This window comes from Arthrobacter sp. NPDC080031 (assembly GCF_040702485.1).
Lineage (GTDB): Bacteria > Actinomycetota > Actinomycetes > Actinomycetales > Micrococcaceae > Arthrobacter.
This window is the reverse complement of record NZ_JBFBLA010000029.1, coordinates 1-56397: the sequence shown is the minus strand read 5'-3', so window position 1 is coordinate 56397 and position 56397 is coordinate 1. Positions and strand designations below refer to the sequence as shown.

Here is a 56397-nt window from a genome sequence, read left to right as displayed (position 1 = left end):
GAACGCAGTATTCCGTTGAGCGGGAACCTGCGCTGGAAGAAGATTGCCAGCGCAAGCCCGATCACGAACTGGCCCACAATGGATCCCAGGGTGAACAGGGCGGTGTTCACCAAAGACGTTGAAAACAACGACGACGACATCACCTTCGCGTAGTTCGCCAGCCCCACCCAGGGGGCCTCGCCCGTGAAGAACGTCGCTGTGGTGTAGTCCTGGAAGCTCATCACGACGTTCTTGACCACGGGGTAGCCGAAGAACAGCGCCATATAGATCACGGCAGGAACCAGGAACAGCCACTGGAAGAGGCGCTCGCGGCGTTTGCGGCTGCGCCTGCGCGGTGACGGGCTCGTTGCGCCGGCCCGGTCGTTGTCCGACCCGGACTTTGTGTGCGCCTTGGCGCGTTGGTTGGCGCGCTGGTTGGAGCGCGAGCTGCCCTGCGGCAAATCAGTTGTAAGGGACATGTCCAGCTGCTTACTGGCCTTGGGCTTGCTTGAGGGCGTCGGCCGGGGAGGCCTTGCCCGTCAGTGCGGTCTGAATGGCGGTGTAGATCTTGGTCGCTTGTGCCGGCCATCCTTCTCCGAGTTCGCCGGTCCGGGCCCGGGCGGTCTTGATGAGATCGGTGAAAGTGGCGAGCTTGGGGTTGTCGGCGGCGAACTTCGTGGCCAGCGAGGTCTTGGACGGGATGGTGTTGCGGACCTTGGCCAGGGCCAGCTGGTTTTCGTCGCTGTTCATGCAGGCCACCACTTCCGCGGCCTTGGCCTGGTGGGCTTTGTTGCCTGTCTGTGGAACGGTCCACACTTCGCCGCCGAGCGGGGCAACGGCTGTCTGGCTGGCGTCACGGACCGGGATCTTCACGACGCCGTACTGCAGCGTGGTCTTCTTGTCGAGCGCCGGGATCTGCCAGGGGCCGTTGACCATCATGGCTGCCTTGCCTGCCATGAACTGGTCCTTGACGTCTGCTTGCGTCCAGTTCAGCGCCGACGAAGACACGGATCCGTCCTTGACGAGGTCGGTCCAGAGCTGGAGGGCCTGGGCGGTCTCGGGGGTGTCGATGTTCTTCTCGTCGCCGCCGTTCGACCACATGACGGGAAGGAACTGCCACGTGCCCTCGTAGGTGGGATTGGCGTTGAAAGCCAAGCCGTACTGCTCGCCCGAGGTGAGCTTGGTCGCCGCCGCCTTCAGCTCGTCCCAGGTCGTGGGAGGGGTGACTCCGGCCTTGGCCAGAAGGTCCTTGTTGTAGAAGAGCGCGATTGTGTTCACCGTGGGGGCGAGCCCGTACACCTTGTCCTTGTAGGTGCCGGCGCTCAGGACGCCAGCCGCGAAATCGGCGGTGCTGATGTTGAAATCGGACAACGGAGCCAGCGCTCCTGTGGCGGCAATCTGTTGGAGGTCCGGATTGTCGAGCATGAGTACATCCGGCAGCGTCTTGGAGGAGGACTGCTGGAGCACCTTGGAGATCAACGACTTGCCCGGCACCGTCTCCCGTTTGATCGTCACGCCGGCCTTGGTGCCGCAGGCGGTCAGGGCGTCGCCTATGAAGGACTTGTCCGGCTCATTGTTGTAGTAGTCCATCACGGAGATTTCCTTCACGGCATCCGCAGAGGAGGCGGAGGCAGTGGTGCCGCAGCCGGAGATGGCGAGCGGGAGGCCGACGAGAGCTGCCACGGCCAAGGCGAGCGGGCGGCGTGTCCTGATAGCTGACTTCATTGTCTGTTCCTTTGCTGGTGGAGGAAGGGAATGGTGCGTTTGTTGATGGGGAAAGCGAATTTATCGATGCGTATCGACGATGCTGAAACGAAAGGTCTGGAGCTGAAGCGAGAGGATCTGGGAGCTGAAACGAAAGGGTTCGCCCGGCGAATCAGGGGTGGCGATTCATTGCGGACGGAGGGTGCTGGAACGGTGTGTGATGACCGTGGGCACCAACTCCAGGGATTCGTGTGGTCCGTGGGAGTCGGCTTCGAGGAGTTGGCACATGATTCTGACCGCGCGCCGGGATACTTCTGCCGGCTGCAGATCGATGGTGGAAAGCGGTATGGGTTGGAGCTCGGCGAGGGTGGGGGAGGCGCTTCCGATAACGGAAACGTCCAGCCCCAGGGTCAGGCCACGGCTGCTCAAGATGCGGCGCAGAATGTCCTGGATGGTGCGGTCGGGGGCGATGAAGGCTGGCTTGCCGGTGGTGCTGGCGAGGGCTTTGTCGACCGATTCGGAGATGGTGACGCGGTCGGCCCCGCCGGGAAGATGGAGCACGGTCACGCCGAGGTCTTTGGCCGCGACATCCGTGCCGTGCAGGAACCGGTCGATGTAGTTCACATGCCGGTCCATCACTGCGGGCTGCCAATCAATGACGGAAATCACGGAGTGGCCGGCGTCGGCAAGATCCCGGACGCATTGCTCACCGGCCATTTCAAAGTCGGCGTCGATGCAGACCAGCCCGGACGGATCGCGGGGGATGCCGATCAGCACCACCGGGACGTTCAGGCTGCGGGCCACGGGAAGGCGCTCGTCCTCGTCCTCAACCTGCATGAGGATCAGGCCATCGCAGATCTGCTGCCCGACCACGCGGCGCAGTCCGGCGGCGCCTTCGTCGTCGGTGACCAGGAGGATGTCGTGGTCGAATTGCCGGGCCGTGCTGGCAATGACCGAGACGAATTCCATGATTGATCCCATTTCCAGCTCCGGGATGAACGGAATGACCAGGCCGATGACCCGGGTTTTTCGGCTTGCCAAGGCTCTGGCGCCGGCATTGGGCTGGTATGTCAGCTGGTCAATGGCGGCCTCAACCTTTTTCCGGGTCTTCTCGGAAATGGGCCGCTTGCCGCTGAGCACATATGAAACCGTGCTTTGGGCTACGCCGGCCACCTGGGCGACATCCTTGCTGGTGGGCACTTCCAGGCCTCCTTGCCGGGTCCGGTGCTCTTGGTGTGGTGCATCCTGTGTCGTCGATACGCATCGTCGATGCGTATCGAAAAAAAGTATGACATAAGTCACGTAAAGCGCGCAAGACCCCGCCCCCCGTCTCTTCCTCGGATGCTCGCTCACCTATGCCGCCTTTTCCCCCGACGCTCGCTCACCTATGTCGCCTTTTCCCCCGATGCTCGCTCACCTATGTCGCCCTTTCGCCCGACCCTCGCTCACCTATGTCCGCATGTGGTTAGCTGTCCGGTATGGATGGGATCTCAACCGCCGCCACGCAGCGGGGCGTCCATTGGGACGGGGCGGTGAACGCCTGGCATATCGCCGGAGGCGTGTATCGGATGGGTCGGCGGGAATGGCTCACGGAGGCTGGTTGGCAGCAAATGTACGACGCCGGCATCCGCACCGTGATCGATTTGCGGACTCCGCGTGAGCAGCAGCCTAGGGAGGTCGATCCCGAGGTTTCAGCGGACGCGACTGCGCGCTTCGACATCCTCCATTGCCCCACCGAGGACCCGGAGAATAAAGAGTTCACCGAGCTCTTCGGCCCGTACCTGAAAGATCCCGCGCACTATGCCGACTACCTGCGGCTCTTCCCGGACAAGCTCACCGCGGTCTTCAAGGCCATAGCCGCAGCGCGTGGCGGGGTGGTAGTGCACTGCGCGGCCGGGCGCGACCGCGCTGGGATCATCGCCGTGATGCTGCAGAACCTGGCCGGAGCCGGCGACGAGGAAATCGTACGGGGTTACCAGCAGGGAATGCGAGGGATCAACGAGCGCCACCGCCACCATCGCGCCCCGCACGCCCATGATGCCTTTCTCGAGGACGACGCACTTGAAGCCATGCTGGCAACACGCAGTGTGAGCCTTTTGGAATTCGCGCATTCCTTGGATACGGCTGCCTTCCTGAGAATGAACGGGGTCGCGGAGACGGAAATCGCCGACATTCGTGCCAAGCTCAACGCTCCAGCGCGGTAGAAGCGGCAGAAGCGGTAGACGCGGCAGAAGCGGCAGTCAGCCACGCGCCGTCGTGACCTTCTTTGATTTCGGAAAAGCGCTTGCGACGCGGCGAGTCGCAACTCCCGGGCGGCAAAACGCGTCAAAGAAGGTCAGGAAGGGCGCAGTCCCAAGAAGCATCTAGTGTGCAGATCGGGGCTCTCATGTATTCTGGGGATATTACCGAACGGCCGGTCAGTAATTTGCGGCCGTTCAGTCCATTTCGTGCCCGTGCCTTGGAAGGACCCGTCGACGATGACCAGTACCGCAGTCGCTCCGGAAGCCACAACCGTTGAAACCGTGCCCAGTTTCGTCCAGGGCGAATGGTGGACCCCCCGCGCCGACGCCTCCGCGGGCGTGCCCGTCCGCGACGCCAGCACAGGCGAGATCCTCGCAACGGTCAACACCGACGGACTGGACCTTGCCGGCGTCGTGAACTACGGCCGGACAGTGGGCCAGCGCGAGCTCGGCAAGCTCACCTTCCACCAGCGCGCCCTCAAGCTCAAGGAACTGGCCCAGTACCTGAACGGTCGCCGCGAGGAGTTCTACACTTCGTCCTTCAAGACCGGCGCCACCAAGATCGACTCGATGGTGGACATCGACGGCGGCATGGGCGTGCTCTTCACCTTCGGTTCCAAGGGCCGCCGCGAATTGCCGAACTCGCAGGTTGTGGTGGACGGTCCCATGGAAGTCCTGTCCAAGGACGGCTCCTTCGCCGGTGAGCACATCTACACCCGCATCCCGGGCGTCGCGGCGCAGATCAACGCCTTCAACTTCCCCGTGTGGGGCATGCTCGAGAAGTTCGCGCCTGCATTCATCGCCGGCGTCCCCACCATCGTCAAGCCAGCCACCCCCACCGGTTACGTTGCCGCCGTCGTGGTCAAGGCCATAGTCGAGTCGGGAATCCTGCCGGAAGGCTCGCTGCAGCTCATCTCGGGATCCGCCCGCACCCTGCTGGACCACCTCGACTACCGCGACCTTCTCGCGTTCACCGGCTCTGCCTCCACCGCTAACTCGCTGAAATCCCACGTCAATGTGGTCCAGGGCGGCGTCCGGTTCACCTCCGAAACGGACTCGCTCAACGCCGCCGTCCTCGGACCCGACGCCGTTCCCGGCACGCCCGAGTTCGACGCTTTCATCAAGTCCGTCGTCACCGAAATGACGGTCAAAGCCGGCCAGAAGTGCACCTCAATCCGCCGCACCATTGTGCCCCGGGCCCTGGTGTCCGACGTCGTCTCCGCCATCGGCGCGCGCGTCGACGAGCGCGTTGTGGTCGGCGACCCCCGCGCAGAGGGCGTCACGATGGGCGCCCTCGCGTCGCTCGAGCAGCTTGCCGACGTTCGCGCCGCAGTGCAGTCAATGCTCGACGCCGGTGGCGAGCTTGCGTACGGAACGCTCGATTCGCCGTCGGTCACCTCGCTCGACGGAACTGTGGGCGTCGTGGAGGGCGGCGCGTTCATGTCGCCGGTCGTCCTGAGCTGGGATGACGTGGATTCGGAAGCTGTCCACTCGCTCGAGGCCTTCGGTCCGGTATCGTCCGTGATCGGGTACGCGGACCTCGACGACGCCGTCCGCCTCGCCGCCCGTGGTGGCGGCTCCCTCGTGGCCTCCGTATGCACCAACGATCCTGCTGTCGCCCGGGAATTGGTGAGCGGAATCGCGGCGCACCACGGCCGTGTCCTGATGCTCAACCGCGAGGACGCCCGGTCGTCAACCGGGCATGGTTCGCCCGTGCCGCACCTTGTCCACGGCGGGCCGGGCCGCGCCGGCGGCGGCGAGGAGCTCGGCGGCATCCGCTCCGTCATGCACCACATGCAGCGCACGGCCATCCAAGGCTCGCCGAACATGCTTACCGCGGTGACCGGCGTCTGGCACACTGGCTCGGACCGCAACTTCACGGTGGAGACGGAGGGAACGCACCCGTTCCGGAAGTCGCTTGCGACCCTGCGGATCGGCGACGCCGTGCGGTCGGAACTGCGGCAGGTCACCCTGGAAGACATCACCGCCTTCGCCAACTCCACGGGCGACACCTTCTACGCACACACCAACCAGGAAGCGGCCGAGGCCAACCCGTTCTTCCCGGGAATCGTGGCGCACGGGTACCTGCTGCTCAGCTGGGCCGCGGGGCTGTTCGTGGAACCTGCCCCGGGCCCCGTTCTGGCCAACTATGGCCTGGAGAACCTGCGCTTTATTACTCCCGTGGCCGCAGGGGATTCGATCCGCGTCACGCTCACGGCCAAGAAGATCACGCCGCGCGAGACCGACGAATACGGCGAAGTAGCCTGGGACGCCGTGCTGACCAACCAGAACGACGAAATCGTAGCCACCTACGACGTCCTGACCCTCGTGGAGAAGTAACCGACGCTCGCTCGCTTATGTGGGTGTTTGGTGGGGCTATGTGGGTGTTTGGTGGGACGCTCGCTCGCTTATGTGGGGTGTTTGGCGGGACGCTCGCTCGCTTATGTGGGTGTTTGGCGGGACGCTCCCCATCGATGGGGAGCGTTCCGTGTCTGGGCTGGAGTCAATCCTTCCGGCCCGCTGCTACTGCCCCGGGGCGCGGTATGCCGGGGTCTTCTTGGCAGCTTCGTCGAGGTCCTCAATCGTCATGAGCGGCTTCAAATGCAGGCGCACTGCGCCCGTCGCATTGATCATGAGTGAGAGGGCTGCGGCGCTAGCCGCGTCCGGGATTTCGAAGACCCCGACGACGTCGGTCTCGCCGAAAGCGTAGTAGAAACATTCGAGCGATCCGTCGACGGATTTGAGTGCATCGACCACAGCATCACGGCGCTTGGTGCCGCCCTCGCGCAACAGCCCCTTGATTCCGTCGCCTACGTAGTTTGCTTCGAATAGATATTTGGTCATTGTTTTCCCGTCCGGTGATGTCCAGGACTCGGGCCTCCTAAGGTGCTCCCATCACCCGTTGAGGGAAGGTCCCGGAGTTGTTCCCCCGCGAGGGGGCTGTGCACATCGTAGGCCGAGGCCGTCGCCCTGACAACGGTCTACGCTGACGCTCGCACAGAAGGTCTTTCCGATCCCGCCCGGCGTAAGATTTCTTGCGTAGGAGGTGGCGAAATGAACCTAGCACTCAGGGCAGCCACAACTGTCTTGCCCGTCGACGATGTTGACCGAGCCCGCAGCTTTTACGCAGAGAAACTCGGTCTCCCTCATCGCGGCAGGACCTGGGATGGAAATGATTTGTTCGGCATCGACGGCGGTCCCATGCTGCAGTTGATGCCCATTAAGGACGGCATGCACTCATCGCACACTGCCCTTTCCTTTGAAGTCAGTGACATCGAGCGGACAGTCGACGAAATGGAGGCGAGCGGCGTCGAATTCCGGGATTACGACCTCCCGGATCTCAAGACAGAACACCACATTTGTACCACCGATGCCGACCGTTGCGCATGGTTCATGGACACGGAAAACAACATCCTATGCGTCCATGAAAGCCTGGGGGCCCAGGCCGAATACCAGCTCTGATCGGCTGAAAAGCACTCGCGAACACCACACAGAACGCTCTCTCACTTATAAGTGAGAGAGCGTTCTGTCAATTGGCCGTATATGTGAGCGGGCGTTCGGGAAAAGGCCCGTATAGGTGAGCGGGCGTTCGGGAAAAGGCCCGTATAGGTGAGCGGGCGTTCGGGAAAAGTCGCTTATATGTGAGCGAGCGTCGCGGGGAGGAGGGGGGAGCCCGGGGGCTACGCCGGGGCGTGGAGGCCGTCGAACGCCATGGTGATGACGTCGTCGGCCAGGCGCTGCGGGGAGAGTGAGCCGCCGGGCTTGTACCACTCCACGATCGAGTTGATGGTGCCGAACAGGAGCCGGGTCACTGTGCGGGGGTCGATGTCCTGGCGCAGGGTGCCTTCTTCGCGGGCGGCCGAGATCAGCGCGGCCACCTTGTGGTCGAAGGTACGCCGCCGTTCCAGGGCGTCGCGCTCGATGTCGGTATTGCCGCGGAGCCGCAGGAGCAGTGTGACGAACGGAAGCCGGTCCACCAGCACGGCGATGGTCTGGCGCAGGACAAACTCAAGCCGGGAATCAGCAGGACCAGACAGCGCCTCGGGCTGTTCCAGGATGGCCTCGAGCCCACCCAATGCGTGCTCCAAGGCGAGCTTCAGGAGATCGCCCTTGGACGGCACATGGTGGTAGATGGCCGACTTTGAGATCCCGAGGTTTTCGGCCAGGATGCCCATGGACGTGGCGTCGTAACCGTGGCGGTTGAAGACGTCGACGGCGATGAGCAGCACTGATTGCTGGTCGTATCCGGGGCGTCCCCGCTTGGTTGCTGTTTCACTAGGCATGCTGGCCATTTTCTCATGAACGGTCGGTTGATTCGTGCACGCGCCGGGTTGATTCGTGCACGCGCCGGGTTGATTCGTGCACGCGCCGGGCCACGTTACCTCTTGGGTCGCATGTCGTAGACACGGCGCAGCTTGCCGTTGGAGCGCTCGAGCGAACCCGGCTCCACAACGTCCACGACGCACGAAGAACCCACGTGGATCTTGATCTGCTCGCGCAAGGCGTGTGCCGCCGTCGTGCCCGCCTCCACGGAAACGTTCTCGCGCCGCTCAATCTTGACCGTCAGCGAATCCATGCGCTTGCCCTCGGGTCGGGTTAGTTCGAGCTGGAAGTGCGGGCTGAGCTCGGGGATGCGGAGGGCGATTTCCTCGATCTGCGAGGGGAAGAGGTTCACGCCGCGCAGGATGATCATGTCGTCGCTGCGTCCGGTGATGCGGCCCATGCGGCGGTGCGCGGGGCGGGCGGTTCCGGGCAGCAGGCGGGTGAGGTCCTTGGTGCGGTACCGGATGATCGGCAGGGCTTCCTTGGTGAGCGAAGTGAAGACGAGTTCGCCCGGCTCGCCGTCGGCCAGCACGGCACTTTCCCCGCGGGCCGGATCGAACGGATCGATGATCTCTGGGCGGAAGTGGTCTTCCCAGATGTGGCAGCCGTCCTGGGTCTCCACGGCCTCGCCCGCGACGCCCGGGCCCATGACCTCGGAGAGCCCGTAGATGTCGCAGGCCTTGATGTTCATGGTGGTCTCGAGCTCGTGCCGCATTTCCTCGGTCCACGGTTCTGCGCCGAGCACGGCGTACTTGAGCGAGGTCGACGCCGGATCGACACCCATGTGGGCCATCGCGTCGGCGATTGTGAGCAGGTAAGTGGGGGTTGCCAGGATCGCATCAGGCTTGAAGTCCTGGATGAGCTGGATCTGGCGCTCGGTCTGGCCGCCGGACATCGGAATGACAGTGCACCCCAGCGCTTCGGCCCCCGCGTGGGCGCCCAGGCCGCCGGTGAACAGGCCGTAGCCGTAGGCGTTGTGGACCTTCATGCCGGGGCGGACTCCGGACGCGCGGAGCGAGCGGGCCACCAGGGTGGCCCAGTTGGCGAGGTCGTTTTTGGTGTACCCGACGACGGTCGGCCGGCCTGTGGTACCGGAGCTCGCGTGGATGCGGGCCACTTCGTCCTGCGGCACGGCGAACATGCCGAAGGGGTATTCCTGGCGGAGGTCTTCCTTGGTGGTGTACGGGAACTTTCCGAGATCGGACAGTTCGCGGAGATCGGAAGGGTGGACGCCGGCGTCGTCGAACTTGCGCTTGTACAGCGGCACGCGATCGTAGGCGTAGGCCACGGTGTGTTGGAGGCGGCTGAGCTGCAGGGCCTCGAGCTCGTCGCGGGAAATGGTTTCTTCGCGATCCAGCTGTGCGGTGTTAAGCGGTGCGTCGGGAGCGGCGACGGTGTTCTGTGTCATGGTCTTCCTACTTCTTGGAGATGGTGCGGCTGCGGCCACGGAACTCGGCGATGAGCTCGCCGTAGCTGCCCGGATCTTCGGTCGAGCCGACGGCGGCAGGTTCGCTTGGGTCGGCCGCGAAGATCTGGATGTCATACAGGCCGCTGCGGCCGTTGTTGGCGCGGCGGTTCGCGACGGCGGTGATCACCTGGCCTTGATAGGCCGGCTTGAGGAAGTTGATGTCTACGCCGGCGGCGACAGTTATGGTGTCAGCTTCCGACGGCGAGGGGTTGGCCGGGTTGCACGCGAGGGCGAACGCTGAGTCCGCGAAGGCGAAGATCATTCCGCCGTGGGCCATTCCGAAGCCGTTGAGCATTTCCTGCCGTAGCTTCATGCGGACGGTGGCGTGGCCGTCGTCGACCTTGAGGACCTCCAGGCCCATCCACTCGGAGGCGTAGTCGTTCTTGAGGATCTGGTGCTGCGCTGCGCCAGAAAGGGTGGTCTCAACCATGCGTCATTGCCTCCAGCTTTATTTACCGAATGTTCATTAGGTAATCCCAGTTTGCTTGAACTGTCAAGAGGCGACCGCCCGGCGGGACGGAGCAATCCCTGTAACAGGAGCGCGTAGTAGCCTCAAGGAATGCCGCTTATCGAACTTCCCATCCGGACTCCGAGGCTTGTCCTGCGCAGATTCGAGGCCACCGACCTGGAGCGATTCCACGCCTACCAGTCATTGCCCGAGACTGCGCGATTCCTGCTCCGGCAGGAATTGACCCTCACCCAGTCCATGGAAGCGCTGGGCCGCTACGCCAACTTCACTTTCGAGCAAGAAGGCGACTGGGTGTGCCTCGCGATCGAGCGCGCGGACTCGCCGGGGTTGCTCGGCGAAGTGGTCCTCAAGTGGCTGCCGGGGACGGGGCAGGCCGAAATCGGCTGGATCCTGGCGCCGGAAAGCCGGGGTCAGGGCTACGCCGCCGAGGCCGCCGAGGCAGTGCTCCGCCTGGGTTTTGACACCCTCATGTTCCACCGGATCGACGCCAAGCTCGATGCCCTGAACACCTCGTCGTCGGGATTGTGCGAGCGGCTTGGGATGCGCCGCGAAGCCGAGCTCGTGGACAACTGGCACTACAAGGGCCAATGGTCCACCGAAGTCATCTACGCCATGCTCGACTCCGAGTGGCGCGCCCGGAAATAGCCCCCAGGGCAGGGACCCCGCGCAATGACCGCTTGCCGCGACCCTCGTGGACCCGCCAGCACGAGTAAAGCGGGACTTACGCTGACATGCGCGAGAATAGCGGGTACCGCTGGTGTTAAGGTGGGCTGAGCAAAAGAGATGGGGATCCTGACGTGGGCGCATCGGGCGTGGCTGTAGTAATCGAGGATGACGATGACATCCGTGAGGTGGTCCATGCCGTCCTTGAGGCGTCGGGCCTGGAGGTTTACGCGGCAGGGAACGGCGTCGATGGCGTGGATGCGGTCCGCCTTCACAACCCGGACGTGATCACCTTGGACCTTGGCCTGCCCGACATGGACGGGATCGAGGTCACCCGCCGCGTCCGCGAGTTCAGTGACGCCTACATCATCATGCTCACAGCCCGCGCGCGTGAAGTGGACACACTGCAGGGGCTGGCCGTCGGCGCTGACGACTTTGTCACCAAGCCCTTCCGCCCCCGCGAGCTCCTCGCCCGGGTTGAGACGCTCCTTCGCCGGCCGCGCGGCAGCAAGCTTTTGAGCGGTTCCGGGGGGAGCACGACGGCGGAGCTGCCGCCGGCCCCGGCACCGAACGCACCAACCGCACCCGCGCCCGTGCAGCCGGCGGCTGAGCCATCAGGGCTGGAACACAACGGCCTTTACCTCGACGTCGCCACGCGGACAACCCGGGTGGGCACGGAAGAGGTCCAATTGACCCGCACCGAGTTCGACCTTCTTCAAGCCCTCATGGAGGCCGGGCGCGTAGTCCGAAGCACCACGGGGCTTGCCCGCTGGCTCCATGCCAAGGAGTACGAAACCGGAGGCTATGTCAGCGAATCCGAAGAGCGCGCGATCCAGGTACACATCGCCAATCTGCGGAGGAAGCTCGGCGATTCGGCCCAGTCGCCGCGGTGGGTGGAAACTGTGCGCGGCGTCGGTTACCGCCTGGCTGCAAAGACATCGGAAAACTGAGGCGTTCTTAAGGGAACCTTTAACAAGGCTCTTTACGCTGGGAAAGTCAACTTCGGATTTTCACGGCTCAAAGGAGCACTGCATGAAAAAATTCGCCGCAACACTTCTCATGACGGGGCTGCTCGCTATTGGCGGATTTGTCACTCCTGCCAACGCCGCCCCGAAGCACGACACCACGAGCACCACAGTAACGACGGTCACGACCGTCCCTGTTGTGAGCGACCCGGTCCACTACGCGCAGATCGGTTGGTGGCCCAACTAGCTCGCACTAGATGTCGTTTAGACGCCTCAAAACGGACATCAACTGCTGGGGCCCACACCGCCAGGGTTCCCTGGCCGAGCTTGCGAGGCTAGGGTGGCGGTGGGGACTACTTGGGCAGATTCCAAACACCGCCCCCGGGCTACCGCCAAGGGGCGGTGTTTTTTGGGCCGCGGCACTCCATGGCTCTTGGTACCGTCCTCCCCATGTTTGCCGCTGCCGGGGCCCGGAATGGCGCGACCTCGCCGCCCGACGCAAGGGCCGCCGTCGGGAACCTGGGCAGTTGGGCTGTCCGCCGCGACCTGACCTTCCTGACCATGTTTGCCGCTGCCGGGGCCCGGGATGGCGCGACTCGCCGTGTCGTAAGCGCTTTCCCAATTCAAAGAAGGTCACGACGGCGCCAGCACGGTTGAGTGCCGCGGCACTCCTTGGCTCTTGGTACCGTCCTCCCCATGTTTGCCGCTGCCGGGGCCCGGAATGGCGCGACTCGCCGTGTCGTAAGCGCTTTCCCAATTCAAAGACGGTGAGGACGCTACAAGCCCCGGTCAGCGCCGGTCCCGCTCAGCTCTCCGGCGCCAGCGGGAGCCTGACTGAAACCGTGGTTCCCACGCCCAGGGCGGACTCGACGTCGAGCCGGCCGGAATGGCGTTCAACAATGTCGTGGGCTATCGCCAGGCCGAGCCCGCTTCCGGGAATGGCCGCGGTGGAGGCGTTGGAGGCGCGGAAGAACCGTGTGAATACCTGGTCGATTTCCGTTTCGGGGATCCCGACGCCGGTGTCCTCCACGCGGACCACCACGCTGGGAACCGTCCCGGGGTCCGAGGTGATCCCGCTGCTGACGGCGACGTGTCCGCCGGTGGGCGTGAACTTGATCGCGTTGCTGATGATGTTGGCGAAGACTTGTTCCAGCTTGGCTTCGTCGGCCTGGACAGTCATGGTTCCCGGCGCATGCATCACGGTCAGAGACAGTGAACGGGAGTCGGCGAGCGGCTGCAACGTCGAGACAACAAGCCTGAGCAAGGTCCCCACATTCACCCGGCTCAATTGGAGGTCGCCGGAGGTGTCCTGGTGCGAGACGGTGAGCATGTCTTCGATCATCCGTCGGAGCCGCTCGGCATTTCGCGAAATGACGTCCACCATCCGCTCGACACCCGCGGGAAGAGGTCCTCCGGCGCCGGAGCGGATCATATCCAGATAGGCCGTGATGGAGGTCAAGGGGGTTCGAAGTTCGTGGTTCACCGTAGTGAGGAAGTCGGTCTTCGCCTGGTCGAGTTCCCGGAGCTTGTGCATGACCTGCTGTTGCGCGCCGATCAGGTGGCTCTGCATCAGGCCATACGCCAAGTTCCCCGAGACGTGCTGAATCAGGCCTATTTCTGCCCGGGTCCATTCCTGCGCCGTGTCCGGGCGGGCAATCCAGATGACCCCGAGAACGAGATCGCCCTCGCCCACCGGCACCACAACAGACGCCGACGGCGCCCCCGCACCACCCAGCGCCCCCGCACCACCCGGCGCCCCCGCACCACCGGCGCGCCCCGAGACGGCCGCACCACCCGCGGGAGCCCGTTTCGGCAGCGGCTGCACCTCGGCTTCCGCCCACAATCGCTCCGCAAGTTCGAACGTGGCGATGCCGTCGGTGAGCTCGTCAGGCAGGACTCCCGGTACCAGGCCGGGAGCGTTCCATTCGGCGCTCACCTGCGGCACCCGGGTGTCCGGGAACGTGGTGAACCAGACGTGTTCTGCGCCCAGGGCCTCGCCGATTCCGTCCACCAGATGCCGGGCAATCAGCCCTGGATCAATGGTGGACCGGATCGCCGCGGACACTTTTCGCAGGCTCTCCCTCAGCGATTCGGCCTCCGAACGGCGGCGCGTCCGTTCGGCGGCACGGGCCATCAATACCAGGGCCCGGTGCACCCGAAATGCGGGAGGCTGGCCCCGGTAGGTGAAATCAGCAATCGTCCACCCTTCCAGGGCTGCGACATCCAGCTCGTTCTCGGGATCCAGCAGGAGCAAAACCGGAATGCTGTTCCGGGGAAGGAACTCGCGGAGATCGTTGTCTACCACCAGCACGTCGCTCGGTTCGCTTTCCAGCGCAGCCGCAAGCGAACCGGCGTCGTGCGCTGAACGAACGAGGAAACCTGCCGCGGCGAGCGCCGCGACCGTCTCTGCGTGACGCACCGGGTCGGGGTCGGCCACCAAGGCACGGTTTGGCGACGACGCGTTGGTCACGGGACTCTCCTTCGGTTCGGCCCCCATGGCAGAGCTTACTATCGAGGACGCTACTTGAGCCCTGCCCCCGGCAGTAGTTCGACGGCGCCGAGCGAGTCCGCGACGAAGGCATAGTCCCAAGCGCGCTCGCGCCACTGTACGTATCGTCCTGAGGCCCCGCCGTGTCCGCCGTCCATCTCGATCTTCATCACGATGGGCGCCGTACCGGTGGTCTCGGAGCGTAGCACCTGGACCCACTTCGCTGGTTCCACGTAGAACACGCGGGTGTCGTTGAACGAGGTCACTGCGGCGATCCGCGGGTACGAAGCGGCGCGGATGTTCTCGTACGGGGTGTACGACTTCATGTATTTGTACACCTCGGGATCAGTGATGGGGTTGCCCCATTCCTCCCATTCGAGCGCGGAGAGCGGCAGTTCCGGGTCCAGGATGGTGTTGAGCGCATCCACGAATGGCACGGCGGCCACGATCGCCGCGTACTTTTCCGGGGCAAGGTTGGCCACGGCGCCCATCAGCAGGCCGCCTGCGGAGCCACCCATGGCGGCGATCCGCCCCGGCGCCACCCAACCGGAGGACGCGAGCCAGTCCGTCGCTGCGATGAAGTCCGTGAAAGTGTTTTTCTTGTTGAGCTTCTTGCCGTCGTCGTACCAGCGCCGGCCGAGCTCGCCGCCGCCGCGGATGTGGGCGATCACCATGACGATTCCGCGGTCGAGGAGGGACAGCCGGGCCACCCCGAAGCCGGGATCCATGCTGACCTCGTACGAGCCATAGCCGTAGACCAGGCCGGCAGCGCTGGAGTCCCGCGAAACGGAGGCGTGCCGGAGCACGGAAAGCGGTACGCGCGTGCCGTCCGCCGCCGTCGCCCATTCCCGGGTAGCCACGTAGTCGGACGCGGTGTAGCCGCCCAGCACCGGGCTTTCCTTCCGCAGCAGCAGTTCGCCTTGCGGCAGAGCGGGGGTGGGCAGTACGAAGTCGTACACCCTCGACGGCGTGAAGAAAGACGTGTATCCAATGCGGATCACCGGGGCTTCATAGTCCGAACCCGCCACCCCTGCCGTGTACAGCTCCTCGTCGAAGGCAGGCTCAACGGCGGCGCCCTGTGCCGGGGTTCCCAGGCCGGCGAGGGGCAGCACCTGCACGCGTTCGATCGTGTCCTGCCGTACCGCAACTACCAGATGCGTCGAGGTGACGCCGGCCCCGTTGACGCGAACGGCGTCGGAATGCTCGACGACGGTGCGCCAGTGCTGCTCGGACAGCGGCTTGGCGAACTCGGCCAGGTCCGCGATGGACACCATGGAGTTGATGGCGTCCTTGTTGTGTGTCAGGAGGATGGTCTCAACACCATCGAGGAGGAACGGCTCGGCCTCGTAGAGGATGTGTTCGTCGCGGGAAATCACGGTGGACAGGCCGGCGTCGAAGTCGTCAAAGCGCAGCAGGCGCGTCTCGCTGAATTCCGAGCAGCCGATGCTCAGCACGAGGTACCGCCGGTCGGAGGAGAGCTCGAAGCCGAGCCACATGGCGACGTCGTCCTCCTGGTATATGACCTCGTCCTCGCTGACGGGCGTGCCCAGGACGTGCGACTTCACCTGGTACGGGCGCCAGGAATCGTCAACCACGGTGTAGAAGATCCGGGTTCCGTCGGGGGAGAAGGCCACGCCGTAGAAGATGTTCTCGATGACGTCGGGCAGCAGTTCGCCCGTGCGCAGGTCCTTGATGCGGAGCGTGAAGCGTTCCTCGCCGGAGTTGTCCACGGCGTAGGCATAGAGGTTTCCATCCAACGTCACGGCCGTGCCGCCAACGGAGAAGAACGGCTTGCCTTCCGCCTCTACGTTGCCGTCCAGCAGGACTTCTTCGCCCTCGAGTTCGACGCCGGGTTCCACCGCCGGTGGCGTCCAGTCGGCTACCGCATCGCCGGTGTTCGCGGCCCGGAGACGGCAATGAATGCCGTACTCCTTTCCCTCGACGGAGCGGGTGTAGTACCACCAGTCGTCCTTGCGGCTGGGAACCGAGAGGTCGGTCTCCTGGGTGCGTCCCTTGATTTCCTGGAAGATGGCCTCGCGCAGCGGTTCCTGGTGCGCGGTGACGGCTTCCTGGTAGGCATTTTCGGCCTTCAAGTGCTCAATGACCTCGGAGGATTCCTTGTCCCGCAGCCATTCGTAGTTGTCCACGAAAACATCGCCGTGGTGCTCGCGGGTGGTGGGCACCTTCTTGGCGACGGGGGGAACTGGAGGCGTGACAGGCTGGCTCATGGGGCAACTCTATAGAGGGCCACCGACGCGCCACCACTGATTTCGCTGAGAGCGGCCGCTCGGTCAGCACACCACGGTTCCCTGGAAGGGCTGACCCGTCCACACATTGGTGGGCGATGCCTGGTACAGCCCGTGGATCTGGTAGGTCCACGTTCCCTTTGCTGCAACGGCTTTGGTGTATGTTCCATTGGACGTTTGCACGTTGCCGCCGCCGGGGTTCGTCACCGTGAAATCGTAGGAGGTGGCGCGGGGCACCGTTCCGTAGCTAGTCACAACGATGCTGAGGCTGCGTGACACGCAGGTTGCCGTCACACTTGCTCCGGTCGGGGCGGGGAGCGACATCGTCCCTACGCTGGTTGAAGCGGAGTCCATTCCAGTAAACGCTGCCTGGGCGATACCGGGAGCGAAGATCAATACCGCAGCCGCCGCCAGGACCGCGGCGACCCGACCCAACGCAGGCGTCTTCGCGACGTCGGCGGTGCTCGGGCTTCTACGCAAGGTCGGCGGCTTTCTGTCAGGCCCGGTGGTCCATTCCATTCTTACCGCTTTCATGCGGTAGGGGCAGGGCACCCGGTTCGGTTCTGTGGAGATAGTTTCATACGGGCTGGCGGGCCGTGTGGCCGCCCAGGGCTTTTTCCAGCTGGGGTTGGTGCTGGCGTACGAGTTCCCCCGCTTGGATCGCCGCGGTGTGGTCGGTCATGACCAGGGCGTGTTCGAGGCGGACGCAGTGCTGTTCCATCCGGAGCGCGCCCACCATCGAGGAACTGGTTTTGAGGCTGAGCACCGCGTCCATGGCCAGGTCATTGTTCCCGGTGCTGAGGGCGTGGCTGATCTTGTCGACCCGCTGCGGCAGCAACTTGGCGTAGGCGGCCGCGAACTTCTCGGCGGCCTCTTTGCTCTTCATCTCCCTGGCGAGGCGCTTGAGCGGGCGGCGGTCAAAGGCCGGCAGGGCCCGCCCCGCGCCGGCATCCCCAGCGGTGCCGGCATCCCCGGCGTCGTCGTGTCCTGGCTTTTTCCGCCAGATCGAGACGAGCACCATGACAACCATGGCGGCCGGAGCGCCATACATCAGGACCTTCAGGACAACGGGATCACGGAGAGCGCGGATCACATTGCCCAGGTACGGAACGGTGAACACCTGGCGGTCAACCTGGCCACCAGCCAACGTTGCTGTCCAGGGGTCGGCGCCGTTGTTCGCGTCGCCCTTGGTGCGGACGGTGGCAGTGCCTTGGCTATTCACTGCCAGGTCGATGATCCGGTGGGTCTCCACCCGCTGGTCCTCCACCGGAATGTGGTACGTGATGATGTCCCCGACCTTCAGGTTCTGGACTGCGACGGGAACCGTGACAACCACGTCCCCCGGGTTGATCAGCGGCGACATCGAGCCGGTGAGCATGGTGCTGGTCTGGTAGCCCAGGACGCGGGGCCCGACGGCGAGGAACAGGAACGCAGCGACCGCCACCACCATCAACGTGGTCGTGATGACGCTGATCATGGCCCGGGCGATCCTCGATGAAACCCGCCGCTGGCGGACCGGTGATGCGGTCATGGCTGGGTCTCCGTTCTAAGGGGAGGCCCTCCGCCGTCGTTTTCAGGGGGGGCTCGACGGCGGAGGGCTGGCTTCGGGTGGGGCGTGGTTACTGGTTGGTTGCGGTGCGCTGGCTGCCCGTGAAGTTGAACGCGATGGTGCTGCTCTGGTTCTGGAGGGTGTTGTCGGCCGTGGAAGGCAGAGTCAGGGTGACCCGCAGGTTATCGGTGTGTCCGGCCGTGACCGCGGTCAGGTTGGCCAGGGCCACGTTGGAGCCGATCACCGGACGGGAAGCCAGCACGGAAGTAGTGGTGCCGCCGCAGGTGTAGGTGTACGCGGGGGCGGTGCCGCCCTCGGTCCATGCCACGGAGCACTCATCCACGGCTACCTGCAGGCCCATGGCGGTGCTGGTGTCCAGCAAGGAGGTCGGGGAGGCCGCGGTGGTCAGGGTGATTGCCGACAGGGCCTGGTTCCCCGTGGCGTTGCTCAGGGTGGCTACGCGCTGCACGGTGTCGCCGGGGACCAGGCCGGAAGCGGCAACGCTGAGCCGGTTCGTGGTGCCGGATGCGCCCAGGGCGATGTTCACGATGCCGGAGGCAACGGTGTTGCTCGCGGAGGTGCTGGAGGTGAAGGCACCGTAGGTTCCGAGTCCTGCCACGCCGGCAGCCGTGCCGACCAGGGCCAGGGAAGCAATGACTTTGCCAGTGGTGGTTTTCAGGTTGAGACCCATGATGATTTCCGTTTCCTTGAGGCCCGTTGGGCCGGGATTTCTCTGACTTGCCCCCGATGACCTCTACTTTCCGGCAGGAATTTTAGGAAGCGGCAAGGATCCCGCAAGCTTTTCTCGAAGATTAGTTAAATATTCAATCAAGATCTCTGCGGGTGTTGAGTGGCCGGCTCAGTAGCCGTGGGCTGCGACATACTGCGGGAGTGTGTCGTCCCGCAGTGCCGCGGCCACTTCTCCGATTCCCGCGTAGTCCGGCAGCACGATCGATTGTCCGTCCGGGGAAGTACCCGTGCCCGCAGTGGGCAGGGTGAAGAAGACGGAGGCCTGGGGATCCACGGTGCGGAGTCCGTAAGCCAGGATGGCGACGGAGGCCGGGTCGTATCCCTGGTCCACCGTGAGGTAGTTCGTGGCGAAGTTTACCAGGCCCAGGACGGCAGCGGGAGTCTGGATTCCGCCCCTTAGCTTGCTTAGAAGGGCCCGAAGGAACGTTTGCTGGTTGCGGACGCGCTGGTAGTCCCCGTCCACGAACGAGTAGCGCTCGCGGACGAACTCCAACGCCGCCTCCCCGTCCAAGTGATTGACGCCGGCAATAAAGACGTGATGGGTGTCAAAGCTGGCGGTGAACGGCAGAGTGACATTGACGTCGATCCCGCCCAAGCCATCCGTGAGGACCTTGAAGCCCTGGAAATCCAGCATGACGGTGTGGTCTATATGCGTACCCAATAGCGTCTCGACGGTCCGGACCACCAGGGGAATACCTCCCACTTCAAGGCTGGCGTTGATTTTGGATGCGCCATAACCCGGGATGTTCACCCAGTTGTCGCGCATGATCGAAATGCCGTAGACCTTTTGCCGGTCCGCCGGAACGTGGATCAGCATCAGGCAATCCGAGCGTTGGTCCGATGATTGGCCCGTTGTGACGGTCTGGTTGTTCTGGTCCCTGGCATTCGCGCGGCTGTCGCTGCCGATCACCAGGACGTTCATGGGCGCCGCCGGAAGCTCCGGGATTGTCGGCGGGGCCGGCGCCGCCGCCGAGGGCGCATGGGTTTGAGTCGCCGACGGCGTGCCGCTGGCCGTTGGGCGCAAGGAGGAGCTTGAGGGCGAGGGTCCGGACGAGGTCCTGTTGGATCCGCCGATCACCGCGGCAATGATCACCACAAGGGCCAGCAGGATCGCCAGCCCCGCCGCAAGCCACAGTCGCCGTCGTCCGTTCATGTCCGGAACGTATCACCCAGGTGGGTTAAAAACGCATCAGGCAAAGCCTCATTTCGGCCACAAAAATTGCCCGTGTGCAATCACGGTGTCTCGACAAAATAACGTTCAAGGAGCACGATGAGAGATAAATCTCTCGCCTTCATACGGGCCGGCTTTGCCGTGTCCTTTCGGTTCCGTAATGGGGGGTTCTTAGCCCACGGAGCTGGACGCTATCCTTGCGAGCAAGGGAGGTTCCTGCATGGCCCCAACGTCGTGGCGCCGCACCGTATGCGGGGGATGGGCAGCAGCTGCGAGCTGAAGTTCATAGGGAAGTTCAAGGAAACCGAGTCACCGTCAAACGACGCCATGGTCTCCGGCGCCTCAAAATTTCCAGGCTGTAACAGCCGGTCAGCAAAGATTTTCCTAAGGAATGAGTCTTATGACTGCTCATCCAAAACCCCTCCTATTGCCGCGCCTTCGAGCGCTCATGATTTTGCTCCTTGCCCTGGTGCTGCCGGTGGCGCTCAGCGGCACAGCGTCAGCGGACAGCGGCAAACCCGCAAGGACGTGGACTGTCCAGGTCGGCTCCGAATCATCGGACCAGGCCATCCAGGGAATGTCCTTCCTGCCGAAGAACATTTTCATAAATGCAGGTGACAAGGTCACCTGGGAGGCCAATGCGGCCGAAATCCATACGGTCACGTTCCTGGCCGCAGGGCAGACCATCGAGTCCACCCAACCTTTTGATCCTTTCAGCCCCCTCTATATATCCGCACAGGGCGGCACGTCCTACGACGGACACTCCTATTACAACTCCGGTGTGATGTCGAACGTCTCGAACAGTGGGTTCGCCGAAGTAGGTTCCTACACCTTGACGTTCCCGGATACCGGCGATTTCACGTACTACTGCCTGGTTCATGGCGCGGGCCAGAAGGGTACGGTCCATGTGCGGGCCAAGGGTACGGACTATCCGTTCAGCCAGGAGCAGTACAACAACCGGGTAGAGCGGGCTGAACGGGCCATCGTCCGTGACGGTTACAAGCTATGGAGCGACGCCCGCGATCAGGCGGACAGCCACACGGTGATTGCCGGAGCCGACGACGGCGTCGCCATGGTCATGCGGTTCATCGAACCCAAAGTGGTCATCCACGTTGGTGAGAAAGTCAGCTTCGTGAACAACGGCATGGGTGAGCCGCACACGGTGACCTTCGGTGCCGAGCCAGCCAACCCATTCCCGCCGCTGGGCGATCCGACGAATTACACCGGCGGACAGCTCAATTCGGGCATTTTGCCGCCGGGCGTGACATTCACAGTGACCTTCAACAAGGCAGGCGTGTACGACTACATCTGCGCACTGCACGACTACTTTGGAATGGTCGGCAAGGTGGTGGTGAAGGACTAAACCCGCTAACTTGAACGCATACCGGGGCTTGTTTCCCGTACCGGCGCTTAAAACGTCCGGCTGGGAAACAAGCCCCGCGGGCGCGAGTGGGCCGGAGCCCGGGCGCGAGTGGGCCGGAGCGCCGACGGTTCGGGCCGCCGTCGCGCGCGCTGTATTCTGGACCTGAATTGATAAGCACGCTTAGGAAATGAGTCTTTGCGCGATGTTGGACAGCCCCCATACGTACTCGAGTGCACTGGGCGCCCCGGGCTTTTTGGCCGGAACCTTCCTCTTTGACCCTCTCACGGGGAAAGCTGAATGGTCCGACGGGCTCTTCAATCTCCACGGTTACAAGCGAGGGGAAGTAGTGCCCACGCTTGAGCTGTTGATGTCGCACAAGCACCCCGAGGACAGGCCGCGGACCATGGAGATCCTGGCTCAAGTATTCCGCGACGGCGGACATTTCTGCATCTACCACCGGATCATTGACGCGCAGGGACATGTCCGTCGCGTGCTGACGGCCGGGAACGCGCAGCTGGGTCCATCGGGGACGGTCGTGCTCGAGGGGTCCACGATCGACCTGACGTCCACGCTGCGGCGGGAAACCGAGCAAGCGGCGCGCGACGCCGTCGCGGGCGCCAATGCTACGCGGGGCGTCATCAACCAAGCACGCGGCATCCTGATGGGGCGGTTGCTCCTCAGCTCCGACGCCGCCTTCAAACTGCTCGTGAGTTGCAGCAGCATGACGAACGTCAAGGTCGCAATCCTGGCCTCGCACCTTGTTCGCGCGGCAGACACCGATGAGGGCCCGGAAGCAATGGACGAGTTCATTCGCGTTCTCCAGGCTTGCGACCAGGCGGCGGTAAAACGCGCGTTGGACCAGCAGTAGGAAGCCGGCCGGCCCAGCCATCGCCTCTCGCTCGACGGCGTGGCAGTATGTTGTGAGCCAGGCTCGATGAGGGCGTCTCCGCGACAAGGAGCGACGGTCATGACGTACATCTACAACTTCGCCGAGGTGCAAGCAGGCGACGTCGCCATGGCTGGTGGCAAAGGCGTCGGGCTGGGCAAGCTGGTTCGCGCCGGGCTGCCGGTCCCTCCGGGGTTCGTGCTGACCACCGCCGCGTATGAGGCCTTCGTGGATGCCAATGGGATTCAGGCGCGCATCCAGGAACTGGCGGCCCTGCCGTCGGAGGCGACGCCGCAGGATTACGAGGACGCCTCGGTCGCAATCCGGGACCTTTTCACCGGCGGCAGCATGCCTGCGGCCATCGCATACGAGCTCGCCGCCGCCTATGAAGGCCTCCGCGGCGCCGATGGCGCAACCGCGCCCGACGACGGCTCCGGGCCGCCCGACGGCGACGACGACGGCGACGACGACGGCGGCGACGACGGCGGCGTGGCCGTTGCGGTGCGCTCGTCCGCCACGGCCGAAGACCTCGCCTCGGCCAGTTTCGCCGGGCAACAGGAAACCTACCTCAACGTCCGCGGGGCGGAAGCGTTGGATGCGGCAGTCATTGATTGCTGGTCTTCCTTGTGGACGGCGCGAGCCATGGCCTACCGGGAGCGTGAAGGCATCGCGCTGGGAGATGTTCGCCTCGCGGTCGTCGTCCAGCGGATGGTCGAGGCCGAGGCGGCCGGGGTCATGTTCACCGCCAACCCCGCCAACGGTCGCCGCGACCAGATCGTGATCAGTGCCGCGTGGGGCCTTGGGGAGTCCGTGGTCAGTGGAACAGTCACCACGGATGACATTGTTGTCGAAGCCGGAACCGGCCGCGTGCTCTCGCGCCGGACGGCCGACAAGGAAGTCATGACCGTCTACGCGGACGGCGCCGCGGAAGGCGCCGCCGACGGCGCCGCCGACCGCGCCGCCGTCCAGGGAGGGACGACGGAGCGCCCGGTCCCCACGGCGCTTCGGACGCAGGCCGTGCTCGACGACGGAGCTGCCGCCGCGCTGGCCCGCCATGGAACACGGATTTCGGACTACTTCGGAACTCCGCAGGACATCGAATGGGCACGGGCCGACGGCAATTTCTTCATGCTGCAATCCCGGCCCATCACGGCACTGCCTGAACCCGTAGCTGACACCCCTGACACCTGGCCGTTGCCCTATCCGAAGGGGCTCTATTTCCGGGCGAGCATCGTGGAACAACTGCCGGACCCGCTCTCGCCGCTGTTCGCCGACCTCATTGACGGTTCGGTCACCCGTTCGCTCAAGGCCCTGATGAACGAAGCCGTCGGGAGTGAGGTCGTCAGGGATGGCGACGTCGGACTGCCCACTGTCAACGGTTACGCGTACTACTACTACCGCACCTCGGCGATGTGGCGAGTGATGGGCAAGTCGCCGGCGGCCATGGTGGCCCTGGCTCGCGGCAAGGCGCACATGGGCATGGATGGTTGGCGGAATTTCTCGCATCCCCGCTACAAGCAGGTGCTCAAGGACTGGTCGTCCAAGTCCGTGGGGGAGCTTTCGGGAGAGGAACTGCTTGCGGGTGTCCGGACGTTGTTGGATGCCGGAACCGTGTATTACACGGCTGTGGAGTCAGTCATTCCGATCGCTGCCATGAGCGAAATCTCCTTCCGTGCGTATTACGACAAACTCATCCGGCGCGCGGGGGATCCCCCTGCCGAGACTTTTCTCCTCGGCTACGACAGTGAGCCCATCCGCGCGGAAAAATCGTTGTACGACCTAGCGGCCTGGGCCCGTGACGTTGAGGGACTGGCCCCGGCGATCCTCAATCAACCGACGGCGGCCCTGGCCGAGTCGCAGCGCAGCTGGCTCCCGCCCGCCGGCATGGACCCGGCCCTTTGGCAGCAATGGCATCCGCGTTTCCAGGCCCATCTCGACCGGTTCGGCCATGCGGTCTACAACCTGGACTTCCTCAGCCCGGTGCCGGCGGACGATCCCTCGGCGCTGCTCGACACGGTGAAGTTTTACCTGCGGGGACAAGGCAACGACCCGCACGAGCGCCAGCGGCTCTCGGCCGCCCGGCGGGAGGATCAAACCGAGCGGATGCTTGCGAGGCTTGGGCGGACCCGGCTCGGGCGGAGTCGTAGGGCACCCTTCATTCGTATGCTCCGGTGGGCACAGAAGTCCGCACCGATCCGCGAAGATGCCCTGGCCGACGTCGGGCTCGCCTGGCCGCTGATCCGGCGGATGCTTCTCGAACTCGGGCAACGGCTGGTCTACTCCGGCGTCATCGCCGCTCCCGCCGACGTGTTCTGGCTGCGCCAGCAGGAGCTGCAAAGCGCCGTCGAATTCGGCCTCGCCGCGCCGAAACCGCCGGGCACGACCGAACCCCTCGCACCGGTGGCGGCGGCAATTACGGGAGCGGCGCGCCCGGTCCGCGCCGACGTCGTCGAGGAGCGCAAGATGCTTTGGCGGGGCCAGGCCAAGGCGTCGGCCCCGCAACTGCTGCCGGAGACCCGTTGGATGAAGCGCGCTTTCGAATCGATGATGCCGGCACGCTCCCAGGAGCAACAGGGCGACGTCATCAAAGGCGTCGGCGCGAGTGCAGGCCGGGTCAGTGCCTCTGCGCGCGTCCTGGGCGGCCCGCAGGATTTCGGCCAGATGTCGCCCGGTGAGGTCCTGGTTGCCCGCATCACGACTCCCGCGTGGACCTCGCTGTTCGCCATGGCCTCTGCCGTGGTCACGGACGTCGGCGGCCCGTTGAGTCACAGCTCCATAGTGGCCCGGGAGTACGGCATCCCCGCTGTGCTCGGCACCGGGGTCGCCACCCAGCGGCTCACGAGCGGCCAACAAATCACCGTCGACGGCGACGCCGGCACCGTGACGGTCGAGCACCCACCCGCCTAACCCCCTCGGACGCCCGCTCACTTATGTGGTGTTTCCGGCGGACGCTCGCTCACATCTTGTGAGCGAGCGTTCGGGTTTTTGGCCACATATGTGAGCGAGCAACGTGGGTCTGCCGGCGACTTGTTTGTCGTCGCCCGACGGCGGCAGTCCGGTTGCGCTGTCGTCCCGCCTTTGCAGCCGTTCCCGACCGGACGCTCGCTCACCTTTGGGGCGTTTTCGGCGGATGCTCGCTCAGATCTTGTGAGCGAGCATTCCGGTTTTTGGCCACATATGTGAGCGAGCGTCGCGGGGGGATGCCGCGGACAGTCAGTTCGGGCCCGACGGCGGGAGTCCCGTTGCGCTGTTTTCGCACCTTTGGTCGCGCTCGGCGGGGAAGCCCAAGATCGCAGGGTTTCCCTAGGTTTAACCCAAGAAATGCGCAGGATCGCGAGTCTTGCCACAGGAAGTCCCAAGGACTGCTCCATGGGGTGTCGGGCGTTGCTAAGTTGCTTGTGAGCTGGTGCTGGACCAGCCCACATCCCCCAACTCGCTCAGGAGTTTCACATGTTTGCTTTCTTCTCCAATGCCGCATCCCGTATCCGTCGCGACGAAAAGGGCGCCACCGCCGTCGAATACGGCATCATGGTCGCCCTCATCGCAGTTGTCATCATCGCCGCTGTCACCCTGCTGGGTGGGACGGTCAAGAACACGTTCTCCCAAGTCCAGTGCTCAGTGGCCGGTAAAACCTGGAACACGACCACGAACGTGTGCTCCTAGAAGGTCCCCCTCGTTCGCACCAGACAGCAAGGAGCTTCAATGCTTTCCGCTTTCCTAAAGTCCGTTTCTCACGCGGGGCGTGACGAAGCCGGCGCTACCGCCGTCGAATACGGCATCATGGTCGCCCTTATCGCAGTGGTGATCATCGCGGCCGTGACGCTGCTGGGCAGCACGGTCAGGGAGACGTTTTCCCAGGTCCAGTGTTCCGTCAGCGGCAAGGCCTGGACGCCTGCCACCACTTCAGGCGGTACCGGCAGCTGCGCCTAGGAGCCGCACCATAAAGTGCCCCGATGGCAAGTCGGGGCACACCAAGCAATTCCCGAGTGGCGGCGGCATTCAGGCGGCCGCCACTCTGCTTGATTCGAACTATCCGTTCTCCGGGAGGGCAACATCATGCCGAGGGCATCAGAGCGCGGCGCAGTGGCGGTCGAGTTCGCCATCCTGGCACCGGTCCTCATCATGTTGCTCCTGGGCATCATGGAATTCGGCAGGGTCTACAACGTGCAGGTGTCGCTCTCGAACGCAGCACGCGAAGGAGTTCGCGTCATGGCAATCTCTAACGACCAAACGGCTGCCAAGACAGCGGCGAAGAACGCTGCCGTGTCGTTGAACCCGGGGTTGGCAGACACGAACTTCACCTTCAGCCCGGCCAGCTGCACGTCCGGTGCCCAGATGTCCGTGACCATCAAGTACACCCTCAGCACCCTCACGGGAATCGCGGGGCCTTTCCCCATGCAAGGAGTAGGAGTCATGGTATGCAGCGGCTGAGGAGCGGGGACGACGGCGAGCGCGGTGCGGTCGCGGTCCTTGTCGCTCTCTCGCTGGTGGTGCTGCTCGGGTTTGCCGCCCTCGCCGTAGATGCGGGAATGCTGTACTCGAAGAGGGCTCAAGTACAGAACGGATCCGACGCCGCCGCCCTCGCGGTCGCGCAGAAATGCGCCGCGAATACGAGTGATCTGAATTGCTCGATCACGTCGCCGGTAGCTATTGACCTGGCAAACAAAAACGCCAACAACGGCCTGGCCAATATCAAATCGATCAGCCTGGACCTGCTCAACCGTAAAGTAAGTGTGACCGCCGGAGCCCAGCAGGCGGGCGGCGCGCCGAACGCCGTCTCGCTCTTCTTCGCCCGCGTCCTTGGCTTTGCCACCAGCGACGTTGTGACCACCTCGAGCGTCCAGTGGGGTAGCGCCCTCGCTGGACGGACCCCTTTTCCCATCGCCTATTCCGTCTGCCAGGTGAAGGGGTTCCTTGGCGGAGCCCTCCAGCTCCTTCAGGATCACGGTTCCAACGTAAACCCCGGCTGCTTGTACGGCCCTTCGGGCGCGTTTGTAGCAGGAGGCTACGGATGGATCACCCAGGATGCGGGAGCGTGCGGAGGTACGGTCAACCTTGCGGTCAGCGAAAGCGGCAGCGCGCCAGGGAACAGCATCCCGACTAACTGTTCAGCCACTCTTCAAAAGTGGGCCGACACCATCACCGCTGGGCGCGACGTCGTCGTCCTGCTTCCGGTCTTCGACGCCGTCACAGGTACGGGAAGCGGGGCCGTTTACCATCTGGTGTCCTTCGCCGCATTCAAAGTGACGGGGTGGAAGTTCAGCGGCAACAACAGTCTTCCGGACAGCTTCCATAACACGAATTCCGATGTCTCCAACGCTCTTGCCTGCACCGGAAATTGCCGCGGAATCATCGGAAGCTTCATCAAATATGTCTCGCTGGCCGACGGCTACACGCTGGGCCCGGTAGACGCCTACGGGGCCACCATTGTGCGCCTCACCCCCTAGTTTTCATCCATTCTTCGAGCACAGGAGTAGTAAGTGAAGTCACGCTTGTTGGCCGGATCGGCAGCGGCACTGCTGGCCGTCGTCGGGGTGATTCTCGTCTTCTCTTACGCTCAAGGCGCGGATCAACGGGCAGTCCAGAACCTGGCGCCTGTCGACGTGTTGGTGGTCAAGACGGCTGTCCCGGCTGGCACGTCTGTTGACGCCATGAAGGATTCCCTGGTCACCCAGCAACTCCCTCAATCGGCCGTCCCCCAGTCGGCACTGCACACTCTGGCCGACTCCACCGGCAAGGTGGCCGCCGTCGACCTCGTCCCTGGCGAGACGCTGGTTTCGGAAAGACTGGTGGCGCCGGACGCACTCAAGACTCCCGGAGACGTCAAGGTGCCGGCAGGGCTTCAGGAGGTCTCGTTCCAATTGGAACCCCAGCGGGTGGTCGGCGGACGACTCGTTCCTGGCGACCATGTTGGCATCTTCATCTCCATATCCAGCGGCGGAAGTGACTCGAAGACGGACAAAGGGACCACTCAATTGACCATCCCCAAGGTTCTTCTGACCGCGGTCCAGCGCGCTCCCCAAGCGACCGCAAGCCCGCAGCCGACGCCGGCTCCCGGGTCTGGTGCCGCGGCCAACTCCGGCGATACAAGCCTTCCCACCGGTGCCCTCTTGCTCACGGTTGCGGTAAGTGATGTGGACGCAGCCAAGATTGTCTTCGCCGCCGAGTACGCCAAGATCTGGCTGAGCAAAGAGCCGTCGGATGCCAAAGACAGCGGCCCCACCGTTATCCAGCAGAGCGGGGTATACAGGTGAGCCGTTTTGTCCTGATAACGCCCAACACCGATTTTGATCAACGGCTGCGCCAAGCTGTTGCGGGCGGCCTGCCCGGAAGCGTGCAGACCTTCTTCACGAGCATTTTGCCGGCTGATCCGGCAGAACTGTTCGGGGCGCTCAGTCAGGAGCAACTTGAGGTGCTGATTCTGGGACCCGGTGTGCCCGTGGAGGATGCTCTTCGCCTGGCCACGGTTTTTGATGTGCAATTGCCGGAGCTGAGCGTGATCCTTGTCAGTGAACTAGATCCCACATTCGTCCTCCAAGCCATGCGGTCCGGCATTCGCGACATCATGAGCCCGGCAGCGGACGTGGCCCAGATCCGGGTCATGCTTGAGCGCGCGTGCCAGTCTTTCGCCAGCCGTCAGCGCACCATGGAACCCAAGCAAGCGGGCTCCCCGAAAGGCCTGGTGATCGGCGTCTTTTCGCCCAAGGGCGGGGTGGGCAAAACGACTATCGCCACGAACATCGCCGTGGGGCTGGGAAAGATCGCGCCAATGAGCGTGGTGATCGTGGACCTGGACTTGCAATTCGGCGACGTCGCCTCGGGGCTCTACCTCAATCCGGAACACACTGTCACCGACGCCGTTACTCCTTCGGCCAGCCAGGATTCCCTGGTACTCAAGGCCTTTCTAACCGTCCACCCGGCAAGCATTTATGCCTTGTGCGCGCCGAAGGACCCCGTCGAAGCAGACGAAATCACGCCGCAACAGGTGGGCCGGCTCCTCGAACAGTTGGCCCAGGAGTTCCAGTACGTGGTGGTGGACACTGCGCCCGGGCTACCCGAGATCGGGCTCGCTGCCCTCGAACAATGCTCGGACGCCGTCTGGGTGACTGGAATGGACGTTCCAAGCGTCCGGGGCCTCCGTTCCGGCCTGGACATTCTCCGTAGGCTGAACCTCTTGCCGGAAACCCGGCACGTTGTGCTCAACATGGCTGATTCCAAGTCCGGTCTCTCGGTGCAGGACGTCGAATCGACCGTCGGTGCTCCGGTTGACGTGAGCATCCCCCGATCGAAGGCCGTGGCGTTTTCCACCAACCGCGGCATTCCCGTGCTCCAGGACGCGGTGAAGGATCCGGCCGTCAAAGGACTCAAGCAACTCGTAGAGCGCTTCAATCCCACGTGGCGTGCCACGGCGCAGCGCAAATTGCACAGAAGGGTAGTGGTCTGATGAAGCTGTCCGAACGCCTGCATGCTGCCGAGGACAAGGTCGAAGCGTCCGCCGGACCAGGGGGAAACCCCGGGGTTGGCGCGCTGTCTACGCCTAAACCGACATTCGCTGAGTCCACTCAGCAAGTGAGGCCAAAGCCGGCCGGGAAGCCTGGCAGCATCCCAAAGTCCCACACTTCAGTGAAGCTGTCCGACCTGCCGGACTCGCCGAAGCCCCGAGCCCAGCAACCGGTGGACGCCTTCGCTGCCCTCAAGCGGCGCGCCGCCACCGCATTGTTTGAGCGGCTCGGGGCGAGGTTCAACGACTCGAGCGTCAGCGAACAGGAGTTGCGGTCGACTGCCCGGGAAGAGCTCATCAGGATCATCGACGCCGAGCAGGTCCCGTTGTCCGTGGACGAGCGCAGCAGGCTCGTGGCGGACGTGGCGGACGACGTCCTTGGCTATGGGCCGCTCCAACGATTGCTGGACGACCCAGAGGTCACCGAAATCATGGTCAACAGGATGGACCAGATCTACGTCGAACGAAAAGGAAAACTGATCCTCACGGACTCCGGATTCAGCTCCGAGGACCATCTCAGGAGGGTCATTGAACGCATCGTTTCGAAGGTGGGGCGCCGGATCGACGAGTCATCTCCGCTCGTCGACGCGCGACTTGAGGACGGGTCCCGTGTCAACGCCGTGATCCCTCCGCTTGCGGTGGGCGGTTCGTCGCTGACCATCCGAAAATTCAGCAAAATACCGTTGACCGTCAGGAATTTGATCGATTTCGGCACGCTCACACCGGAGATGGCCGAGCTCCTCAACGCTTGCGTCAAGGCGAAACTGAACATCATTGTTTCCGGAGGTACTGGAACAGGCAAAACCACGTTGTTGAATGTACTTTCTTCCTTCATTCCGGAAGACAACCGCATCGTCACGATAGAGGACGCCGTAGAACTGCAGATCCAACAGCAACATGTGGTCAGGCTTGAGAGCAGGCCGCCGAACACCGAGGGCAAGGGTGAAGTGACCATCAGGGAGTTGCTCCGGAACTCTCTTCGTATGCGCCCGGACAGGATCGTCGTCGGCGAGGTCCGCGGTGGAGAGTCCCTCGACATGCTGCAGGCGATGAATACCGGTCACGACGGTTCCCTCTCTACAGTGCACTCAAATTCCCCTCGCGACGCAGTGGCGCGCCTCGAAACCCTGGTGCTCATGGCAGGCATGGACCTGCCATTGCGAGCAATCCGAGAGCAAATAGCGTCCGCCGTGAATCTCATCATCCAAATCTCCCGGTTGCGGGACGGAACGCGTCGAATTACGCATGTGACGGAGGTTCAAGGCATGGAAGGCGACATCGTCACCCTCCAGGACGCTTTTGTTTTCGACTACTCGGCAGGTGTCGACGCCCACGGGATGTTTCTTGGAAGGCCCGTCCCGACGGGTATCCGACCGCGGTTCATCGACCGCTTCGATGACCTGGGCATACGCGTTTCTCCCGGGGTGTTTGCCGCTCCCTTGGCAACAGCAGCAAGGACGTGAAGGAAACATGATCCTCTTGACCGGAACGGCCATGATGCTTTCAGCCATCCTGCTCTTCGGGGTGGCCGTGATCCTGCCGAAAACCCCGGAAGTTCCGGTGGATCGGAGACGGCCCTACCAAGTAGGCTCAGGTTCCCAACTGACACGCTTTGCTGGTTCTACCGCCGAGGTAGTTCATGGGGTCCTGACTAGGCGCAACGTCCGGCTTTTCAACCGTGAAGAACTGGAGAATGCCGGACTGAGAATGAGCCAAGCGGAATTCTTCATTCTCGTGATTGCCGGCGCATTCGTGGGTGCCTTGATCGGGCTCATTGTCGGCGGTCCGTTGGTGGCCTTTCTGTTCTTTATCCCGGCACCCTTCGTGGCGCGACTCTTCCTCGGTTCCCTGGCCGGCAAAAGGCGCGGGAAATTCGATGCTCAGCTCGGTGACACCCTCCAACTACTGTCCGGCGGCTTGCGGGCCGGGCACAGCATACTCCGTGCCATCGACGCCGCGGCCACTGAATCTGCCAGCCCCACGGCAGAGGAAATGCGCCGGATCATTACAGAGACGAGTCTTGGCCGCGATCTCGAGGAATCGCTTAACGATACGGCGGATCGAATGCGGAGCGAGGACTTTGTGTGGATAGCGCAAGCCATTCAAATCAACCGCGAGGTGGGAGGAAACCTTGCGGAGGTCCTGGACCAGGTCAACGAGACCATACGTGAACGCAGCGAGATCAAGGGGCATATCAAGTCCTTGGCCGCAGAGGGCAAGTTCTCGGGATACATCCTGATGGCGCTTCCCTTCGGCATCGTGACCATGCTCTTGGTTGTCAACCCCGGCTACATGAACGTGATGTTCACCCACCCGCTCGGTTGGGGAATGATTGTGCTGTCAGTCATTCTCATGACCATCGGCGGTCTCTGGATGCGCAAGATCATCGACTTGAAGTTTTGAGGTGACGCGTGAATCCCTCACTCCTTCTCTCACTGATGCTGGTTCCCCTGCCTATCGCCTACCTCGCTTGGTCATTCCTTTCGGTTGACCGCAAAGCCCAACGTGCCGTCCGGGTGCTATTGACAAGGGGTGAAACCATTGCCGACGCCGGTCCACAAAGTCGTGGCGGCGCACTCGAGTTCATCGGCTACCGCCTGACCCCTGGAAGCTACGTCCAGAAGCTGGATCGGCTGCTCTCAGTGGCCGGCCGTCCGCTGTCGCTCCCTTTGGGACGTGTCCTAGCGGCCAAGCCTTTCCTTGGATTGTGCGGCGCACTTTTTGGCTTTTTTATCAGTGCCAACAGCTCGAGCGGAATACTTAAGCTCGTGGGGATATTTGTCGTGTTGCTTGGTTACTTTATTCCGGACCTAATGCTGTACAGCAAAGGAAAGGAGCGTCAAAAGGCCATGCAATTGGAACTCGCAAATACAATGGATCAAATGCTGATCTCGGTCGAGGCAGGCCTTGGTTTTGAAGGTGCCATGGCCCGCGCGGGAGAAAATGGAAAGGGGCCGCTTGCGGAGGAGTTGGTGCGGACGCTGCAGGACATGCAGGTTGGACGGAGTCGCCGCGAGTCCTATTTGGCACTGGCAGAACGCACTAACGTGCCTGAGCTCCGAAGCTTCGTGCAGGCCGTAATTCAAGCGGATACCTACGGCATTGCCATCAGCCGGGTCTTGAGGGTCCAGGCGAAGGTGATGCGGGTGAAACGCCGACAGCGGGCCGAGGAGAAGGCGATGAAGCTTCCGGTGATGGTTCTCTTCCCGCTTCTGCTCTTTATCTTCCCCGTGCTGTTCATCGCCATCCTGGGGCCGGCTGTCATCAATGCCATAGCAACCTTCAGCGGAGGCTGAACCCAATATCGCATTGTCCGAATTGGGCGTACGCGATGAAAAGGGTTAAATCAAGAAAGGCCTAAGATTTCCTTAAGATAAGCATAAGTTCGGTTTTTCCGGAATTCAGAAAGTAGCATTGGGCTATGTTCAGTTTAGGTTCCAGCGAGGTCAACGAGGATTCGGATCCGAGCCATCCCGGCTCATCCGATGACTCGAGCGCGCCGCCCGCTGTCCCGCTTGCCGAACATCCCATACTGGACCTCGCGGAATTCCAACTCCTGGAAGATCAGGTGGACAATCCACTGATCGCGCGGACGTTTGCGGGCGACTTCGCGAAACTCTGGGCGAGGCGATACGAAATCCTGGCGACCGCCGTCGAGGGCGGTGACGTGGCGGCGGCCCTTAACGCGGTGCTAAGCCTCCGGACCTCGTCCACCATGGTTGGCGGTGTTCGCCTCGCGGTGCTCGCAGCGCAGTTGGAGGAACGCATTCGAAAAAGTGAATTGCGTGAGGCCCGGCCGCTGCTGAAGGAAGTTGCAGAATGCGGGTACCTGACGGTTCAGGAACTAAAGGACAGCTACGTACTCCGGAACGATTGACGTTCGTCGGCCGGGCTCGAAACGCTTAATCCGATCTTTTCGGCGTGAGTCGATACCCGACTCCTCGGACAGTCTGTAGAAAGCGCGGCGATTGTGGATCTTCGCGGAGTTTTCGGCGGAGGTTCCCGATGTGGGTCTCAACAGCCCGTTCGTCGGCGTCGCTGATGTACGCATCGTCGTCGTAGTAGTCACCGCGCGCCGCCCTAACAAGGTCTGCGCGCGTCCGCACTTCCCCATTGGCCCGGAGCAGGTCGAAGAGGAGATCGAATTCGCTTCGCGTCAAAGTCAGGGATGAACCTTGAAGCGTCACTGTGCGTGATTTGTAGTTCAGGGCCAGGCCATTGTGCTTGATCACCGATTGCTCGGCCGTGTCTGAACCGGCCCGGTAACCGCCCCCGGCCGCCACGGCGCGCGCCCCGCCCCCGGCCGGACCGCCGTCGTAACCGCCCCCGCGATCTTCCTCCGGCAACGCAAGCCTGCCTTCGGAGCGCGGCCGCCGCATCATGGCGGTGACGCGGGCCCTCAATTCGCGGGGCAGGAACGGCTTCTTGACGTAATCGTCTGCGCCGGTGAGAAAAGCCGTCAATGTGTCCGGCTCGTCGCGCCTGGCCGTCAGCATCACGACATATGCGTCGCTGAATTGCCGAATTCGCCGCAGGACCTCGTGGCCGTCCATGTCCGGAAGCCCGACGTCGAGCGTCACCACGGAGGCGTGGTGGTCCCTTACAACTTCGACGCCTTCGCGTCCGGTGGCGGCAGAATGCACCACAAATCCAGCTTCTTTGAGGATGGCGTCAACCAGATTTCGTACATCGTCGTCATCCTCAATGACTACAGCTACCCCAGGCTCGCTCATTGGACATCCTTGAGGGTGCACATCGCCGCACAGCCCAGCGCAATGCGGTAAATGCCACCCAAATACTCACGATACAAGCATTAAAGCCATCTGGCATCTAATATGTGGATTAAGCGCTGCCCCGAACTTCCAGATTGACCGTTCGAGGCGTCGTATTGTGGTTCCTTGGGGGAATAGTGGACTCCGGGCGCTTCCTTCGGGAATCGCGCGGAGCAATAATTGGTTCGCGAATCTCCAACGAAGGGTCTCGACTTTGAGTGAGCAGCCATTTTTCCGCGCGGCCGCCCGCTTCTTCAGAAAGCTCACGCCTCGCGCCCGGCTTGCAGTCTGTGAATTGCCACTAACCCTCATCATCGCGGGCTTGGCCATCGCGGCGCCCACTCTTTGGCCGGGGTTAGTCCAAAATTGGCTGTTCGTTACGGGAGTCCTGCTCCACGGCGTCCTGTTCCTGGGCTGCCTGCTGGTCCCGTGGGAGCGATTGGCGCCGAGCGCAGGCCTGGCAATCCCTATTTTGGATTTTGTTGCGCTCTGGTTCACACGGAACGGTGCCTTCAATGCGATTCCAGGACTCATCACATTGGGCATCTTTCCCGTGATCTGGCTGTCTGCCTCAGGCATGCTTTCCAGGACAAGCCTGGTCCTCAGCTTTGTGGGTCCTTTCCTCATCGCGGTTCCGCCAGTCGTTTCGCACTTGCCCCGTCCCAGCTCATCGGACATTTCTTCAGTGCTGCTTTTGCCCCTCATGATGTTCGCAATGGCAGTCTCCATTCGTTTGGCTGGCTCAAATGCCCGTCTCCAGCAACGACGGGTAAGCCAGAGGGATCAGGCCCTGCGGCAATTGTTGGCCGCCAGCAGGGAGCGGGAAACGCTGCTCAAGACAATCCTGGACACGATCGACGTCGGAATTGTCGCCGTCGATTCGAAGGGCGAAACCCTCCTGATCAACAACCAACAAAAGGCATTCCTACGGGTGGCAATGCCGGCGGAAGACTTGCGGGGGCCCGCGGAACAAGTCCCGCTGGTTTTCGGCCAGGACCGCCGGACGCCGGTACCGCCCGAAAAGGGCCCTGTTCGGAGGGCCATTCAGGGGGAGACATTTTCCGACTATCTCCTTTGGTTCGGCGCCGGTACCGAACAACGTGCCATATCTACGGCCGCGCGGGGTATGAAAAACGACACTGACGATGGCTTTGGTGGCGCGGTCATCGTTTTCAAGGACGTGACGGATGTTGTCGATGCCCTTGCGGCCAAGGACGAATTAGTTGCCAACGTTTCGCACGAATTCGGTTCGCCGCTGACATCGATCCTGGGCAACATCGATCTTGTGCTTCGTGGCTCCCACGAACTCCCACCAGCAACAAGGAGCGGATTGGAAGTTGCGGAGCGGAATGCCGAGCGGCTCCGGGCATTGGTGGACGACCTCCTCTTGTCAGCTGCGGCCGTGGATAGCGTGCATCTGCGGCGCACGGATTTGGCGGGGCTGGTTGAAAATAGCCTGGTTTCTGCTCGGGCGCAGGCCGACGCCGCCCACGTGGGCCTTGTCGCCGACGTCCCGGCGCCCCTGTGGGCGAACGCCGACCCCTTGAGGCTGGGACAGGCCCTGGACAATCTGGTATCGAACGCGATCAAGTATTCCCCTGGTGGCGGACTGGTGACGGTAAGGGCCGAGCGGAACGACGGATGGGTCCAGCTTGAAGTGAAGGACACGGGAATGGGCATGACCACGGACGAGTCGGCCAGGATTTTCACCCGGTTCTTCCGGACCAACGCTGCCCGTCAGGCCGCGATTCCAGGTGTCGGTCTTGGGCTGTCCATTACCAAGTCCATCGTGGAACGCCATGGCGGCAGCATCTCCTGCAGCAGCAAGCCTGGCAGTGGAAGCACCTTCACTGTGGCGCTGCCGGCTGGACCGCCCCAGGATCCTTCACGGACGGACGCGTCGGCACTGTATTAGGGCCGGTCCCATACTAAGGCGGCATCTCGACTGGGACGCTCGCTCACATATATAGCCAAATCCCAAGACGCTCGCTCACATATGTGTGAGCGAGCGTCGAGCGTCCGGCTGGCCGCTTATGCCGACGCCGACACTGGGGCGAGGGCCGGTCGCGGCGCCAGTTGCTTCCGCGCCCAGCGGGCCAGCTTCTTGCCTTTGCCCTTCCACCAGTTGTCCTCGTCCTTGTCGTGGTGCCAGCGGAAGATGATCATCACCATTACGAAAACGCCCATGGCCACGTCCGCCCAAGACAGCTGGATTGCCTTAGCCAGCACGCTGATGCCCATTACGAGAATCGACGGCACCGCCAGGGTCCTGAAAATGGTGCTGGCCACATAGCGCCGATGCGATCGTGGCACGGACATGGCACGGACCATGTCGAAACACATGCATACCACCACCATTGCCTGGCCCAAATCCATCAGGATCAGCCCGGGCAACGAACCTGCGAACGTGGCAGCGGATTCCATCCCGGCGCTCAACGGACTGCCTCCGTCGCTGCGGAACGCGAAAAGGACACAACAAGACTGCAGGAAACACACATACGGATTACCCCCAGAGACCAGGAACTGCATTTGAGACCAACTGAGTTCCATTGAAGCCGCTGGCTCTAGGGCCGGTCACGAGTAGCGGGTACTCTACTTTACGCGGCGGGCTACCTGCGCGGCGGGAGCGTTACCCGGTCCGGGAACCGGCCTCGGGGGTCCGTTAGCGCCCGACGGCGGCAGTGCCGTCTCGCCGTCGTTCCGCCTTTGCGTCGTTCCCCCCTCGGACGCTCGCTCACCTTTGGGGTGTTTTCCGCCGACGCTCGCTCACATGATCTGAGCGAGCGTCGGGGTAGTTGGCCTTATATGTGAGCGAGCGTCGCGGCTCGACCCCCTGAACGGTTCGTTAGTGCCCGACGGCGGCAGTGCCGTCGGGCTGTCGTTCCGCCTTTGCGTCGTGCCCACCCCGGACGCTCGCTCACCTTTGAGGCGTTTTCCGCCGACGCTCGCTCACCTTTGAGGCGTTTTCCGCCGACGCTCGCTCACATGATCTAAGCGAGCGTCGGGGCTTTTGGCCGTATATGTGAGCGAGCGTCCCGGCTCGACCCCCCTGAACGGTTCGTTAGTGCCCGACGGCGGCAGTGCCGTCGGGCTGTCGTTCCGCCTTTGCGTCGTTCCCACCCCGGACGCTCGCTCACATGATGTGAGCGAGCGTCGGGACGGTCGGCCTTATATGTGAGCGAGCGTCCCGGCAGTTGGCCTTATATGTGAGCGAGCGTTCCACGATATGGCGCAATACGTGAGCGAGCGTCGCTGTCCACCCCGCGCCGCACCGACCAACCCGGACGCTTGACGCATCTTGCGCCTTCCGCATATTCTGAACGAACGGTCGGTAAATATTTAGGAGCAACCATGGCATCGCAGAATCTGCAGTCTGTGCCCGCTGAGCTGTCCCCAGAAGAGCTTGAGCGGGAACAGGCCGGTCAGGCGTACTTTGACCGCATCATTTCCGAGGACTCGCGCATCGAACCCCGCGACTGGATGCCGGAGGCCTACCGCAAGACCCTGCTCCGCCAGATCTCGCAGCACGCGCACTCGGAGATCATCGGCATGCAGCCGGAAGCCAACTGGATCACCCGGGCTCCGAGCCTGAAGCGCAAGGCCATCCTCATGGCGAAGGTGCAGGACGAGGCAGGCCACGGCCTGTACCTCTACTCGGCCGCGGAAACCCTCGGCCAAAGCAGGGACAAGATGACCAGCGACTTGATCGCCGGCAAGGCCCGCTACTCGTCCATCTTCAATTACCCCGCGGTTTCCTGGGCGGACATGGGGGCGATCGGCTGGCTGGTGGACGGTGCCGCGATCTGCAACCAGGTTCCCCTATGCCGTGCTTCCTATGGCCCTTATGGACGCGCAATGGTGCGCATCTGCAAGGAAGAGTCGTTCCACCAGCGCCAGGGTTTCGAGATCCTCCTTGAACTCTCGAACGGCACGCCCGCCCAGAAGCAGATGGCCCAGGACGCAGTCAACCGCTGGTACGCGCCAGCACTGATGATGTTCGGGCCGCCGGACGACGACTCACCCAACTCCAAGCAGTCCATGGCCTGGAACATCAAGCGGTTCAGCAACGATGAGCTCCGCAGCCGCTTCGTCGGCATGATGGTGGAGCAGGTCAAGGTCCTCGGCCTCACGCTCCCGGACAAGGACATCCGTTTCAACGAAGAAACCAAGAAATGGGAGCACGGCCCCCTCGACTGGAACGAGTTCAAAAACGTTCTCGCCGGAAAGGGTCCCTGCAACGCGCAGCGGCTTGAGCGCCGCCGCGAAGCGCACGACGACGGCGCCTGGGTCCGCGAAGCGGCCGCCGAATACGCGCGCAAGCAAGCAGAAAAGGAACACGCAGCATGACAACTTCCCCGGCAACCCCCGCCACGCCAGAACCCAACGCAGCCAACGAAACCCACGAAACTCCTTGGAGCCTCTGGGAAGTCTTCGTCCGCTCCAGCCGCGGCCTGTCCCACGTCCACGCCGGATCCTTGCACGCACCTGACGCGGCAATGGCGCTGCGCAACGCCCGCGACCTGTACACGCGCCGCAACGAAGGCGTGTCCATCTGGGTGGTTCCGGCCGATGCCATTTCCTCGAGCGACCCGGATTCCAAGGGTTCCTTCTTCGAGTCTCCGCAGGGCAAGGACTACCGCCACGCGACGTACTACACCAAGAGCGAAGGCGTGAAGCACCTGTGACCGCCCCCGAAAACGAAACCAAAGACTTCGCCATCGAGGGCCACGGCGACATCTCCGTCGGCGTCAAGGGTGCAGGTGCTTCCGGAGACGGTTCGGCCAGCGCCACGCGCATCACCCCCGGAAACGCCTTGCGCCCCGAGGACATCGCCCTCGAAATCCGCAAGGGCCAAGTCAAGCCGAGCGAGGACGTCGCGGAATACGCTTTGCGCATCGGCGACGACGGCCTGATCCTCGCCCAGCGCCTCGGCCACTGGATCTCCCGCGCCCCCGAGCTCGAAGAAGACGTCGCCTTGGGCAACATCGCGCTCGACCAGCTGGGCCACGCCCGTTCCTTCCTCACCTATGCCGGTGCGGCGTGGGACAAGTCCGAGGACGATCTGGCGTACTTCCGCCGCGAGCACGAGTTCCGTTCGGCCCACCTGTTCGAGCAGCCGAATGGTGATTTCGCCGTCACCATCGCCCGGCAGTTCATCGTGAGCTACTACCAGTTCGAGCTCTACAAGCGGCTGACCGGATCCACGGATGCCACCATCGCGGCCATCGCGGCGAAGGCCGTCAAAGAGGTCGACTACCACCGCGACCACAGCGCCCAATGGGTCCTCAGGCTTGCCGGCGGCACGGAAGAGTCCCGCCGTCGTATTGTCCGGGCTTTCAAGCTCGTCTGGCCGTATGTGGAGGAACTCTTCGAAGACGACGAGCTCACGGCCCGCCTCGCGGAAAGCGGAGCAGGCGTTCAGCCCTCCAGCCTCCGCGCGGACTTCGACCAGCTCACGGGCGAGATCCTGAGCGAAGCCGGCCTCGACGAGGAACTGAATCTCGAGCGCATCCCGCAAGCCTCGGGTGGCGGCCGCCAGGGCAAGCATTCCGAGCACTTGGGTTACATGCTCGCCGAGATGCAGGTGCTTGCCCGCGAACATCCCGGTGCAAGCTGGTGACGGTGGTGGACATGTTCGTTCAGGACATAAGCGCCAGGACCAAGCAAAGCGCCGAGCAAAAGGCCTGGGGGATTGCGGCCACGGTCTGCGACCCGGAGATTCCCGTCCTCACCATTGAGGATCTGGGGATCCTCCGCAACGTCCAACTGTTCGACGACGGCGGGCTGGTCCCCGCCGTCCAGGTCACCATTACGCCGACCTACTCGGGCTGCCCCGCGATGGACGCCATCCGCGAGGACCTCAGGACCGCGTTCCACAAAGAGGGCTACCCGAGCGTATATGTCGAGCTCGTCCTGGCCCCGGCCTGGACCACGGACTGGATGACCGAGCACGGCAAGGCCAAGCTGCAGGAATACGGCATCGCGCCTCCAAGCGGCAGGGCAGCAGCCGGGGGACATGCCGGCAAAGTCCGGCTCAACCTCGCAGTGAAATGCCCCCAGTGTTCTTCGCTGAACACCAAGGAACTCACCCGCTTTGGTTCCACATCCTGCAAGGCGCTCTTCGTCTGCCAGGACTGCAAGGAACCGTTCGACTACTTCAAAGTCCTGTAAGGAATCCGACATGCCCGTTGTCCGCCAGACCGCAGCCGAACAAGCGCAGGCCACCGGCCGCCGTCGTGCGTCTTTTCATTCCCTCCGCGTTTCGGAAGTCCGCCGCCTGACTGAAGACGCCATCGAGGTCACCTTCGATGTTCCGGCGGAGCTCGCCGGCCAGTACGACTACCTTCCCGGCCAGTACGTGGCGCTGCGGACCACGCTTCCTGACGAGAACGGGGAGCCGCACGAGGTCCGCCGCAGCTACTCCATCTGCGCAGAGCCGCGCAGCTTCGCGGACGGCAGCAGCGAGATCCGCGTGGCCATCAAGAAGGACCTGGGCGGCATCTTCTCCACGTGGGCGAACGCGGAACTCAAGGCCGGCGACACGCTGGACGTCATGAGCCCCATGGGCGCGTTCATTTCCAAGCATGGCAAGGACGGCAAGACTGTCCAGCAGAATGTCATGAACTCCATGAACAATCCGCAGAACATGGCGGGTGAGTTCGGCGACGCCGGATCGTTCGTGGCCATCGCGGCCGGTTCGGGCATCACCCCGGTGATCGCGATCGCCCGCACGCTGCTGGCCGCGAACCCGGAGACCCGCTTCGACCTGATCTACGCCAACAAGGCCGCGATGGACGTCATGTTCCTCGAGGAACTGGCGGACCTGAAGGACAAGTACCCCTCGCGCTTGGCGCTGCACCATGTGTTGTCGCGTGAGCAGCGTATTGCGCCGCTCATGACGGGACGTATCGACGCCGAGAAGCTCCAACAACTGCTGAGCACCGCCATCCACGCGGAGGACGTGGACGAATGGTTCCTGTGCGGGCCGTTCGAGCTGGTCCAGCTGTGCCGGGACACCCTTGCTGCGCGTGGCGTTGCGCCCGAGCATGTGCGCTTTGAACTCTTCACCACCGGACGCCCGGACCGCCCCGAGGGAAATGCGGGACGGCCCGTAGTGGAGGACGAGTCGAAGGACACGTTCAAGATCACCTTCAAGCTGGATGGTTTGACCGGCGACGTCGCGAGCCCCACCCACGCACGGGAATCCATCCTCAACGCGGCTTTGCGCGTCCGCCCGGACGTTCCGTTCGCCTGTGCCGGCGGCGTGTGCGGCACGTGCCGCGCCAAACTGGTCTCTGGGACGGTCAGCATGGACGAGAACTACGCCTTGGAGCAGGATGAGTTGGACAAGGGCTACGTCCTGACGTGCCAGTCCCACCCCACCAGTGAATCTGTCACGGTCGATTTCGACGTCTAAGGAATATACGAATGATCGAGCTCTCCATCGCTAACGGCATCGCCGAAATTGTCCTCAATGCCCCGGAAAAGCTGAACTCCCTTGACGAGGCAGCGCTAGTGGAACTGGATTCAGCGTACGACGACGCCGCTGCCGCCGCCTCCCGCGGGATGGTGCGGGCGCTGCTCCTGCGCGGAGAGGGCCGCGCCTTCTGCGCGGGACGCGACATTGCCGGCGTGACGCCGGAGAACGACGACGCGAAGGCGTACTTGAACGGGCTCGTGGAGCCATTGCTCAAGAAGATGGCAGCCTTCCCCGCCCCGACGTTCGCCGCAGCGCATGGCGCGTGCCTCGGCGTCGGGCTCGGCCTGTTGCTCGCCACGGACGTGGTGTACGTGGCGGAGACCGCCAAGTTCGGTTCGCCGTTCGCCAAGCTGGGCGCCACCTTGGATTCGGGCGGGCACTGGTACTTCACGGAGCGGCTGGGCATGCACCGGACCTTGGACCTCATTTACACCGCGGACCTGATCAGCGGTGCCGAGGCCGTGGCCGAGGGAATGTTCAGCCGGGTCATGCCGGACGACGCCTTGCTGGAGGCCACCCGGATCATCGTCGCGCGGGTGGCGGCAGGTGCCACTGGTGCCTTCACGACCAGCAAGGAGCTCGTGGCCCATATCCGCGACAAGCGGCTTGGCTTGTGGGCCTCCATGGCTGAGGAGAACAAGGAACAAGCGCGACTCTGTAAGACCGAGGACTACGCCGAAGGTTTCCGGGCATTCCAAGAGAAGCGCGCACCGGTCTTCAAGGGGTAGCTTGTGTGGGGGGGTACTCGCCCAAATTCCAGCCGCGGATAACCCTGTCGTTTGATCTTGTCAGGGCACCTTCCCATACCTAGACTCTCTAGGTATGGGACGAAGTTCAGTGAACGGACAGCTTGACCTTTTGCTGCTTGGTTCGCTCGGTGCGGGCGAGGCGCACGGCTACGCGCTCATCGCGCGCGTTCACGAGCGGAGCGGTGCGCGGCTCGAGCTTCAGGAGGGCTCGGTCTACCCCGCGTTGCACAAGCTCGAGGCAGCCGGGTGCGTCTCGAGCCGTTGGGCGGACGACGCCGGCGGCCGCCGAAGAGTCTATGCGATCACCGGGGCCGGGCGCGCAGAGCTTGCCCGCATGGTGGAGGAATGGAAAGGCTTCTCGGCGGCGGTGCGGGGCGTTCTTGGGGCGGCGTCGTGAACGCGGGGAGCGGCGCCGGGGCCGAAGAGGGGCCCATCGATGCATACCTCGACGAACTCTTCGTGGCCGCGCGTGACGGCGACCCCGCTGCGGCGCGCAGACTCCTCGCTGAGACCGAGGCGCATCTGCGTGAAAGCGCCGCCCGGCTGCATGGGCAGGGCCTGGACCCGGAGGGCGCCGAGCGCGAGGCTGTCCGCCGCTTCGGACCGGTCGGCACCGTGACGCCGGTCCTGCGCCCGGCCCTTCGAGACGTCGCCCGGCTGCCGTTGCGCGCGTTTTTGCGCCCCTTGGTCGGCCTCACTGCTGTTGGCGCGATCGCCGTCGGCGTAAGCGGCGCCGTATCGGAGCTGTTCGGCCGGATCTGGGGCGCGGGCTTCGTGGCCGGCGATCTCCCCGGCGTCGCCTACACGGCCGCCAGGTGCGCGGTCCTTCAGGCACCCTATGCTGGCCTCGACTGTGCCCAGGCCGCCGCCGAGCACCACTGGGGCGAGGTCGTCGAATACCGGGTGGTCTTTGGTGTGCTGGGCCTTATCCTTCTGCTCGTATGGCGGCTCCTGCCCCGTGAAGCTCAGCTTCCGGCGGGGCTCGTCCCGTCGCTCGCAGCCGCGGCTTTCCTGCTCGCCGCCGCGGCGACCGGCGTACAGGCACTCAACGCCGCCGTCCAAGGCTGGCAGGGCACGGGGGCATGGCTGAGCGCCGTAGTAGTAGCCTTGCCGCTCGCCGTCGTGTTCGCGGTAGCCGCCCTGCGCAGGATACGGATGAAGCCCGCGGGTTCATAAGTCCGCACGGCGGCGGTGGACACCACCGAGCGGAGGGTGCGGACTTTTGTGCGGATTCCCCGAGACACTCTTCCGGGCCGACGAGTGAAGGAAAACAGTAGTTTAACCGCCGCCCTTGAGGACGCAGCCGAGAGATTCAAGCGGCCTGGACTTCCGTGAGATGGGCGTATTTGAGGGCCTTGGCGTGGTGTCGTAGTCGCCGTCGGTGGCGTTTGGAATGTGGTGCCGCGGTGTCGGGCGGGTCCGCGCCTTGTATCCCGGTTCCCGGCAGGGGTGGGGCTGTTGATTGGTAGGTGTGTCCGGTGGGGGTGCGGATGTCGAGGACGTGCCGTGTCCCGGGGCTTGTTTGTTCCGTACCGGTTCGTGCTGTCCGGGTTTGTGCTGTCCAGCCGGGGAGTTCTTTGGTGTGGTTGCAGGCTTCGCACAGGCCTGCCCCGTTGGCCAGGCTGGTGGTGCCGCCGTCCCGCCAGGGGATGATGTGGTCGAAGTGCCGGATGGGTGCGTCGCAGTAGGGTGTCCGGCAGGTCTCGTCCCGGGCCTGGATGAAGCGGCGCATGCCTGCCGGGAAGAGCCGCGCCTTCGAATCCGCGGCGACAAGCTCCCCGGTTCCGGGGGCGGTGTAGAGCCGCCGGAGCGAGACCTTGAGGTCCTGGTCCTGGGCGTGTTGGCCCGGTTCATTGCTGCTGCCGGGTCCTTCCGTGAGCAGTGTCCGGGCCCAGGCGGCGGGAACGATGCCGTAGCCGGGCAGGCGTGCCGGCTCGGCATCGCCCTGGAACAGGGTGCGGTCGGTCATGACCAGCTGCACCTCCACCGCGCTGATCCCGCCGGGGGTGCCGGTGGTGCGTTCGACGAGGGCATCGGCCATCATCTGGCCCCGGGACCGGGTTTCCCCGGTGGAGCGGAGGGTGTCGGCGTGCCGGGACAGGGCCGCGTGCACGGCCACGCCCTGGGCGACGGGGAGCAGCGCGGTCAGGTAGGTCATGGTGTCCGGTGCCGGGCGCAGGCTCACGTGCCGTTCCTCGGCGGCACGGGCTGCGCGCCGGGTGACGGAGCGGGGGTCGCGGCGGTAGGCCGCGGTCCGGGCCGCGGCGATGATGGTCTTGTCTCCGGCGCCGTCGAAGGCTCCGGTGTCGGCGGCGAGTTCTTCGTCCACGGCGCAGCGGTCTTCGGCGGACAGGCAGGCCGTTTCCTTCACCAGCAGGGTGGCGCGCCATTCGTTGAGCTGTCCGGTCTGGAGGGCGGCGAGGGTGTGCGGCATTTCGGTCACGAGGGCTTTGGCGAGTCCGTGGAGCCGGGAGCCGCGGGCGGGGGATTCCCGCCGGGCCAGGGCCACCTGCGCGGCGACCCCGCGTCCCCGCTCCTCGGCCGGGACACCCGCCGCCGCGTCGGCGCTGCGCTGGGCCGCATCGAACGCGACCGCGATCCGGGCTTGCGCGGCCGAGGCGGCGGACTTCAAATCCTCCAGGCCGCGCAAGAGGTTGATCAATTCGGCGCGGTCGGCCGGTTCGGTGCGGCCGGTAAGTTCGGTGCCGCCGTCCGGTGCCGCGGCGTTCGCGGGGCCTGGCCGAAGCGAGTGCACGGCATCGATCAGGTCCCGCACCTGGACGCCCCGCACCTGGACGCCGGTGACAGCGACGCCCGGGACAGCAACATCCGGACCCGCGCTGCCTGACGGCGCGCCCGATCCGATCAGCTGTGTTCCCCGGTTCCCATCCATAACCAAAGCATTCCAGAGGGGTACGACAGTAATAGGTCGAAGAACGACCTTCCGCCGAAAACAAGGAAAATTAGTGGAATTGGCACTCCGAGCGTGCCAGCAGACCGTCATGGTTACCCTGAAGGGGTGACTCGTACCCGTCGGCTGACCGTCGTCCTGATTTTGAACCTTGCGCTGGTGGCCGGGTTGCTTGTTGTGGGGATCTCGGCGAACTCGCTGGGAGTGCTCGCAGAAGGCGCGGACTACCTGGCCGATGCCGCAGCCATCGGGGTGTCCTTGTTCGCGGTCCGGGTGTCCAAGCTGGCGCCGACCCCTCAGCGTCCGCAGGGATATCCGATGGCCACCACGTGGGCCGCAGGGGTCAACGCCGGCTGGTTGCTCGTCTTGAGCCTCGCGATTCTGGTGGGCGCGGTTGGACGCCTCCTCACCGGTACCAGTGAGGTACACGGGCTGCCGGTGCTCATCGTCAGCGGGATTGCCGCCGTCGTGATGTTCGCGGGCGCCCTTATCCTCAGCGGTGACGGCAGCAACAAAGCCGGCGGCGATCTGAATATGCGCGCCGTCCTGCTAGATACCGCCGGCGATGCCGCCGCTGCGGCCGGAGTTGCAGTGGCAGGTGCCGTCATCTACGTGACGAAAGGCCTTTACTGGCTCGATCCTGTAGTCGCGGCGATCATTGCCGCGGTGGTGGGATATCACGCGGTCCGCTTGCTCATCGAGATCTTCCAGGCCCTGCGGGCCCATGTACCGGTGAGGGGTTAGCAGGCTTGGCGCTCGGAAAAAGACCGTGGCCGGTACTAAGTAAGCCGCTACTAAGTAATGTACGGGCCGAACTCAGCCTCAGGGTCGCGCCTTCTCGCCGGGAATAGCGCCCGTCTTGCTTCGTCAACGGCGATTGCGGGGATCAGTACGAGGCCCACGGCGATGGACAGCATGGTCCACCCTGCATCCTGCAGAACATCTTTCGGTGGCCGCTTGGGGGGTTCGGGCCGCCTTGGGCCTCCATGCATCAGAGTGATCATGGTTTGAGGGTAGGGACCAGGATCGCGCAGCGCTTGAGTGGCAACTACCTGAAAAGATGCGCCCGAAACCACCGGCTTACCTGTTTTTGCTCTAACGTAATGCCAAACCGATGCGGCGCCCGCGTGCGGACGAGCCTCAGCCTGTGGACTGAGGTGTCGGAGAGGCCTGTTGATTCCGCGTCTTGTGGATTCGGTATTCGCGGGCGGTGATCCAGACGATGAAGATGTCGAAGGCTGTCAGGAGGACAAGGCCCCAGGAGAAGGCGACGGCGATCCGGTAGCCCTGGTAAAGGATGAAGACCAGCAGGAACGCGATCATCCAGGGGTAGGCCCAGAGCTTGTCCTTCAGGACTGCCCAGACCAGGACGATTTTCACCAGGCCGTGAAGCAAGAGGTAGATGGCCCCGAACAGCGTCGCCGAACCTGAGAGGTTGGAGCTCAGGTGCACCAGGCTGTTGGCCAGGAAGTCGTGAGGATCCTGGGCGAGTTCGTGCTGGGTGAGGAACCGGACCAGATCGCCGATTTGCCGCGGCGTAACTACCAAAAGAAGGATGCCGCCGATCAGTTCCAGGACCCCGTCCAGGCCCTTCAGGATGAGGCTCACGCGAAATGTCCGGTCGAGCAAGGAAGTTCCAGCCGGTTTCGTTTTCATGACACTTCCCTTCGGTAGCTCAAGATACATTCTTTCTTATGTGGACACTGCGGGACCTCGCTGCGCCGGAACGTCCATTCCCGAAAGGAACTGTTTCCATGAACCGCACGGATGTAGACCATGCCTGATCCCGCAGGAGTTTTCGCAATTGAAACACATGGCCTGAGCAAGACCTTTGGCAGGCATACCGCCGTCGACGGCCTGAGCATGCGCGTGCCCGCGGGAGCCATCGCAGGTTTTATCGGTCCCAATGGAGCGGGCAAGACGACCACCATTCGCCTGCTCCTGGGGCTGGTGCGACCGGATGCGGGCAGCGCCACGGTTCTGGGCCACTCTCTTACCGAATTCGAGCGTTACCTGCCGCGCGTCGGGGCACTCGTGGAGGCGCCTGCGTTCTATCCGGGCCTCTCCGGGCGGACCAACCTGGAGGTGCTCGCCCGCCTTGGAGGCCATCCCGGTTCCCGCGTGAGCGAACTGCTGGAGGTGGTGGGACTCTCCGATCGGGCGCGTGATCGGGTCGGAACGTATTCGCTGGGCATGAAGCAACGCCTTGGGGTGGCGATGGCCCTGCTGCCCGATCCGGAGCTGCTCATTCTCGACGAGCCAGCGAACGGCCTCGATCCCCTCGGCATCATCGAGATGCGTGAGATGCTGCGCCGTTTGGCCGGCGAGGGGAAGACCATCCTGCTCAGCAGTCACTTGCTCGGCGAGTTGGAACAGCTCACCGACTGGCTGATCATGCTCAATCAGGGGAAGGCCCTGTTCTGCGGGCCGGCCCGGGAGCTGTTCGCTCAGCGCGTCGAACTAGTGGTCGAAGCCCAGGACGCGGTCCAGCTGGATCTGGCAGCCCGGATCGCGCGCGAGGCGGGCTATGCGGTCACGAGGGAGGATCAGGTCCTGCGCATCGCCTGTTCTGCCGGTTTTGCCGAGACCTTGAACCAGCAGGCCAAGGAAGCCGGCGCGCCGGACCTGACCATCCGAGTAAGGGAAGCCAGCCTCGAGCAGTTGTTCCTGGCTTTGCTGAGAGGAGACCGCTCATGATTTCCGTGATCCGCGCGTTTCGCAGCGAATTGCTCAAGTTCCGCCGCTGGAGTGTTTTGGCGGTCGCCGGGGTGTTGCTGGTGGTGAGCACCTTTATCGCATATCTGACGTTCCACCAGATCGCATCTGGAGCCACCGGCCGTGAGATGACCGGCCTGATTGCTGCGTTCCCCACACCTCAGGGATTGGTTTCGATCATTGGCCAGGCCCGTTCCCTGATCATTGCCATCGCGCTGGTCATGGTGACAGCCAATCTCGCCGCGGAATGGTCCCAAGGGACCGTGCGCAACCTGTTGGTCTGTGAGCCGCGCCGCCTGCGGTGGTTGGCGGGCAAAATGCTGGCGCTGGTGCTTTTTGTGCTGCTCTCGGTGCTGCTCACCCTGCTCATCAGCGGCACCTTCATCCTTGTGGTTGCTCAAGGCCAGGGGATTCAGACGGCGGCCTGGACGTCTCCGGAGGGGCTGCAGGTCTTCCTGGCGTTCCTAGGCAATGAGGTGCTGTGCCTCATCGGGGTGAGCACCTTGGGCATGCTCGTCGCAGTGCTCACTCGTTCGGTCGCGGCCGGTGTCGGGATCGCCCTGGCCTACATCCTGGTGGTCGAAGGCATCATCGCGGTGGTTTTGCCGCAGGTCACCCAGTGGTTCCCGGGCCGGGTGTTCAACACCATCGTGGGGACCGCCGTGCCACTGGTTGGCCCGGTACCTGCCCAAGGCTATCCGGCGGCCTTGGGCGCAGCGCTCCTGTGGATTGTCGGCTTCGTGGTGGTGACCGCCGTCGTGTTCCCCCGCCAGGACGTCAAGGCGTGACAGAGCGGAACACGCCCCGCGCGGGAGGTGAGCCTTCCGGCGTCGTCGGCAACGAGCGCCTGACCGCCCTGATCGGGGCTGTGGTGCTGGTGCTGTCGGTGGCCGAGATCGCCACTGTTCCGACTCTGGGCAGCCTGATCGTGGCGCACTTCTTCGTTGGCGTGCTCCTGGCCGGCCCGGTTGTGGCCAAGACCGCCAGCACCGGCTGGCGATTCATTCGCTACTACTCGCGGGATCCCGCCTATCGCCGCAAGGGTCCGCCGCGGCCGCTTCTGCGCGTGATCGCTCCGCTGCTCGCCGCCTCGACGCTCACACTGATCGGCAGCGGGATCGCGCTGGCCATCACCGGGCCTGCCCCCGAGATCCTGGTCCGGGTGCACGTTGTCAGCTTCTTGGTCTGGCTCGCCACCCTCGCCGTGCACGTCTTCGCGTACGTGAGGCGGGTACCCAGGCTCATAGCGGAGGACTGGCGCCCCCTCCGGCGGAAGCGCGAGGACGGGGCCGCACCGGAGCCGTCGGGACGCCGGATGCGGCTGGCGGTCAACATTGCGGTGCTCGTGCTGGCCGCGATCGCTGCGGTGCTGCTTCTGCCGACTGCCGCACCATGGGAGGGATGGCGTGGTCAGGCTGTGACCGGACCTGGGGTCCTCGCCGTCGCAGTGAGCATCGGGACCGCGGTCGCGGTGATGCTCAAGCGCCGCTAGAGGGGGAAGAAGGGCTGAACCACGACGGCGGTGAGGCTCGCCATTGGCGGCTGATGGTTTCCCGCGTCGTCGAGTCCATGACGCGGTTGGCCGAGTCCTCGCCACATGCGGCGCAAGTCCCGGCGCAAATCCGTCATCCTGATCGCGGCCACGGCGGTCACGGCCGCGGTGGCCCTGGCGGCCGCCGTCGCGATCACCTATGTGGGCGCGACGGCGGTTGCGGTCAACAACAACGTTCACCGCTCGGATGTCCTCAAGGATCTGAAAACGTTGCCCGCGGCGGTGCCGAAGCTGAGCCAGGACACGAACATCCTGGTGATGGGCCTGGACACAAGAGTTGACGAGAAGGGCAAGCCTCTTCCTCCGGAGATGTATGACGCTTTGCACGCGGGGGATGAGAATATCGGCGGTTACAACTCCAATGTCCTGATGCTCATCCACATTCCTGCGGACGGTTCCAAAGCCGCGGGCATCTCCATTCCCCGGGATGACTACGTCCAAGTCGACGGCATACCGGGAAGCGGCCCCTTCAAAGCGAAAATCAAAGAGGCTTACGGCTACGGATTCGCGGCGGAGAAGACCGCGTTGATCAACGCGGGAAAGCCCGACGACGACACGACATACCAGGCGGCCCGCGACGCCGGGCGCAAAGCCGAAATAGCTACCGTGACCAAGTTCCTGGGAAGCGTGCACATCGACCATTTCATCGAAGTCACCATGGCCGCGTTCTACCAGACGGCCCAGGCGATCGCACCCATCACCGTGTGCGTGAACAAGGCCACCCAGGACACTTTCTCCGGGGCCGACTTCAAAGCGGGCATGCAGCAGATCGACGCCAAACAGGCCATGGCCTTCGTGCGGCAGCGCCGTGACACCTCCGACCCGACGTACCTGTTTTCGGATCTGGACCGTGAACGCCGGCAGCAGGCTTTCATCGCTTCGGTCTCCCACCAGCTCAAGGACGCCGGGACTTTCACCGACATCGGGAAAATGCAGGGTGTCCTGGACGCGGTGAGCAAGAACATCGTGGTGGATTCGGAATTGAACCTGATCCAGCTTGCCCAGCAGGCCACCTCACTGACCGGGGGCAACATATCCTTCTCCACCCTGCCGATCACAGGCTTCGGAATGTCCCCGGATGGCGCCTCCATCAACACCGTGGACATCGCCCAGGTGCAGGCCACCGTTAAGGAACTCCTCACGCCGGTCCCGCCGACTCCTGCACCGACGCCGACGGCGACCCCGACGACGGCGGCCGCCTCGCCGCCGGCAACGGCACCTCCTGCAGCACCCGCGCCAGGGGCGGCAACTCAAGCACGAGCTACCCCTTCAGCACCTGCGGGCAACGTCTACGCGGATTCCACCGGGGCACTTCAGGGCGGCGCCATAGCCTGCGTGAAGTAGCGAGGGCAGTCCAGAGACTAGGGGGCTCTCTCCGATAGGCTCGGCGAATGAGCGAAAATACCCCGAGACTCGCTGGCTATCTGGACAAGCAACAGCCCGGACTTTATCAGGCACTATCCGGCTACGCGGAGCAGGTCACTGCGGAAGCGGACAGGACCGGGATCCCGCGTCGGACCCTGGAGTTGTTGAATTACCGGGCTTCGCAGATCAACGGATGCGCGTTCTGCCTGGATCTGCATCACCGCCGCGCTATCGCCTACGGAGAGACTGAGCAGCGGCTTTCATTGGTGTCGGTGCATGGCGAGGTAGGGCTTTTCAACGAGGCCGAACAGGTGGCCCTTGAGCTTGCCGAACAGATTACGCGCATGAGCACAGCCCGTCCTACCGCCGAGCTGTTTTCCCGTGCGAGGAAGGTCTACACCGAGGAGCAGATCAGCGTGCTCTGCATGGCGTGCATCGGCATCAACGCCTTCAACCGCTTGTCCATCCTGAGCGAGCATCCGGTGCGCAAGGCCCGTTCGTCGTCCTGAAGCGTGCGAAGTCGCAGGATTCCTCTTAGCGTCGAGGAGGCTCGGTGCTTGAATTCTTCCGCCTACTGCGCCACCACAGGTAAAGGCCCCAGCATCCGAGGCACAATACGATTACTGATGCAACTCCTCGCCACCAGACAAACGGTTGCCAAGAGGCGAAAAGGATTGCATAGGCAAAGAACGAAGCGCTTATCCAAGGATTCGGAATCTTGTTGGCCATAGGGCCACCTTTCGGATGTGAGTTCTTGGAAGTAAGCACACTACCAGCCGGCACAACCGGCGAGGTGAGCCCGATGCCCGACAGGGTACCGGCCAGAGCCCAGCCCCTCGTCAGTCCGCTTGCCGAAACGACGAGGTGAGGTCGGTGGAAATATGGACGCGGATGCTCTCCAAGGCCGGTATTGCCCTCACTTTTGCCACGAGGCGGGACGGACCAGCGAGGATACTGGAGTCCAAGTCGATGTTGGTAGCGAGGAACCAGGTTTCGTCTCGAGGCCAGAGATAACTCGGCGTGATCTCATTTCCGGCTGTCCAACCGAATTGAGGAAACGCCTTGAATGCCGCCCCGGCAAGGTCGCTTGAGGTGAAATTGTAGAGAAGATATTGGTTGCCCTGGATAGAGACTGTTTCGCCATTTTGGATGGCTTTCCACGACGACCGATCTTCCAGGAGAGGTTCCCACCCTGTCCAGAAGGCGGCCAGGAATTCGCCGGCCGTTGAAGCCACTAGCACGTCCGCGAGAGCGCTGAATCCTCTGGAATCGAGTCGCCCCTCTTCGGGAGGGAGCACGGCACCTACTCTGGACACTATGGTTGGTTCTCCGTAGACGCCTGACAAGTCGGCCCAAATTGTCCTAGGCTCCAACTTCAGGCCTTGCGAGGAAGCCACCTTGGTCCAAGTGACTTGTGGTCCGGGTTCAGTGCCGGGGCCCGGTGCGGATGCGCTGTGAGCCCTGTGAAGGATGCGCAAGTACGACTCGAAGCCCGCGGGGACGATGCCTTTGACTCTCGCGGAATCATCGAGTCGTGCTTGCCACTTCACCAGATTGTGGTCAGTCTCGGATCTCACTGGGCATCTATCTTTCCGATTTCCACTCACGGGTACGTAGGAACGAACAGGGCTGCCCAAATCATCAGTAGTCCGCCTATCCAGCCGACCACCGCGAAGCTCCCTCCGACGGCTGCGAATGCGAAGCACGCCGGAGCCGCCAGCATCGGTAACATGAAGATTCTGTTTGCTGCCATGAATTGACCCCTACTTTCACTCGGGGATTGACCAAGGCGCGTGAACACGACCCTTCGTGGGCCATCGATGCTTTGCGTGCCGTAGGATCCAAATATTCTTGAATATCTGCGACGACGCGATGAGTTGCACTGTTCCTCATTGAATTAGGATCGGCGCCGGTCCTGTGCTGATCATAACCAGCCGTTTCCACCTTTTGGTATGGGTTTCCGCAGAATTGAGTGCCAAATCTGACTAATTGAGTACCAAAGCTGAGCAAACTGAGTGGTGCGCAGACTGCTCACTGTGAGTAAGCGTGCTTCGCCTGGGAGCGTACGTATTCACCCGGCATGACGGAGGAGCAGATCAGCGTGCTGTGCATGGCGTGCATCGGTATCAACGCGTTCAACCGCTTGTCCATCCTGAGCGAGCACCCGGTGCGCAGGGCCCGTTCGTCGTCGTGAAGCGTGCGACGTCGGCCGCCCCGGGGGTCAGCGTGCTTTGAAATTCACTTAAGGAAGGTTGCGTTGAAGGAGTCCAGGTCGACCACGACTCCGTTGAGGCTCTGGTTGAATTTCTGCTGGACACCGATGCGCATCGTGGTTGGCGTATTCCAGCCTCCGTATTGAACCGGGGTCGGGGAAAGGTAGTTGGCCGTCCACCTGTTGTAGTTGATGTTGCGGGTGTCGGTATCCCAGAGCGGGACGTCAGAGAACGCCGTGGTGTTGTTCATCAATTGCGGCCACATGCCGGACCCGGAGTAGATCACGGGCCGAACACCCATGCCCTTTACGCCGTCGACCATGGCGCGGGTAATTTGAGGGCCGCCCGTTTCGGCGTCAAGGGCGAAGAACTGCAGCTGGGACGCGTACGGGCCGGCCGCGTTGATCCCGCCTTGCCAGCAGTTGGGGTCCCGCGTGTATACAGCGATTTTCAGACCAGCGTCGAGGGCCATTTTCAGCTGGGTCTGGGTCCGGGACCAAGTGTCGCAGGTTCCCCATGCGGTCGAGTGCATGACATACAGCCGGAATCCGGCCTGATAGGCCTTCCTGAACCAGTTGGGGTCCGTAATGGTGTTTGCAGTATCGAGGACTTTCACGGAAGGGTCCGCCGCATTTGCGGCGGGGGCAGAAGCAAGGCCGAGGACGATCAATAGGGCTGTTAAGGCGGCGATGGCGTTTCTGGCTGTGGTCTTGCTGTTCAAGGGGTGCTCCTAGCGCAGGCTTGAATGAGTGCGGCGCGATGATGTTGCGCAGGTCCCGAGCCCAGCCCCCGGGTAGACGACGACGCGTCTTGCATCTGGTGTGATGCGAACCCCTAGGCTATGCCGGGGTTCCTGCGGGTGGCAAGCACTGGCGGACATATTTTGCGGTGCCTGTTCTCCCGCGCCGCGCGCATTAGTACGGCTGCTACCTAAATCCACTGTTGTCCGTCCAAGTTCCCCCCGAGCTCAGGTCTTGGCCACTCCGGGCGCCTTCAACCGCTTGTCCATCCTGAGAGAGCACCCGGTGCGCAGGGCCCGGAGTTGACGACTTCTTGCCCGGAAGGCAAGAAATCTTGCCTCAGGGATTAGCCTTTTTGAAAATCCATTCGTAGGATTTGCCCTATGTCTATGGGGAGATTAGTTCGCAAAGCGGTTATTCCGGCAGCCGGATTGGGCACGCGCTTCTTGCCTGCCACCAAGGCGATGCCGAAGGAAATGTTGCCCGTGGTGGATCAACCGGCAATCCAATATGTGGTTGAGGAGGCCGTGAAAGCGGGCCTCAGCGACGTGCTGATGATTACAGGCCGCAACAAGCGTGCTCTTGAAGACCATTTCGACCGGGCACCGGATCTCGAACGCTCTTTGGAGCTGAAGGGCGACGAAACCCGCTTGGACGCCGTGCAGCATGCCTCCGAGCTTGGGCCAATCCACTATGTCCGGCAGGGCGAACCGAAGGGCTTGGGCCATGCCGTGCTGTGCGCCAAGCAGCATGTCGGTGACGAGCCGTTTGCTGTGCTCTTGGGGGACGACCTAATTGACGAGAGCGAGGAGCTCCTGTCAACCATGATCGACGTTCAAGCGAAGACCGGCGGCTCGGTGATTGCTCTCATCGAGGTGGAGCCGTCGCAGATCAGCGCGTATGGCTGCGCCGACATTACGACCATCGCGGGGCAGGACTACGTCCAGGTCAACAGCCTCGTGGAGAAGCCTTCTGTTGAAGAAGCGCCATCAAACTTGGCTGTCATTGGACGCTATGTCCTTCACCCGGCAGTGTTCGATGTGCTCGAGGAGACCGGGCCCGGCCGCGGCGGCGAGATCCAGCTGACCGACGCCCTCCAGACCCTCGCAAAAGGCGAAGGCGAAGGCACGGGCGTCTACGGGGTCATCTTCCGTGGACGCCGCTACGACACCGGGGACAAGCTCAGCTACTTGAAGGCCGTCATCATGCTGGCGTCCGAGCGGGCCGAGTTCGGCGAAGACCTCAAAACCTGGATGAAGGAATTCCTCGGCTAGGACGGCTGTGGTCTTCATCCGGAGGGTGCGGACGGCCTCCGACACGACAGCCGTGTAGATCGCCGAGTATGCGTGGGCGTCAGCGGATCGTCGAGAATGTCGGGTCGGCAGATCCGGAGGCCGAACTCGGCGTGCTGTTTTGGCCTACCCGTGAGCTGCTTAGGGCCCAGCTCGTCGGCATGGACCTTCTTAGGTCTCGATTAGAAGCCGGATGCTAGATTGTGTCGAGCGTCGGCTTTAGCCCACGTTCAATTCTTTTATTTGGGGGGCCCATGCGTGTCTGGAAGTCGAAGACGAGTGCATCGTTCATTGCCATACTGAGCGTGCTCTTCTTGGTCCTGCAGTTAGGTGGGGCAGGGCCCGCCTCTGCTGTTTCGGATACTGCGCCGCCGGTGCTGGCGAGCTCGTCAGTGACTCCTACCTCCGTTGACATCAGCTCCACCCCAGGGACCGTGACGGTATCCGCGCACATAACCGACGCGACCGGCGCGACCGTTCCCACGGCCGACATGAAAAACGTCGGAACCACTCAAACCCTCGGCTTCGGAGCGCTGTCCCTGATCTCCGGCACCGCCCAAGATGGCACGTGGGGCACGACGATGAACGTCCCTGTGGGATCAGCGTCGGGCCAATGGGACGTGCGGCTCTACCCATTGAGCGACACTCTGGGAAACAAAACCAACACCTTCCAGACGCTCCAAACCATCACAGTCACCGGACCACTTACGGATACTGCGCCGCCGGTGCTGGCGAGCGCGTCAGTGAGTCCTACCTCCGTTGACATCAGCTCCACCCCAGGGACCGTGACGGTATCCGCGCACATAACCGACGCGACCGGCGCGACCGTTCCCACGGCCGACA

54 protein-coding genes and 1 pseudogene (1 of these 55 only partly in view) are annotated in these 56397 nt (G+C 63.3%); 36 read left to right on the top strand and 19 right to left on the bottom strand.

From position 1 onward, the window contains the following. The 3 genes from AB0323_RS20195 to AB0323_RS20185 form a co-directional block, all read right to left on the bottom strand. Positions 1-458: the beginning of a sugar ABC transporter permease gene (locus AB0323_RS20195; RefSeq protein ID WP_366178917.1), read on the bottom strand. It extends 565 nt beyond the left edge of the window; only the first 458 of its 1023 coding nucleotides appear in the window; its start codon is at positions 456-458; its stop codon lies beyond the left edge, outside the window. Positions 459-468: 10 nt separating this feature from the next. Then, positions 469-1704 carry an ABC transporter substrate-binding protein gene (locus AB0323_RS20190; RefSeq protein ID WP_366178916.1) on the bottom strand — a complete coding sequence of 412 codons (1236 nt, stop codon included), beginning with the start codon at positions 1702-1704 and terminating at the stop codon, positions 469-471. Between the two features lie 165 nt (positions 1705-1869). Beyond that, positions 1870-2883, bottom strand: coding sequence for a LacI family DNA-binding transcriptional regulator (locus tag AB0323_RS20185; RefSeq protein ID WP_366178915.1), 1014 nt, complete (start codon positions 2881-2883; stop codon positions 1870-1872). Positions 2884-3161: 278 nt separating this feature from the next. On the opposite strand from AB0323_RS20185, the gene AB0323_RS20180 reads away from it, so the two are divergent. After that, entirely contained in the window at positions 3162-3887 is a 726-nt protein-coding gene (locus AB0323_RS20180) for a tyrosine-protein phosphatase (protein ID WP_366178914.1), read from the top strand. Positions 3888-4160: 273 nt separating this feature from the next. Then, positions 4161-6263 carry a phenylacetic acid degradation bifunctional protein PaaZ gene (gene paaZ / locus AB0323_RS20175; protein WP_366178913.1) on the top strand — a complete coding sequence of 701 codons (2103 nt, stop codon included), beginning with the start codon at positions 4161-4163 and terminating at the stop codon, positions 6261-6263. A 183-nt stretch (positions 6264-6446) separates the two neighbouring features. Here the strand turns inward: paaZ and AB0323_RS20170 are convergent, their stop codons facing one another. After that, the gene (locus AB0323_RS20170; protein ID WP_366178912.1) at positions 6447-6767 is read right to left on the bottom strand and encodes a GYD domain-containing protein; all 321 of its coding nucleotides are present in this window, start codon (positions 6765-6767) and stop codon (positions 6447-6449) included. 210 nt (positions 6768-6977) lie between these two features. Here AB0323_RS20170 and AB0323_RS20165 point away from each other — a divergent pair, with 210 nt between their 5' ends. Next, positions 6978-7385, top strand: coding sequence for a VOC family protein (locus AB0323_RS20165; RefSeq protein WP_366178911.1), 408 nt, complete (start codon positions 6978-6980; stop codon positions 7383-7385). A 218-nt stretch (positions 7386-7603) separates the two neighbouring features. On the opposite strand, the gene AB0323_RS20160 is transcribed toward AB0323_RS20165, so the two are convergent. From AB0323_RS20160 to AB0323_RS20150, 3 genes are all read right to left on the bottom strand, one after another. Beyond that, the gene (locus AB0323_RS20160; RefSeq protein WP_366178910.1) at positions 7604-8206 is read right to left on the bottom strand and encodes a TetR/AcrR family transcriptional regulator; all 603 of its coding nucleotides are present in this window, start codon (positions 8204-8206) and stop codon (positions 7604-7606) included. 95 nt (positions 8207-8301) lie between these two features. Next, complete coding sequence (gene paaK / locus AB0323_RS20155; protein ID WP_366178909.1) at positions 8302-9654, bottom strand: phenylacetate--CoA ligase PaaK; 1353 nt, start codon at positions 9652-9654, stop codon at positions 8302-8304. A gap of 7 nt (positions 9655-9661) precedes the next feature. Next, positions 9662-10144, bottom strand: coding sequence for a hotdog fold thioesterase (locus tag AB0323_RS20150; protein WP_364541983.1), 483 nt, complete (start codon positions 10142-10144; stop codon positions 9662-9664). A gap of 129 nt (positions 10145-10273) precedes the next feature. Between AB0323_RS20150 and AB0323_RS20145 the strand changes: the two genes are divergently transcribed. The 3 genes from AB0323_RS20145 (at position 10274) to AB0323_RS20135 (ending at position 12058) form a co-directional block, all read left to right on the top strand. Then, positions 10274-10828: a GNAT family protein gene (locus tag AB0323_RS20145; protein ID WP_366178908.1), complete on the top strand. Its 555-nt coding sequence runs from the start codon at positions 10274-10276 to the stop codon at positions 10826-10828. 167 nt (positions 10829-10995) lie between these two features. Beyond that, complete coding sequence (locus tag AB0323_RS20140) at positions 10996-11796, top strand: response regulator transcription factor (protein WP_366178907.1); 801 nt, start codon at positions 10996-10998, stop codon at positions 11794-11796. Positions 11797-11878: 82 nt separating this feature from the next. Continuing rightward, positions 11879-12058: a hypothetical protein gene (locus tag AB0323_RS20135; RefSeq protein ID WP_284755984.1), complete on the top strand. Its 180-nt coding sequence runs from the start codon at positions 11879-11881 to the stop codon at positions 12056-12058. A gap of 558 nt (positions 12059-12616) precedes the next feature. Here the strand turns inward: AB0323_RS20135 and AB0323_RS20130 are convergent. From AB0323_RS20130 to AB0323_RS20105, 6 genes are all read right to left on the bottom strand, one after another. Beyond that, on the bottom strand, positions 12617-14281 hold the full coding sequence (locus AB0323_RS20130) for a GAF domain-containing sensor histidine kinase (RefSeq protein WP_366178906.1): 1665 nt from the start codon (positions 14279-14281) through the stop codon (positions 12617-12619). Between the two features lie 50 nt (positions 14282-14331). Further along, positions 14332-16527: a S9 family peptidase gene (locus AB0323_RS20125; RefSeq protein ID WP_366178905.1), complete on the bottom strand. Its 2196-nt coding sequence runs from the start codon at positions 16525-16527 to the stop codon at positions 14332-14334. A 63-nt stretch (positions 16528-16590) separates the two neighbouring features. Beyond that, the gene (locus AB0323_RS20120; RefSeq protein ID WP_366178904.1) at positions 16591-17025 is read right to left on the bottom strand and encodes a hypothetical protein; all 435 of its coding nucleotides are present in this window, start codon (positions 17023-17025) and stop codon (positions 16591-16593) included. 97 nt (positions 17026-17122) lie between these two features. Continuing rightward, entirely contained in the window at positions 17123-18076 is a 954-nt protein-coding gene (locus AB0323_RS20115) for a signal peptidase I (RefSeq protein WP_366178903.1), read from the bottom strand. Positions 18077-18164: 88 nt separating this feature from the next. Next, the gene (locus tag AB0323_RS20110; protein ID WP_366178902.1) at positions 18165-18785 is read right to left on the bottom strand and encodes a TasA family protein; all 621 of its coding nucleotides are present in this window, start codon (positions 18783-18785) and stop codon (positions 18165-18167) included. 168 nt (positions 18786-18953) lie between these two features. Further along, positions 18954-19997, bottom strand: coding sequence for an LCP family protein (locus AB0323_RS20105; RefSeq protein ID WP_366178901.1), 1044 nt, complete (start codon positions 19995-19997; stop codon positions 18954-18956). Positions 19998-20415: 418 nt separating this feature from the next. On the opposite strand from AB0323_RS20105, the gene AB0323_RS20100 reads away from it, so the two are divergent. The 13 genes from AB0323_RS20100 (at position 20416) to AB0323_RS20040 (ending at position 33642) form a co-directional block, all read left to right on the top strand. After that, positions 20416-21378, top strand: coding sequence for a plastocyanin/azurin family copper-binding protein (locus AB0323_RS20100; protein ID WP_366178900.1), 963 nt, complete (start codon positions 20416-20418; stop codon positions 21376-21378). A 187-nt stretch (positions 21379-21565) separates the two neighbouring features. Beyond that, a complete protein-coding gene (locus tag AB0323_RS20095) occupies positions 21566-22246 on the top strand; it encodes a PAS and ANTAR domain-containing protein (protein WP_366178899.1) in 681 nt (226 codons plus the stop codon). Positions 22247-22345: 99 nt separating this feature from the next. Next, positions 22346-25171, top strand: a complete 2826-nt coding sequence (locus AB0323_RS20090; protein WP_366178898.1) for a PEP/pyruvate-binding domain-containing protein — start codon at positions 22346-22348, stop codon at positions 25169-25171. A gap of 543 nt (positions 25172-25714) precedes the next feature. Further along, a complete protein-coding gene (locus AB0323_RS20085; protein ID WP_366178897.1) occupies positions 25715-25927 on the top strand; it encodes a Flp family type IVb pilin in 213 nt (70 codons plus the stop codon). Between the two features lie 39 nt (positions 25928-25966). Beyond that, positions 25967-26194, top strand: coding sequence for a Flp family type IVb pilin (locus tag AB0323_RS20080; RefSeq protein ID WP_366178896.1), 228 nt, complete (start codon positions 25967-25969; stop codon positions 26192-26194). Positions 26195-26320: 126 nt separating this feature from the next. Then, positions 26321-26695 carry a TadE family protein gene (locus tag AB0323_RS20075; RefSeq protein ID WP_364542042.1) on the top strand — a complete coding sequence of 125 codons (375 nt, stop codon included), beginning with the start codon at positions 26321-26323 and terminating at the stop codon, positions 26693-26695. Continuing rightward, positions 26683-27711 carry a Tad domain-containing protein gene (locus AB0323_RS20070; RefSeq protein WP_366178895.1) on the top strand — a complete coding sequence of 343 codons (1029 nt, stop codon included), beginning with the start codon at positions 26683-26685 and terminating at the stop codon, positions 27709-27711. The genes AB0323_RS20075 and AB0323_RS20070 overlap by 13 nt, the downstream gene beginning before the upstream one ends. Before the next feature lie 33 nt (positions 27712-27744). After that, positions 27745-28518, top strand: a complete 774-nt coding sequence (locus AB0323_RS20065; protein ID WP_366178894.1) for an RcpC/CpaB family pilus assembly protein — start codon at positions 27745-27747, stop codon at positions 28516-28518. Further along, entirely contained in the window at positions 28515-29708 is a 1194-nt protein-coding gene (locus tag AB0323_RS20060) for an AAA family ATPase (RefSeq protein WP_366178893.1), read from the top strand. Before AB0323_RS20065 ends, AB0323_RS20060 begins: the two co-directional genes overlap by 4 nt. Further along, on the top strand, positions 29708-31228 hold the full coding sequence (locus AB0323_RS20055) for a CpaF family protein (protein WP_366178892.1): 1521 nt from the start codon (positions 29708-29710) through the stop codon (positions 31226-31228). Before AB0323_RS20060 ends, AB0323_RS20055 begins: the two co-directional genes overlap by 1 nt. 7 nt (positions 31229-31235) lie before the next feature. Then, complete coding sequence (locus AB0323_RS20050) at positions 31236-32168, top strand: type II secretion system F family protein (RefSeq protein ID WP_366178891.1); 933 nt, start codon at positions 31236-31238, stop codon at positions 32166-32168. 8 nt (positions 32169-32176) lie between these two features. After that, positions 32177-33061 (top strand): type II secretion system F family protein, encoded by an 885-nt coding sequence (locus tag AB0323_RS20045; protein WP_366178890.1) that lies wholly within the window; start codon positions 32177-32179, stop codon positions 33059-33061. A gap of 125 nt (positions 33062-33186) precedes the next feature. Next, positions 33187-33642 (top strand): Hpt domain-containing protein, encoded by a 456-nt coding sequence (locus tag AB0323_RS20040; RefSeq protein WP_366178889.1) that lies wholly within the window; start codon positions 33187-33189, stop codon positions 33640-33642. Between the two features lie 25 nt (positions 33643-33667). On the opposite strand, the gene AB0323_RS20035 is transcribed toward AB0323_RS20040, so the two are convergent. After that, positions 33668-34498 carry a response regulator transcription factor gene (locus AB0323_RS20035; protein ID WP_366178888.1) on the bottom strand — a complete coding sequence of 277 codons (831 nt, stop codon included), beginning with the start codon at positions 34496-34498 and terminating at the stop codon, positions 33668-33670. 253 nt (positions 34499-34751) lie between these two features. Here AB0323_RS20035 and AB0323_RS20030 point away from each other — a divergent pair, with 253 nt between their 5' ends. Then, the gene (locus AB0323_RS20030) at positions 34752-36452 is read left to right on the top strand and encodes a HAMP domain-containing sensor histidine kinase (protein WP_366178887.1); all 1701 of its coding nucleotides are present in this window, start codon (positions 34752-34754) and stop codon (positions 36450-36452) included. A 116-nt stretch (positions 36453-36568) separates the two neighbouring features. On the opposite strand, the gene AB0323_RS20025 is transcribed toward AB0323_RS20030, so the two are convergent. Beyond that, positions 36569-36961 carry a hypothetical protein gene (locus AB0323_RS20025; RefSeq protein ID WP_366178921.1) on the bottom strand — a complete coding sequence of 131 codons (393 nt, stop codon included), beginning with the start codon at positions 36959-36961 and terminating at the stop codon, positions 36569-36571. 927 nt (positions 36962-37888) lie between these two features. Between AB0323_RS20025 and paaA the strand changes: the two genes are divergently transcribed. From paaA to AB0323_RS19985, 8 genes are all read left to right on the top strand, one after another. Then, positions 37889-38884, top strand: a complete 996-nt coding sequence (gene paaA, locus AB0323_RS20020) for a 1,2-phenylacetyl-CoA epoxidase subunit PaaA (RefSeq protein ID WP_366178886.1) — start codon at positions 37889-37891, stop codon at positions 38882-38884. Beyond that, positions 38881-39222 (top strand): 1,2-phenylacetyl-CoA epoxidase subunit PaaB, encoded by a 342-nt coding sequence (paaB, locus tag AB0323_RS20015; protein ID WP_366178885.1) that lies wholly within the window; start codon positions 38881-38883, stop codon positions 39220-39222. The genes paaA and paaB overlap by 4 nt, the downstream gene beginning before the upstream one ends. Next, positions 39219-40157 carry a 1,2-phenylacetyl-CoA epoxidase subunit PaaC gene (gene paaC / locus AB0323_RS20010; protein ID WP_366178884.1) on the top strand — a complete coding sequence of 313 codons (939 nt, stop codon included), beginning with the start codon at positions 39219-39221 and terminating at the stop codon, positions 40155-40157. The genes paaB and paaC overlap by 4 nt, the downstream gene beginning before the upstream one ends. An 11-nt stretch (positions 40158-40168) precedes the next feature. Continuing rightward, positions 40169-40708 carry a 1,2-phenylacetyl-CoA epoxidase subunit PaaD gene (gene paaD, locus AB0323_RS20005; RefSeq protein ID WP_366178883.1) on the top strand — a complete coding sequence of 180 codons (540 nt, stop codon included), beginning with the start codon at positions 40169-40171 and terminating at the stop codon, positions 40706-40708. A gap of 10 nt (positions 40709-40718) precedes the next feature. Continuing rightward, on the top strand, positions 40719-41954 hold the full coding sequence (gene paaE, locus AB0323_RS20000; RefSeq protein WP_366178882.1) for a 1,2-phenylacetyl-CoA epoxidase subunit PaaE: 1236 nt from the start codon (positions 40719-40721) through the stop codon (positions 41952-41954). Between the two features lie 11 nt (positions 41955-41965). After that, on the top strand, positions 41966-42745 hold the full coding sequence (locus AB0323_RS19995; protein WP_366178881.1) for an enoyl-CoA hydratase-related protein: 780 nt from the start codon (positions 41966-41968) through the stop codon (positions 42743-42745). A gap of 94 nt (positions 42746-42839) precedes the next feature. Beyond that, a complete protein-coding gene (locus tag AB0323_RS19990; RefSeq protein WP_366178880.1) occupies positions 42840-43163 on the top strand; it encodes a helix-turn-helix transcriptional regulator in 324 nt (107 codons plus the stop codon). Beyond that, a complete protein-coding gene (locus AB0323_RS19985) occupies positions 43112-43942 on the top strand; it encodes a permease prefix domain 1-containing protein (protein ID WP_366178879.1) in 831 nt (276 codons plus the stop codon). The genes AB0323_RS19990 and AB0323_RS19985 overlap by 52 nt, the downstream gene beginning before the upstream one ends. Before the next feature lie 136 nt (positions 43943-44078). Here the strand turns inward: AB0323_RS19985 and AB0323_RS19980 are convergent, their stop codons facing one another. Further along, positions 44079-45659 (bottom strand): DUF222 domain-containing protein, encoded by a 1581-nt coding sequence (locus tag AB0323_RS19980; RefSeq protein WP_366178878.1) that lies wholly within the window; start codon positions 45657-45659, stop codon positions 44079-44081. Positions 45660-45785: 126 nt separating this feature from the next. Between AB0323_RS19980 and AB0323_RS19975 the strand changes: the two genes are divergently transcribed. Further along, the gene (locus tag AB0323_RS19975; protein WP_366178877.1) at positions 45786-46421 is read left to right on the top strand and encodes a cation diffusion facilitator family transporter; all 636 of its coding nucleotides are present in this window, start codon (positions 45786-45788) and stop codon (positions 46419-46421) included. A 396-nt stretch (positions 46422-46817) separates the two neighbouring features. On the opposite strand, the gene AB0323_RS19970 is transcribed toward AB0323_RS19975, so the two are convergent. Then, complete coding sequence (locus tag AB0323_RS19970; protein WP_366178876.1) at positions 46818-47333, bottom strand: DUF2127 domain-containing protein; 516 nt, start codon at positions 47331-47333, stop codon at positions 46818-46820. Between the two features lie 120 nt (positions 47334-47453). On the opposite strand from AB0323_RS19970, the gene AB0323_RS19965 reads away from it, so the two are divergent. From AB0323_RS19965 to AB0323_RS19945, 5 genes are all read left to right on the top strand, one after another. Continuing rightward, complete coding sequence (locus AB0323_RS19965) at positions 47454-48374, top strand: ABC transporter ATP-binding protein (RefSeq protein ID WP_366178875.1); 921 nt, start codon at positions 47454-47456, stop codon at positions 48372-48374. Then, positions 48371-49180, top strand: coding sequence for an ABC transporter permease (locus tag AB0323_RS19960; RefSeq protein ID WP_366178874.1), 810 nt, complete (start codon positions 48371-48373; stop codon positions 49178-49180). The genes AB0323_RS19965 and AB0323_RS19960 overlap by 4 nt, the downstream gene beginning before the upstream one ends. Then, a complete protein-coding gene (locus AB0323_RS19955) occupies positions 49177-49884 on the top strand; it encodes a hypothetical protein (protein WP_366178873.1) in 708 nt (235 codons plus the stop codon). The genes AB0323_RS19960 and AB0323_RS19955 overlap by 4 nt, the downstream gene beginning before the upstream one ends. Before the next feature lie 105 nt (positions 49885-49989). Beyond that, on the top strand, positions 49990-51288 hold the full coding sequence (locus AB0323_RS19950) for an LCP family protein (RefSeq protein WP_366178872.1): 1299 nt from the start codon (positions 49990-49992) through the stop codon (positions 51286-51288). A gap of 47 nt (positions 51289-51335) precedes the next feature. Further along, on the top strand, positions 51336-51818 hold the full coding sequence (locus AB0323_RS19945) for a carboxymuconolactone decarboxylase family protein (protein WP_366178871.1): 483 nt from the start codon (positions 51336-51338) through the stop codon (positions 51816-51818). 330 nt (positions 51819-52148) lie between these two features. Here AB0323_RS19945 and AB0323_RS19940 read toward each other — a convergent pair whose 3' ends face one another. Further along, positions 52149-52544, bottom strand: coding sequence for a hypothetical protein (locus AB0323_RS19940; protein WP_366178870.1), 396 nt, complete (start codon positions 52542-52544; stop codon positions 52149-52151). Positions 52545-53547: 1003 nt separating this feature from the next. Next, a complete protein-coding gene (locus tag AB0323_RS19935; protein ID WP_366178869.1) occupies positions 53548-54243 on the bottom strand; it encodes a hypothetical protein in 696 nt (231 codons plus the stop codon). 402 nt (positions 54244-54645) lie between these two features. On the opposite strand from AB0323_RS19935, the gene galU reads away from it, so the two are divergent. Together galU and AB0323_RS19925 are read left to right on the top strand one after the other, a co-directional pair. Beyond that, positions 54646-55536: a UTP--glucose-1-phosphate uridylyltransferase GalU gene (gene galU / locus AB0323_RS19930; RefSeq protein WP_366178868.1), complete on the top strand. Its 891-nt coding sequence runs from the start codon at positions 54646-54648 to the stop codon at positions 55534-55536. Between the two features lie 272 nt (positions 55537-55808). Then, positions 55809-56397 (top strand): annotated as a pseudogene (locus AB0323_RS19925) (hypothetical protein); the annotation flags it as partial.

What these genes read in the sequence shown, in the direction of transcription:
- AB0323_RS20040 (WP_366178889.1), top strand. Translation starts at nt 33,187, where the DNA reads ATGTTCAGTTTAGGTTCCAGCGAGGTCAACGAGGATTCGGATCCGAGC.
- paaE (WP_366178882.1), top strand. Translation starts at nt 40,719, where the DNA reads ATGCCCGTTGTCCGCCAGACCGCAGCCGAACAAGCGCAGGCCACCGGC.
- AB0323_RS20145 (WP_366178908.1), top strand. Translation starts at nt 10,274, where the DNA reads ATGCCGCTTATCGAACTTCCCATCCGGACTCCGAGGCTTGTCCTGCGC.
- AB0323_RS19965 (WP_366178875.1), top strand. Translation starts at nt 47,454, where the DNA reads ATGCCTGATCCCGCAGGAGTTTTCGCAATTGAAACACATGGCCTGAGC.
- AB0323_RS19970 (WP_366178876.1), bottom strand. Translation starts at nt 47,333, where the DNA reads ATGAAAACGAAACCGGCTGGAACTTCCTTGCTCGACCGGACATTTCGC.
- AB0323_RS20080 (WP_366178896.1), top strand. Translation starts at nt 25,967, where the DNA reads ATGCTTTCCGCTTTCCTAAAGTCCGTTTCTCACGCGGGGCGTGACGAA.
- AB0323_RS20075 (WP_364542042.1), top strand. Translation starts at nt 26,321, where the DNA reads ATGCCGAGGGCATCAGAGCGCGGCGCAGTGGCGGTCGAGTTCGCCATC.
- AB0323_RS19995 (WP_366178881.1), top strand. Translation starts at nt 41,966, where the DNA reads ATGATCGAGCTCTCCATCGCTAACGGCATCGCCGAAATTGTCCTCAAT.
- paaA (WP_366178886.1), top strand. Translation starts at nt 37,889, where the DNA reads ATGGCATCGCAGAATCTGCAGTCTGTGCCCGCTGAGCTGTCCCCAGAA.
- AB0323_RS20025 (WP_366178921.1), bottom strand. Translation starts at nt 36,961, where the DNA reads ATGGAATCCGCTGCCACGTTCGCAGGTTCGTTGCCCGGGCTGATCCTG.
- AB0323_RS20135 (WP_284755984.1), top strand. Translation starts at nt 11,879, where the DNA reads ATGAAAAAATTCGCCGCAACACTTCTCATGACGGGGCTGCTCGCTATT.
- AB0323_RS20090 (WP_366178898.1), top strand. Translation starts at nt 22,346, where the DNA reads ATGACGTACATCTACAACTTCGCCGAGGTGCAAGCAGGCGACGTCGCC.
- paaK (WP_366178909.1), bottom strand. Translation starts at nt 9,654, where the DNA reads ATGACACAGAACACCGTCGCCGCTCCCGACGCACCGCTTAACACCGCA.
- AB0323_RS20110 (WP_366178902.1), bottom strand. Translation starts at nt 18,785, where the DNA reads ATGGGTCTCAACCTGAAAACCACCACTGGCAAAGTCATTGCTTCCCTG.
- AB0323_RS20115 (WP_366178903.1), bottom strand. Translation starts at nt 18,076, where the DNA reads ATGACCGCATCACCGGTCCGCCAGCGGCGGGTTTCATCGAGGATCGCC.
- AB0323_RS19990 (WP_366178880.1), top strand. Translation starts at nt 42,840, where the DNA reads ATGGGACGAAGTTCAGTGAACGGACAGCTTGACCTTTTGCTGCTTGGT.
- AB0323_RS20165 (WP_366178911.1), top strand. Translation starts at nt 6,978, where the DNA reads ATGAACCTAGCACTCAGGGCAGCCACAACTGTCTTGCCCGTCGACGAT.
- AB0323_RS20125 (WP_366178905.1), bottom strand. Translation starts at nt 16,527, where the DNA reads ATGAGCCAGCCTGTCACGCCTCCAGTTCCCCCCGTCGCCAAGAAGGTG.
- AB0323_RS20095 (WP_366178899.1), top strand. Translation starts at nt 21,566, where the DNA reads ATGAGTCTTTGCGCGATGTTGGACAGCCCCCATACGTACTCGAGTGCA.
- AB0323_RS20190 (WP_366178916.1), bottom strand. Translation starts at nt 1,704, where the DNA reads ATGAAGTCAGCTATCAGGACACGCCGCCCGCTCGCCTTGGCCGTGGCA.
- AB0323_RS19985 (WP_366178879.1), top strand. Translation starts at nt 43,112, where the DNA reads ATGGAAAGGCTTCTCGGCGGCGGTGCGGGGCGTTCTTGGGGCGGCGTC.
- AB0323_RS20105 (WP_366178901.1), bottom strand. Translation starts at nt 19,997, where the DNA reads ATGAACGGACGACGGCGACTGTGGCTTGCGGCGGGGCTGGCGATCCTG.
- galU (WP_366178868.1), top strand. Translation starts at nt 54,646, where the DNA reads ATGTCTATGGGGAGATTAGTTCGCAAAGCGGTTATTCCGGCAGCCGGA.
- AB0323_RS20170 (WP_366178912.1), bottom strand. Translation starts at nt 6,767, where the DNA reads ATGACCAAATATCTATTCGAAGCAAACTACGTAGGCGACGGAATCAAG.
- AB0323_RS20150 (WP_364541983.1), bottom strand. Translation starts at nt 10,144, where the DNA reads ATGGTTGAGACCACCCTTTCTGGCGCAGCGCAGCACCAGATCCTCAAG.
- paaZ (WP_366178913.1), top strand. Translation starts at nt 4,161, where the DNA reads ATGACCAGTACCGCAGTCGCTCCGGAAGCCACAACCGTTGAAACCGTG.
- AB0323_RS20160 (WP_366178910.1), bottom strand. Translation starts at nt 8,206, where the DNA reads ATGCCTAGTGAAACAGCAACCAAGCGGGGACGCCCCGGATACGACCAG.
- AB0323_RS20035 (WP_366178888.1), bottom strand. Translation starts at nt 34,498, where the DNA reads ATGAGCGAGCCTGGGGTAGCTGTAGTCATTGAGGATGACGACGATGTA.
- AB0323_RS19960 (WP_366178874.1), top strand. Translation starts at nt 48,371, where the DNA reads ATGATTTCCGTGATCCGCGCGTTTCGCAGCGAATTGCTCAAGTTCCGC.
- AB0323_RS20180 (WP_366178914.1), top strand. Translation starts at nt 3,162, where the DNA reads ATGGATGGGATCTCAACCGCCGCCACGCAGCGGGGCGTCCATTGGGAC.
- AB0323_RS20055 (WP_366178892.1), top strand. Translation starts at nt 29,708, where the DNA reads ATGAAGCTGTCCGAACGCCTGCATGCTGCCGAGGACAAGGTCGAAGCG.
- AB0323_RS20100 (WP_366178900.1), top strand. Translation starts at nt 20,416, where the DNA reads ATGACTGCTCATCCAAAACCCCTCCTATTGCCGCGCCTTCGAGCGCTC.
- AB0323_RS20085 (WP_366178897.1), top strand. Translation starts at nt 25,715, where the DNA reads ATGTTTGCTTTCTTCTCCAATGCCGCATCCCGTATCCGTCGCGACGAA.
- AB0323_RS19945 (WP_366178871.1), top strand. Translation starts at nt 51,336, where the DNA reads ATGAGCGAAAATACCCCGAGACTCGCTGGCTATCTGGACAAGCAACAG.
- AB0323_RS20070 (WP_366178895.1), top strand. Translation starts at nt 26,683, where the DNA reads ATGCAGCGGCTGAGGAGCGGGGACGACGGCGAGCGCGGTGCGGTCGCG.
- paaB (WP_366178885.1), top strand. Translation starts at nt 38,881, where the DNA reads ATGACAACTTCCCCGGCAACCCCCGCCACGCCAGAACCCAACGCAGCC.
- AB0323_RS20050 (WP_366178891.1), top strand. Translation starts at nt 31,236, where the DNA reads ATGATCCTCTTGACCGGAACGGCCATGATGCTTTCAGCCATCCTGCTC.
- AB0323_RS19950 (WP_366178872.1), top strand. Translation starts at nt 49,990, where the DNA reads ATGCGGCGCAAGTCCCGGCGCAAATCCGTCATCCTGATCGCGGCCACG.
- paaD (WP_366178883.1), top strand. Translation starts at nt 40,169, where the DNA reads ATGTTCGTTCAGGACATAAGCGCCAGGACCAAGCAAAGCGCCGAGCAA.
- AB0323_RS19980 (WP_366178878.1), bottom strand. Translation starts at nt 45,659, where the DNA reads ATGGATGGGAACCGGGGAACACAGCTGATCGGATCGGGCGCGCCGTCA.